This window comes from Pseudomonas sp. SJZ080 (assembly GCF_007828295.1).
GTDB classification, from domain to species: domain Bacteria; phylum Pseudomonadota; class Gammaproteobacteria; order Pseudomonadales; family Pseudomonadaceae; genus Aquipseudomonas; species Aquipseudomonas migulae_A.
Genome location: NZ_VIUK01000014.1, coordinates 125,838 through 183,508, shown reverse-complemented (window position 1 = coordinate 183,508; position 57,671 = coordinate 125,838). Strand labels below are relative to the sequence as shown.

The following is a 57,671-nucleotide window of genomic DNA, read 5'->3' as shown; positions in this document are numbered from 1 at the left end:
CCACGCGCCGCCAGGCATGGTTCCCCGGTGAGACCGTGATCCTCGGCATCGGCCAGGGTTACATGCAGGTTACGCCGTTGCAGCTGGCCCAAGCCACTGCGCTGATCGCCAACAAAGGTGTGTGGAACCGACCTCACCTGGCCAAGACCGTGGACGGTGTTGCACCAGTGGATGAGCATCCGATGCCCAACATCCTGTTGAAGGACCCGCGTGACTGGGAGCAGGTCAACCACGGCATGCAAATGGTGATGCACGACGCACGCGGGATTGCGCGAGCGGCGGCGCAGGGGGCTCAGTACCGGATCGCCGGCAAGAGTGGTACGGCGCAAGTGGTCGCGATCAAACAGGGCGAGCGCTACAACCGGGCGAAAACCCTGGAGCGTAACCGCGACAACGCCTTGTTTGTCGGTTTCGCTCCGGCCGAGCATCCGAAGATTGTGATCTCGGTGATGATCGAGAACGGTGAGGCCGGCGGTCGCGTCGCCGGCCCGGTGGTGCGGCAGATCATGGACGCCTGGTTACTCGATCAGGACGGTCATCTGAAGCCGCAATACGCCACGCCGAGTAAAGCGCCTGGCGATCCTCACGTTTGACCGTTCAAGGCTTCACAGCACAGGCTCACGAATACTGAGCATGTGCTGGAAGCTTTCGAGGAACACGGTTTCGGCCTGACTCATCTTCTGCTCGCGATTCCAAAGCAGCTGGATATCGAAATCCACCACCCCGTCTTCCGGCGGTAAACGCCAGAGCAAACCTTGCTCGACATCCCTTCGCACCAGGTGTGTCGGCAAACAGCCAATCCCGTAGCCTGCGCAAATCAAGCGGTAAATTTCTTCGAAACTCGTCGATGAAGCGACAATTTTGCCGGTAAAGCCTTGCTCGTCGCGGAACAGTGTCAGCGGCGAAAGGTTGCCGCCGAGTTGGTCGCTGGTGAAACTGACGAAGTTCTCCGCCGCGAGCTGTTCCAGTGTCAGGTTTTCTTGCCCGAACAGTCGATGACGCTGGCCACAAAAGTACGCATATCGCTCGCGAAACAGTACCCGCTGCTCCAGCCGCGGCTGCGGCAAGCGGCACAGCCCGACACCAATGGTCGCAGTCTTCTGCAGCAACGAACTGATGATGTTCGAGCTACCCATCACCTCGACTTCCAGCTCGATTTTCGGATGGGTTTCATGGAAGTCGGCGAGGAAGTCATCGTAGTGTCGCGCCTGCACGCCGCTGACGGTGAGGATGCGAATCTTGCCCACCACGTCGTCGTGGCGACTCTCCACCACCGTGCCCAATCGCGAAATATCGCCATAGATATCCGCCGCAATGCGCAGGACTTCCTCCCCGGTTTCTGTCAGATCGAACCGTCGTCCGCTGCGGGCAATCAACACACATTCCAATTGTTCTTCCAGCCGTTTAAGCGCCTGGCTGACCGCCGACTGCGTTATGTGCAGCCGCGCCGCAGCACGGCTCATGCTGCCTTCCTGGCCGATCACCAAGTAAGTGCGCAACAGGTTCCAGTCGAGGCGATCGTTGAGAAAACGTCGGCCCACCCAAGGGTTCGTGGAGGTCATGCCAACTCCAAGTAGTAGCTGTGCTAATAGCAAAGATAAGAATATGAAAATTGACTAATCCTGGCACGGAAGCGATAAAGCCCACAAGCACCACAGAGTGCAACCATCAACAGCCTTCAGTACCTGCCCAAAACTATAAATACACAGGGTCCTTGCATGCACACCACCGCACAACCGCGACGAGCTGCGGCCGCCGCCTTCATTGGCACGACCATCGAGTTCTACGACTTCTACATTTACGCCACCGCGGCGGCGCTGGTGCTTGGGCAAGTGTTCTTTCCCAGCAGCGACCCCGTAATGAGCACCCTGGCCGCCTTCGGCAGTTTCGCCGTTGGCTTCATTGCGCGCCCAATGGCCGGCATGGTGTTCGGTCACTTGGGTGATCGTCTGGGCCGCAAGAAAATGCTGCTGGTGACCATGGCGCTGATGGGCCTGGCGACTGCCGGGATCGGCTTGCTGCCCAGCTACGCCAGTGTCGGGATCTGGGCGCCGATCGGTCTCATCGTCTTGCGCCTGATCCAGGGTGTTTCGGTGGGGGGCGAGTGGGGCGGGGCGGTGCTGATGGCCAGCGAGCATGCGCCGGCCAAGCGCAAAACGTTCTACGCTTCGTTCGCCCAGCTCGGCAGTCCTGCGGGTTTGTTGCTGGCCCTGATCGCCTTTCGCCTGGTGACGTCCCTTGAGCCCGAGGACTTCTTGTCCTGGGGCTGGCGTCTGCCGTTTCTCGCCAGTGGTGTGCTGATGATGGTCGGCCTGATGATCCGTTCCGGTGTGCACGAATCGCCGGAATTCGCCAAGGCCCGAGACAACAACGAAACCGCCCAATACCCGGTGAAAGACGTCATCCGCACCTGCTGGCGGCAGATCCTGTTCGCCGCTGCGGCGGTGACCATCGGCTCCGCCGGGTTCTTCTTCACCAACACGTTCATGATCACGTACGTCACCCAATACCAAGGCATCGCGCGCTCGACGATTCTCGATTGCCTGTTTTTGGTGACCATCATTCAACTGCTTTCGCAACCGCTTTGCGCACTGCTCGCCGAGCGCATCGGCGAGGGGCGCTTCCTCAAGCTCGTCGCACTACTGTGCATGGTCACGCCGTACCCGATGTTTCTGCTGGTGGGTACGCAAAACATTCTGTTGATGACGCTCGGCATCGCCCTGGCGGTGGTGATTCTGTCGGCGTTGTACGCGGTGATCGCCGGCTACATGACTCAGGCGTTTCCAGTGCATCTGCGCTACTCGGGCATTTCCATCGCTTACCAGTTGAGTTGTGCGCTGGCCGGCGGCACCACGCCGCTGATCGGCACGCTGCTGGCGAGCAAGTTTTCCGGAGAGTGGCTGCCGCTGGCGGTGTTCTTCACCTTGCTCTCGGCCCTGTCCCTGATCGGTGTTTGCGGGCTGGCCCGCCTGCGCGCCAACCCGGTCGTCACCCACGCTGCTAAAGAGGTGTATTCGTGAGTAAACCTGAACACATCGGCCCGGTTGAGTGGAAGGCTCGTTGCGAACTGGCTGCGCTGTATCGGCTGGTCGCGCACTTTCGCATGACCGACTTGATCGACACCCACATTACCCTGCGGATTCCGGGGCCTGAGCATCACTTTCTGATCAATCGCTACGGGGTGATTTTCGACCGCATGCGAGCCTCGGATCTGGTGCGTATCGATCAGGACGGGCGCATCGTCGATCCGGCTTACGAAGGTCATCGGGTCAACGCCGCCGGCTTCGTCATTCATTCGGCGATCCACATGGCCCGCCCGGATCTCAACTGCGTGATTCACACTCACACCGCCGCCGGCATGGCTGTCGCCGCGCAGAAGCAAGGTTTGCTGCCAATCAGTCAGCACGCGCTGAAGTTCTACGGCAAGTTGGCGTATCACACCTATGAAGGCATCGCGCTCTCGCTGGATGAGCGCGGGCGTTTGATCGACGACCTGGGGCCACACCGGGCGATGATCCTGCGTAACCACGGCTTGCTGGTCGGTGGGTCGGGCGTGGCTCAGGCGTTTCAGGAGATTCACTTTCTTGAGCGTGCCTGTCAGGCGCAGGTCGCCGCGCTGGCCGGCGGTTGCGAATTGCATTACCCGTCCCCGGAAGTCTGCGCGCACACGGCAGAACAGTTTGACCGCGATGAGCAGGACAACATCATCGACCTGGCCTGGGAGGCCGCACTAACCCTGATCGAATCCCAGCGCGAGTCCTATCTGTCATGAACACCGTGGTTTTGCTGTCCCGCGACACCCTGCTGCTCAAGCAGCTGCAAGCCGCGTTTGCCCGCAGCGCGCCGCAACTCACGACCGTGCTGGCGGATGATCCGCTGGCCAGGAATGCGCAGATCGCGGCGTGCTGGTTTCCGTTGCCGGGCAGCCTTGCGGCATTGCCGAATCTGCAAGTGATTCACTCGGTCGCCGCCGGTATCGATCATCTGGAAAACGACCCCTCGTGCCCGGATCTTCCTGTGTGCCGGGTGGTCGACCCCGGCCACCGTCAGGGCATGACCGAGTACGTGCGTTGGGCAGTGATTCACTATCACCGTGGCTTTGATCAGGTGCTGGAACAACAACGTCAACAACACTGGGAGCGGCCGCTGCAACGGGCGGCGGGGCAGTTCAAGGTCGGGGTGATGGGGCTGGGATCGTTGGGTAGCGCCATTGCCCAGGATCTGGCCGCTTCCGGTTATGACGTTCGTGGCTGGGCTCGCGGCAGCAAGGCGTTAACCGGTGTCCAGACGTTTGCCGGTGCGCAAAACCTGAACCCGTTTCTCGATGGCGTGGAGGTGCTGATCAACCTGTTGCCGCTAACTCGGGAAACGCGCGGCATCCTCGGTCAGTCAACGTTCGAGCAGCTTGCCAACGGAGCCGCACTCGTCAATTGCGGACGAGGCGGCCATCTCGATATCGACGACCTCGAACAAGCCCTCAAACGAGGAAAACTGCGCGGCGCGCTACTGGATGTGTTCGAACAGGAACCACTGCCGGCCGATCACCGCCTCTGGACAATGCCCGGCGTCACGATGACCCCGCACATGGCTTCGGCAGCTTCCCACGACTGTATTGCCGAGCAAGTAGCGGAGAACTTTCGGCGCTTGAATGCCGATGAACCGTTGTTGAATAGCGCCGACCGATTATTGGGTTATTGAACTTGCAAACTCGCCCATTAGATCAACGGCCGCCAGCGTGATCGAACAGACGCTGGCGTCCGATCACGCCGAACGGCGCTTGCTCGAGCGGTTACGTGCCGGTGAACCGGTGGCGAAGGTGTTGCGTGTCTAGGCGATTACGCACAACCGAACCTGTAGGAGCCGGCTTGCTGGCGATAGCGGTTTGTCAGGCAACATTGATGACGACTGTTCCGACGGCATCGCCAGCAAGCCGGCTACTACAAATCACCGTTTTTCAGCTGGAGTGATTTATGTTGAAGATTAATGGCGAACGCCTGTGGGCGAGTCTGATGGCCATGGCCGAAATCGGCGCCACCGCACGCGGCGGCAGTTGTCGTCTGGCCCTGAGCGATGAAGACAAGGCCGGTCGCGAACTGTTTGCCCACTGGTGCCGCGAAGCCGGCATGACCTTGAGCGTGGACGCTATCGGCAACCTGTTCGCCCGCCGCGCCGGCACTGATCCGGAGGCAGCGCCGGTGATGATGGGCAGCCATCTCGACACCCAGCCTGAGGGCGGACGCTTCGACGGCGTGTACGGCGTACTCGCCGGCCTGGAAGTGGTGCGTTGCCTCAACGACCTCGGTATCCAGACCCGCAAGCCGCTGGACGTGGCGGTGTGGACCAACGAAGAAGGCGCGCGCTTCACCCCGGCGATGTTCGGCTCGGCGGTGTTCACCGGCATCATGCAACTGGACGCGGCGCTGGCGGTGCAAGACATCGATGGCATCAGCGTCGCCGATGAGTTGCAGCGCACCGGTTACGCCGGTGAGCGTCCGTTGGGCGGCGCGGTGGATGCGTATTTTGAAGCGCACATCGAACAAGGCCCGATCCTTGAGGACAACGCCAAAAGCATCGGCGTGGTCAGCGGCGGCCAGGCGATTCGCTGGCTCGACGTGCGGGTCGAAGGCATGGCCGCCCACGCGGGCACCACGCCGATGCCGCTGCGCAAGGACGCCTTGTACGGCGTAGCGCGGATGATTCAGACGATTGAGGGGCTGGCGGCCGATTTCGCGCCGGAAGGCCTGACCACCGTCGGCGAGCTGAGCATCAACAAGTCGTCGCGCAATACCATTCCGGGGCTGGTGAATTTCACCGTCGATCTGCGACATCACCGCGACGAAGCCATCGAGGCGATGGAGCAGCAGGTACGCGCGCGGCTTCAGGCGATTGCCGATGAGCGCGGTCTGAAGCTGACGATTACCCCACACTGGATCAGCCCGGCAACGCCGTTCGATGCCGATTGCGTGGCGGCGGTGCAACAAGCGGTGGATGCGCTGGGCTACGCTCAACAATCGATTGTCAGCGGCGCCGGGCATGACGCGATTCACCTGGCGCGGTTCTGCCCGACGGCGATGGTGTTCATTCCGTGCGTTGGGGGGTTGAGTCATAACGAAGCGGAAGATGTGTTGCCTGAAGATGTGCGGCAGGGTACGGATGTGTTGCTGAACGCCGTGTTGAGCCGCGCTGAAAAAGTGGAATAAACACAATTCCCTGTGGGAGCGGGCTTGCTCGCGAAGGCGGTGCGTCATTCAGCATTGATATCGGCTGACACTCCGCATTCGCGAGCAAGCCCGCTCCCACATTAGAACGCGTCCGGATTCAGGATTTACGTTAACTGACAGGTATCAACCCATGCGCAGTTTTTTTCATCCCGAACAATTGCTTCATCATCCACGCAGCTACTACTCGCGAGGGCAGATGCGTACGCCGCAGGAAGTGCCGGAGCGTGCGCAACGACTGGTGCAGGCATCTCACTCATTGGGCTTTAAAGTCGAGCAACCGGTCGATGCCGGACTTGATCCGCTGTTGGCGGTGCACGGTGCGCCTTACCTGGCGTTTCTGCAGGAAGCGCATCAGCGCTGGAAGGAAATCCCTGAAGATTGGGGCGATGAGGTGATGTCGAACATCTTCGTCCGCGAGCCTAACGCCCTGCGCGGGATTCTGGCTCAGGCCGCCCGGTATCTCGCGGACGGCAGTTGCCCGGTAGGCGAACAGACCTGGCGTTCGGCTTATTGGTCGGCGCAAAGTGCAGTGGCCGGGGCCCGGGCGTTGCTCGATGGCGAGCCGGCGGCCTACGCCTTGTGCCGTCCACCGGGGCATCACGCTCGAGCGGAGGCGGCGGGTGGTTTCTGTTATGTGAACAACGCGGCGGTGGCGGCACAGGTGTTGCGCGGCGGGTTTGATCGAGTCGCAGTGCTCGATACCGACATGCACCACGGACAAGGGATTCAAGAGATTTTCTACGACCGCGACGATGTGCTGTATGTCTCGGTGCATGGCGATCCGACCAACTTCTATCCGGGGGTTGCCGGGTTCGGGGAGGAGCGCGGTGTCGGGGTGGGGGAAGGGTTCAACCTCAACTTGCCGATGGCGCATGGTTCAAGTGAGGCGGATTTTCTTGCGCAACTGGACGTGGCGCTGGCGGCGGTGAAGGACTTTGGTGCGCAAGTGCTGGTGCTGTCGTTGGGCTTCGATATTTTCGAGCTGGACCCGCAGAGCAAAGTGGCGGTGACGCGCGAAGGGTTCAAGCGGCTGGGGGAGCGGATCCGCAGCCTTGGGTTGCCGTGTCTGATTGTGCAGGAAGGGGGGTATCACCTGGAGAGTCTTGAGGATAATGCGCGGGCGTTTTTTGTCGGGCCCGAGGTGTGGCGGATCTGAGCCTTGAGTTGCCTGGGAGACCGCTTTCGTGAGCAAGCCCGCTCCCACATTGGGTCGGGGTTGAACACAAGTCTGTGGTTCATACCCAATCGGGTGTGGGAGCGGGCTTGCTTGCGAAGAACGATAACTCGGTGCAGCGGATGAATCCCAAACGCCGTAAGGCACTTGCCATCGCCCTGACGTTAACGTAAAGATTGCGGCAGGGCGCTGAACTTAAAAGAGCGCAGGGCGGACCGATCCGGAGCGCTTGATGACGCTGATAAAAACAACTTCCCCCAAGCTGCACCGCGAAGCCCGGCTGGCCCGGGAAAAACTCCATCTCGAGGGCGAAGTCCCCGATGGCGTGTTGCGGGCAGAAATCGATGCGTCGTGGCGGCGCAGCCTCAGCCATGGCGTGCATTTCAACAGCAAACATGAACTGACGCTGGAATCGAGCGCGAGCCTCGATGTGCTGTTGTCGAGCAATCGCCTGCTGATTGACGCGGCGTTGCCGGCCATCGATTACCTGGCCGAGCGCCAGGGCAAGGAAGGGCTGATCATCCTCGCCAACTCCGACGCCACCATCCTCGCCGTCGAAGGCCGTGCCGATCGCCTCAAGGGCAGTGGCCTGCAAGACATCACCCTCGGCGCCTGCTGGAGCGAAGCCGCTCGCGGCACCAACGCGCTGGGCACTGCACTGGTGGAAGCCCGGCCGACGATGATCGATTGCGGCGAGCATTACCTCGATCGCCTGACCGACTTCTCCTGCACCTCGGTGCCGATCTACTGCCCGCAAGGCGACATCCTCGGCGTCCTCGACCTGACCCGCGAAGGCCCGCTCGGCCGCGTTCACGACAGCACCGCGCTGCTGGCCATGGCCGTCAGCCAGATCGAAAGCCGGGTGTTCAACGCCAGTTTCCCCGACCAGATCGTCCTGGCCTTCCACAGCCGTCGGCAATACCTCGAATCCCCTTGGCAGGGCCTGCTGGCGGTGAGCCTCGGCGGGCAGATGCTCGCGGTCAGCGCCCAGGCCTGTCAGTTGCTCCACGCCGAGCGCTCGGCGCTGGTCGGCCGCCGTTGCGAAGAGCTTCTCGGCGTCGATGGCTTGCAACTGCTGTCGCGTTTGCATCAGGGCGGCGTCGGCAGTCTGCAGACCGCCAAAGGTGAGTTCTTCTACAAAACCCTGCGCGCGCCGCAGCGCTCGATCAACGTCAGCACACCGCCGCGCAGCACCGCCAAAACCGCTAAACCGCAACCCGATCTCGACGCCCTGGCCGGCAGCAATGTCCGCTATGCCCGGGCCTTGCGTATGGCACGCCAAGGGCTGGCTAACGAATTGCCGGTGCTGCTGCTCGGCGAAACAGGCACCGGCAAGGAAGTCATTGCCCGCGCGTTGCACATGGCCGGCAGTCGTTGCGACAAACCCTTCGTCGCGGTGAACTGCGCGGCGATTCCCGAAGGCCTGATCGAGTCGGAACTGTTCGGCTACCGCGAAGGCGCGTTCACCGGTTCCCGTCGAGGCGGCATGGTCGGGCGTCTGCAACAGGCCCATGGCGGCACGCTGTTCCTCGACGAAATCGGCGACATGCCGCTGGCCTTGCAGGCGCGTCTGCTGCGCGTCTTGCAGGACCGCAAAGTCGCCCCACTGGGCGCTGGCGAAGAACAGGACATCGACGTCGCCCTGATCTGCGCCACCCACCGCGACCTCAAACGCCTGGTGGAAGAAAAACACTTCCGTGAAGATCTTTTCTACCGGGTCAACGGCATCAGCGTGATGTTGCCGGCCCTGCGCGAGCGCGACGATTTCAGCGGGCTGGTCATTCGACTGCTGGCAAAACTCGACGCACCGACCATGGTTTTGCATGACGATCTGAACCGCCTGCTCGCGGGCTATCACTGGCCGGGCAACATCCGCCAACTGGAAATGGTGCTGCGCACCGCGCTGGCCATGCGCGAGCCGGGCGACACAGTGCTCACCGTCGACCACTTGCCCGACAGCATGCTCGACGAACTGAACGCCAGCGAACGCCCCCAGTCGGGCAGTATTCGCGAAAACGAACTGGAGCTGATTCGCCAGTCTCTGGACAGCCATCAGGGCAACGTCTCGGCCGCCGCCGACGCCCTGGGCATCAGCCGCGCGACCCTGTATCGCAAGCTCAAACAGTTGCGCTCGTAATGCTGCGCCTGATCGTTCGGCTGATCGACAGCCAGAACCCCGAAGCCCTCCAAGCGGCATTGCGCTGGCTCTACAGCTTTGTGCGGCCGCATCGTCTGGCGATTGCCGGGCTGCTCGGCTTGTCGGTCTGCGCCTCGTCGCTGGTGCTGGTGCAACCCTGGCTGACCAAGCTATTGATCGATGATGGCTTACTGGCGCGCAACTTTCCCATGCTGGTGCTGATCGCCGGGCTGATGATCGTTGCCGGATTGCTCGGCACGGCTTTGTCAGGAATCAATCGTTACCTGCACACGCGGTTGTCCGGGCGGATCCTGTTCTCGCTGCGCGACGACCTTTATCGGCATTTGCAAACCCTGTCACCGAGTTTCTACGGGCAACGGCGCATCGGTGATTTGATGTCGCGCCTCGATGGCGATGTTGCCGAGATCCAGCGCTTCGCCGTGGACTCGTTGTTTTCGGCAGTGTCGAGCGTGATCGGCCTGGTGGTCGCGGTGGCGATGCTGCTGACCTTGTCGTGGAAACTTTCGTTGCTGGCGCTGGTGCTGATTCCGCTCGATGTGCTCTGGCTGCGCTGGATGCGGCGCAAGGTCGAGCGCGATGTGCGCCAGTTGCGTGAGCGTTCGGCGGACATGTCGTCGTTCATGGTCGAGACGCTGCCGGTGATGAAATTCATTCAGTCGGCCGGTCAGCAACAACGAGAGTCGCGACGACTGGAGGCGTTGGGGCAGGGCTACATGAGTCAGTTGCTGCGCCTGCAGGTCACCGAGTTTTTCACCCAGGCGGTTCCGGGCACGTTGACCTCGCTGTCCCGGGCCTGTGCGTTTTTGATTGGCGGTTACTGGGTGGTGCAAGGGACGTGGCAATTGGGCGCGCTCATCGCGTTTTCCACGTATCTGGGGATGGCGGTCGGGCCGGTTCAGAGTTTGCTCGGGCTCTATGTCGCGATTCAGCGGATGACCGTCAGCCTCGGGCGCGTGATGGAATTGCGTGGTGAAGAACCGACGGTGCTGACCCCCGTTGAACCCAAGCCGATGCCGACTTCCGGCGAACTGCGTTTCGACGATGTGCACTTCAGCCATCCCGGTCGGCCGAGCACCCTGAGCGGCATCGATGCGCGAATTCCCTATGGTTTGAAAGTCGCTCTGAGCGGCGGCTCCGGGGTCGGAAAAACGACGCTGATCGACCTGTTGCAACGGCACCATGATCCGCAGTCCGGCAGGGTACTGCTGGGCGAGGTCGACCTGCGGGAACTGGACTTGTTCCAGTTGCGCCGGCGGATTGCCGTGGTCAGTCAGGACATTGTTTTGTTTCGCGGCAGCCTCGCCGACAACCTGGCCTACGCCGTGCCCGACGCCAGCCGCGAAGCGATTGCCGAAGTGGCGCGGCTGGCGCAACTCGACAGCCTGATCGCCTCATTGCCCGAAGGCCTCGACAGTCCCTTGGGCGAGCGCGGTCAGCAGTTGTCCGGCGGGCAGAAACAGCGCATCGCCATCGCCCGTGCGCTGTTGCAGGACCCGCTGATTCTGGTGCTGGACGAAGCGACCTCGGCGGTGGATGAAGCCACCGAGCGCGAAGTGATCGAGGCCATCGACCGCCTGTTTGCCGGGCGCACGCGCATCCTCATCAGTCATCGCCCTTCAACCCTGGCCGACGCCGATCTGCGCTTCGAATTGCTCGATGGCGTGCTCACTTCGAAAACGGTGCAGCATGAAGTCTGAAGTGCGAATCGGGGTGGTAGACAGCGGTCATTCGGCGGCGCAGCGGGTGCAGGTGATCGCGGGGCGACGCTTCTCGTTGCTGGAGGATGGGCTGGCCGAAAGCGCTTTGCGCGATGATCCGCTGGGCCACGGCAGCGCGGTGATCGAGGCCATCGGTCGGCGGGCCCCTTCGGCGGTGTTCTGCGTGGCTCAGGTGTTCGATCAGCGTGGCGTCACCAGCGCCTTGCAGATTGCCACGGCCATCGACTGGCTGGTGGCGCAGGACGTGCGGCTGATCAATCTGAGCCTCGGGTTGCGACAGGATCGCAGCCTCTTGCGCGAGGCATGCGCAGCGGCGGTGGCGCGGGGCATTTTGCTGTGTGCGTCCAGTCCGGCCCAGGGCGAGGGCGTGTTCCCGGCGAATTATCCACAGGTGCTCCGCGTGACCGGCGATGCGCGCTGCGCCGAACAGGAATGGTCGTGGCTCAACAGTGCCCAGGCGGATTTCGCCGCGTGTGTGCACGGGACGTATCCGGGGCAATCCGGCGCCAGTCTGGGCTGCGCGGCGTTGAGTGGGCACATTGCGGGGTTCCTGGTTGCACAGCCCGAGGCGAGCAATGAGCAGGTCATTGACTGGCTGCGGGAAAACGCCCGTTATCGCGGGCCTGAACGGCGTTTCGGCCCATGATTCTGATTCTTGGCGCAGGGCCGGCGGGCGCGGCGGTGGCCCTGGGTTTGCGCCGGCTCGGTTACGCCGTCACGCTGGTCAGCGAGTGGCGACGGTTTGCAGCGCTGGAAGGCGTTTCCATCCGGGTGCTGGAGGCCTTGCGCGGTGCCGGTCTGCATCAAGCGTTGGCGGATGCGGCGTTGCCGTCTCAGCGGCAGGTGTCGTGGAACGGTCAGCAGCATGCGCAAAACATCGAATTTTTGCTGGACCGCCCGAACTTCGATCGAGGCCTTCGTGAAGACTTGCGCCTGGCGGGCGTTGAGTTAATCGAAGGTCGGGTGCTGAGCGTTCAGACCTCAGCTGGCGGACATCGGGTCGAGATTGAAGGACGCGAAGCGCTGGTCGCCGATTTTCTGGTGGAGGCCCGCGGACGCCAGGCACCGGCGCTCGGCAAAGGCCTGCGCGGCCCGGAGACGGTCAGCCTGCTCAATCGCTGGCAAGGTGTGCCGGGCGACACCGCCAGCGCCGTGGAAAGCCTTGAGGACGGCTGGGCGTGGATGGCGCGGCGAGCGGACGGCCAGTGCTATTGGCAATGGACGGTGGACGTGGCCAGCGCGCACTTGCCGGGCAAGGCGCAGTTGCTCGATTACTGCCGCCAGCGGCGCCAGGGTTCCGCATTGGCGCGTGAGTTCTTTGGTGTAAAACCTGAGATCGACCTTCAGTTGCATGCCCGCAGCAGCACCGCGATTCTGAGCCCGCAGGTGTGTGGTGAACACTGGATTCGGGTCGGCGATGCGGCGATGGCGGTGGATCCGCTGTCGGGCAATGGCATCTTTCAGTCCTTGTCCTCGGCGTTACAGGCGCCGACGGTGATCAATACGCTGTTGCGAAAACCTGACCGGGCGACGTTGGCCCAGCGGTTTCATCAGCAACGGGTGGAACAGTTGTTTTTGCGGTTTGCGCGGATCGGGCGGGATTTTTATGCCGATGAGCGGCGTTGGCCGGATCAGCCATTCTGGCAGACGCGGCGGCAGTGGCCGGATGCGGAGGTGGCGCATGCCGAGGCGGACTTTTCTTCGTTGAAAATCGAGCGAGCGCCAGTGTTGAAAGAGGGGTTTGTGGATGAGGCTGAGGTGGTGATCACAGCGGATCAGCCGTTGGGGATCTGGCATGTTCAGGGGGTTGAACTGGCGCCTTTGGTGCGGCGGTTGCGCACTGAACCGGCGGAACGAGCTTTAGCCGGGTTGACGATGGAGCAGGGCAGGATGGTTCGCAGTTGGTTGTTGGGGCAAGGGTTCAAACCCTGAAATCTCGGTTGCCTGGGCCGGCCTCTTCGCGGGCAACCCGCTCCCACAGGTTTTTGGGGTGAATCCGCAATCTGCGGCACACACAAATCACGGTGGGAGCGGGCTTGCCCGCGAAGGCGGCCTAAAGAACGATGAAGATCAAAGCTTGATCAACACCGATTTCAATTCGGTGTAATGCTCGATCGCCGCATACCCCATCTCCCGCCCGACTCCCGACATCTTGTACCCGCCAAACGGCAACGCCGGGTCCAGGGCGCTGTGGCAATTGACCCACACCGAACCGGACTTGATCCGTGGGATCATCCGGTGCACCGCCGCCAGATCATTCGACCAGATACTCGCCCCCAGTCCGTACGGACTGTCATTGGCCATGCGCAACGCATCGGCCTCGTCATCAAACGGAATCGCGACCAGCACCGGGCCGAAGATCTCTTCCTGCACCAGTGAATGCTTCTGATCGACATCGACGATCACCGTCGGTTTGACGAAGAATCCCGGCCCGAATTGCTCACCGCCGCAGGCGATGGTCGCGCCACTTTCCCGGCCCTTTTCGATGTAGCCGTAAACCCGTTCCTGCTGCCGCGCGGAAATAAGCGGCCCCATCTCCACGCTTGGGTCCAGCCCGTTGCCGAGCTTCATGGCGTTGGCAATGTCGGCGATGTCCGCCACCACATTGTCGAAATGCTTGCGCTGCACATACAGGCGCGAACCGGCGCAGCACACCTGGCCCTGATTGAAGAAAATCGCACTGGCAGCGCCTGCGGCGGCGGTCTTCAGATCGGCGTCGGCCATGACGATGGTCGGCGATTTACCGCCCAGTTCCAGCGTGACCCGGGTCATGGAATCCATGGCGATCTTGCCGATTTGCTTGCCGACAGCGGTGGAGCCGGTGAAGGTCAGCTTGTCCACCAGCGGGTTATGGGTCAGGGCCGAACCGGCGGTGATGCCGGTGCCGGTGACCACGTTGAACACGCCTTCGGGGTAACCGGCTTCCAGCACCAGTTCGGCGAGTTTCAGCGCGGTCAGCGGGGTTTCGTCGGCAGGCTTGAGCACCACGGTGCAGCCTGTGGCCAGGGCCGGACCGAGTTTCCAGCAGGCCAGCAGCAACGGAAAGTTCCAGGCGACGATGGCGCCAACCACTCCCACCGCTTCGCGACGAATGAAACTGTGGAACTGATCGTTGGGCATCAACGGCAACGACACTTCCACGCTGGAACCTTCGATCTTGGTCGCCCAACCGGCCATGTAGCGCAGGAAGTCGATGGACAACTGCACGTCCATCACCTGGGCCACGGCGGCGCTTTTACCGTTGTTCAGGCATTCCAGCTGCGCGAGCAGTTCGGCGTCGCGCTCCATCAGTTCGGCGAGTTTCCACAACAGATTCTGCCGTTCCCGAGGGCGGGTGCGAGTCCAGGCGGAATCATCGAATGCGTGGCGGGCGGCGAGGACCGCGCGGTCAACGTCTTCCGGCGTGGCCCGCGGCACCACGCACAGCACCTCGCCGGTGGCCGGGTTGTGCAGGGGCATGGTCTGGCCGTCGGCGGCCTCGACCCAGTCACCGCCGATGAGCATGCGCGGGGCGCGCTGGATGAACGCCGAGGTGGCGGGAAGCAGGTAAGGGAGCGTCATGGCGAGGCCTCTTGTTGTTCGTGAGAACGAGGCTTTCGCAATGGCTGTGCCAACTGCCCGCAAGGGCCGAATAGCCCTTGGGCAGCGGGCGCTGGAGGAGAGTCGTGGTCGACAGGACCTGACGCTTTGTCGCAAATCGCGACGATGCCTGAGATTCAAGAGACGGTTGTTTCAGCTCGGATCGATGCTGAGGTCCGGGCTTGTTCGGGCAATCTGCGCCTGTTGTCGGAATCAGGCCGTCACGTCGACCTTATTGCGCTCGGACAGCATCTGCGCTTCCGTCGCCTGGGTCATTCGCTCGCCTTTGCTCCACAACTGAGAAGAGAAAAATCCGTTCAGGGTTTCAGCGTTTGGCACCGAACCTTTCTTGAGGAACAGGGCGCCCAGATCGATGGTGCTGGCGAAATTGTCCTTGTTCAGGTTGTACCCGCCCACGTAGCTGCCACCCCATACGGAGTCGGCAGCCACTAAATCGATGGAGGCGTCGCGGTAACTGCTCGCTGCTGCTTTCAGCGAACTGGAGGCATTCAGCAAATTGTTCAGCCGATTCATGTCGGAGGAACTGAGCTGGCCTGAACTGTTGAGGGCCTTGAGGCTTCCATCCGCTTGGAGGGTGAAGCCGAATTTTTTGTCGGCGAGATCCGGGTAGGCGTGGGCCAATGCAGACTGGAACTCTTCGAAAGAGAATTTCAGTGATTGATGGGCGTTTTTGTGACGCTCGGCAACCTGTGGGAAATCAGGCGACTGGGATCGGCCGATCCAGGTCTCGATCGATTCTATGGTCAGACTGGTTGCTGGCGTTTCATCGCTTGGATGGTAAATCGCCGCCGGATTGATGTTGATCGCCGTCTTCTGCAGGTCTTCACTCAGCGTTTTGGCTGTCAATGGTTGGCTGGACTGGCTGAGCTGAGCGGCTGATGGCTGGATAAAGGCAGCGTTTAAAGAAATTGCCATGTCGTCTTCCCTGAACGTTTGGTGTAAGCAGGTTATCGACGCTAAGAGGGAAAGCTTGAATGCTGGCGCCAGCCGTCGAGACGACGAGCAACCGGGTTGCGCCCTTGAGTCCCCCACTTTCGGGGAATAGAATTTTCAGGCTCGGTGGGTGAAATGACGGAGCATTTGCCCGGCACACATCTGGTGTAAGGGAGGTTGCGATGTTTCTCTCAACCCTGGAAATCCAAAACATCATCGAACACAGTTTTCTGCCCGCCGTCTGCACCTGCAACCTGGAAGCGGACCAGTCTCTGACGATCAGGGTCTGTGACTGCATGACTGGCAAAGTGGACCTGATCGCCACCCACGTTCCGGTGTGGACACTGGACAGTCCCCACGCCATCGCCACGCTGGTGGCCGACATGCGCCAGGAAATCGAGGCGCACAAAAGCATTCATACCACCTATTCGATCTGAATCAGCGTCAAGCCGCACCGTGTAACCGGTGCGGCTCGCGTTGGGCCATCAGGCGGCGATTTTTCGGGAAATCTCCTCGAATGTGTTGCCATCCACGGCAACCAGCAGCTTTCTATCGTCCTTGAGCGTGGCCAGAAAGGTGACTTCGGTTTCTTTCCCGGCCAGCATGAACCCGGCAATCGCGCCGATGGGGCCTAGCAGCATGGCGCCGGCGACCCCGAAGCCGATGGCATCCTTGATGTTGTTGATCGAGTCCTCGTTGGCGACTTCCACGCTTTTGAACGAGGAGAGTGGCAGGGTGATGCCGGGCCACGGGTGAAGCGACGTTCTCAGGGTGAAAACGCCGTCTGCGTACTCTCCGTCACCCTGCAGAAAGTCCCCCGCGAGGATAGTGATGCTTGCCATGGTGTGACTCCCTGACTGGCAATGGGTGAACACTTATTTCGCCCCCGCGGGGGGCTGTCGTCAATCGTCGGGCGATGAGCTGTTCCGGCCATGGCATCTATGCTTGTCTCAGACTGCAACAACTGTCGCGATATTAGACGCAGGCGCTCTCGATCAGGCAGGGTCAACCGCAGGCAACTTCACGCAACCGTTTGATAAAAAAGGTAATCGGCAAGCTGGCACGCTCCGTGTATTGCTCATCGCAGACGTTTCTCTTGCCTCCGTCTGCGGTGCGCCGCCGGCGGCAGAAACCATAAAAACGATAAGCCACAAAAATAAGAAAGCACCGTGCGAGGTTCGACGTTGATGAAGAGAAAACTCCGATCAGGCCTGAGCGCCAGTCTGTTGGCCGTGGCCGCTTGTGTGGCGTTGCATTCGCCTGACAGCCTGGCAGCCCGCGACGCCCAGACCATCCTCAAGGAAACCTGTCAGGGCTGTCATACCCCCGAAGCCGATAACGCCCTGAGCCGCATCAGTCACCAGCGCAAAACACCGGAAGGCTGGCTGATGAGCATCGCCCGGATGCAGACCATGCACGGTTTGCAGATCAGCGATGACGACCGCCGCACCCTGGTCAAATACCTGGCCGACACCCAGGGCCTGGCGCCGAGCGAGACCGACGGCGTGCGGTATGCGCTGGAACGCCGACTCAATACCGTCGAGAAATTCGACGACCAGACCAGCCAGATGTGCGGCCGCTGCCACTCCGGTGCGCGGGTCGCCCTGCAACGGCGTCCGGCCCAGGAATGGGAGCGTCTGGTGAACTTCCACCTGGGTCAGTGGCCGTCACTCGAATACCAGGCCCTGTCCCGCGACCGCGACTGGTTCGATCTGGCGCGCAAAGAAATGGTGCCGCTGTTGGCCAAGCGTTATCCGCTGGACAACCCGGCCTGGAAAAAATGGCTGGGCACCGCGCCGAAAGCCGAGGCGCTGGTGGGCGACTGGAGCTTCAGCGGCCACTTGCCGGGTAAAGGCGAACTGGCCGGGGTGATGAGCGTAAGCGCCGATGGCGACGACACGTTCAAGGTCAGCGTCAAAGGCCAATACGCCGACGGCACGCCGTTCAACGGTGACGGCAGCGCGATTCTCTACACCGGTTACGAATGGCGCGGCAACGTGACCATCGACGGTGTGACCATGCGTCAGGTGTTCGCCGCCCAAGGCAATGCGATGCAAGGGCGGATGTTCGAAGCCGAGCACGATGAGCGTGGGCTGGACTTCGTCGCCGCCAAGCAGGGCAGCAGTCGTTTGCTGGCGGTGCAGCCTGGTTATCTGAAGGCCGGCGTCGAGACGGAAGTAACCCTGATCGGCAGCGGTCTCACCGGCAAACCGAACTTCGGCAAAGGCGTGGAAGTGGTCGAGGTTGTGGAGCAACACGCGGATCGCATCAAGGTCAAACTCAAGGCCGCCGCCAATGCCCAGCCGGGCCTACGCCACGTCACCGTCGGTACGCTGAAAGGCCCGACCCTGTCGGTCTACAGTAAAATTGCCGAAGTCAAAGTCGTGCCCGAGTTCTCGGTGGCGCGGATCGGCGAGGGCGGTGGTTCGACGCCGAAAGTCCAGGGGCGTTTCGACGCGGAAGCCTGGGGCAAGGGCGCCGACGGCAAGCCGTATCGCATCGGCGTGTTCCCGGCGCAGTGGTCGGTCGAAGCCTTCGACGACCGCGCCAAGGAAGACGAAGACGTCAAGTTCGCCGGCACCATGCAGGCTGACAGCGGCGTATTCACACCGGGCGATGCCGGACCGAACCCGCAACGCAAAATGTCCACCAACAATGCCGGCAACCTGAAGGTGATCGCCGCCGTCGACGACGCAGGGAAATCCCTGACCGGCGAAGGCCACATGATCGTCACCGTGCAACGCTGGAACAATCCACCCATTCCGTGAGTTGGCTGAAACCAAAGGCTTCAGACACTTTTTCGGAATGACCGCAGGCCCCGCCAAGCGGGGTTTGCACAGGAGGTTGCAATGGGCGCTATTTTGAATCTGGTTGAGCGGAATCTGCACGAAGTGCACGTCGATGCCGACCGCATGCTGTTTCACATTCCCAGCAGTTCGCTGTTCGCCAGCGATGAGCTGACCGGCACCATCATCGATACGTTGCGCGGTCCCGGCTGTTCGTCGGACGACCTGATCCAGCGTTTGTCTTCACGCTTCAACGGCGAAGAAATCACCGAGACCTTGCGTGAGTTGATGTCCCTGGAACTGGTCAGCGACGGTTCGCCGCTGACCCCGGACATCGGCACCAAACGGGTCGAGCGCACCGCGATCAACACCGTGGTGCTCAACGTCAACACTGGCTGCAACCTGAGTTGCACGTACTGCTACAAGGAAGACCTCGACAAGCCGTCGGCCGGCAAGAAAATGGACGTCGAAACGGCGGTCGCGTCGGTAGAAATGCTACTGCGTGAATCGCCGGATGAAGAGCGCTTTACCGTGGTGTTTTTTGGCGGCGAACCGCTGAGCAATCGCAAGCTGATCGAGTACATGGTCGACTATTGCGAGAAGCGTTTCCGCGAGGCGGGCAAGTTCGTCGAGTTCGTCATGACCACCAACGCCACGCTGCTCACCGAAGAGACTGTGGACTACCTGAATGCCCATCGCTTCGGGCTTTCGGTCAGTATCGACGGACCGAAAACCGTGCACGACCGCAACCGCATCACCGTGGGCGGGCAGGGCACCTATGACGTGGTGCGGCGCAAGGCCGAGATGCTGCTGTCGCGTTACAACAGTCGTCCGGTGGGCGCGCGGGTGACCCTGACCACCGGCGTTACCGACGTCGAAACCATCTGGGATCACCTGTTCAATGAACTGGGCTTTGCCGAAGTCGGGTTTGCCCCGGTGACCTCCGGCGACATCAGCACCTTCAACCTGACCAGCGACGAGCTGATCGAAGTCTTCGCCAGCATGAAGAGGCTAGGCCGGCGTTACCTGGAAGCGGCGCTGGAGCACCGCAACATCGGGTTCTCCAACCTGCACCAGCTGATCACCGACATTCACGAAGGCCACAAAAAAGCCCTGCCATGCGGCGCGGGCCTGAAGATGCTGGCGGTGGATCACAAAGGGGAGCTGAACCTGTGCCACCGTTTTACCGGCTCATCGCTGCCGACCTTCGGCAACGTGCACAGCGGTGTGAAACAGGTTGAGCTGAACGACTTCCTGTCCCAGCGCCTCGACCGTACTAACACCGGGTGCGAAGACTGCCAGATCCGCAATCTCTGCTCCGGCGGCTGCTACCACGAGAGCTACGCCCGTTACGGCGACCCGACCCACCCGACCTATCACTACTGCGAACTGATGCGTGACTGGGTCGACTTCGGCATCGAGGTCTACACCCGGATCATGGCCCACAACCCTGCGTTTATCAGCAGCTACATCACTCCGCGCAAGGCTCACTGATATGAAACATCTCAAGGCAATCAATAATAAAGCGTTGAAACTCGATGAGGCCGCGGCCGAAAACCGTATCGAAGAAGTGGTGGCGATGAGCTCTGTTGCGGGCTGTGCCTCGACCACCGACCCGGGTTGGGAAATCGATGCGTTTGGCGGTGTGTCGTCGTTGTGCCAGCCGATGGAAGCCGATCTTTATGGCTGCTCGGACCCTTGCTGGTGGCCGGCCCAGGTGCCGGACATGATGAGCACCTACCCGGACTGGAACAAGGATGCCCAGGCGTCCAACGACAACTGGCGCAACCTTGGCACTGTCTTCCCGAAAGACAAGTGATCGGACAGAGAAGAAGGATTCCAGCATGCACAGCATCAAAGCCTGCGGCCTGGCCGCGTTTGCCGTCCTGAGCGTCTGTTCGTTCAACGTTCTGGCGGATGAAAACACCGCTCTGCAAGACGGTCACGAGTACATGTTGACCACCAATTATCCGAACAACCTGCACGTGATCGACCTGGCCACGGACACCCTGTTCAAGACCTGCAAGATGCCGGACGCCTTCGGTCCGGGCACTGTGCAGTTATCGCCGGATCGCAAGACCGCTTATGTGCTGAACAATCACTACGCGGATGTCTACGGCGTCGAGCTGGATAGTTGCAAACAGGTGTTCCACGCCAGCATCACCCAGAAGCCGGGAGAGAAAGCGAAGTCGATGTTCGCCTTCACCCTCAGTCATGACGGCAAGGAGCTGTTCACCATTGCCAACCCGACATTGATGCTCAACGACCGCTACGAGGTGCAGCAGCCTCGGCTGGATGTCTACGCCACCGACGCCGGCATGGACGCCAAACCGGTGCGCAGTTTTCCGGCGCCACGGCAGCTGACCATCATGCAAAGCGGCGACGACGGTACGCTGTACGTGGCCGGGGCGGACATCTACAAGGTCGATGTGAAAACCGGCAAGTTCGACGTGCTGATTCCCAGCCGTCACTGGAAACGGGCCAACTACAGTGCGCCGGACGTGCTCTACGTGTGGAACCAGCAGACCTATCGCCATGACTTCTCGTTGCTCTACACCGCGGCGAAATTCAAGGACAAGAAGCAGGATCCCGCTACCGCCGAGTACCTTTACGGGTTGTTCAGCATCGACCTGAAAACCGGCAAGACCGAAACCACCGACTTCGGTCCTCTGACGGAGATCTACTTCAGCGGCATGCGCTCGCCGAAGGATCCGAACCTGATGTTCGGCGTGCTCAATCGCCTGGCGAAGTACGACATCAAGGAAAAGAAAATGCTGCAGGCGGCGACGCTGGATCATTCCTACTACTGCATTTCCTTCAACAAGGAGGGCAGCAAGATTTACCTGGCCGGGACGTTTAACGATGTGGCGATTTTTGATGCCGACAGCTTGAAACAGGTGGGTAGCATCAAATTGCCGGGTGGGGATATGGCGATTACCACGGCGCAGATATTTGTCCGGTAACGGCCGGCGCCTGCTCTGATGCCATCGCCAGCAAGCCGACTCCTACAAGGGATCACGCCGAATCTGTAGGAGCCGGCTTGCTGGCGATGTTGTCTTCAACAACAACCGAGACATTACTGTCCCGGCACTGGACAACTCAAATCCCCCTCCTGACACTTCAAGTAGATCTTGAAAGCCTCAACCCGCGCTTTGGTCAGATCCGTGATGCAATTACTGTAAATCAACGGATAAACACTCCCGCCCTCAACCCCGGACGCGGAGAACTTGCACTCGGCATCCCGAAACCCGATCCACGCCCGCTGCGCGCCGACCAACAGCTTCTTGCTGTCGGGACTGTCCTTCAGGCGTTCGGTGATCTGCTGGTAAAGCGTATTCAATTCCTTGTCCGCCGCTTTGTTCTGCTGCGCCGCACATTGATTCATCGTGGCCTGGTCGGTGGCGTTGTCGCAATCGACGGCCTGGGCAACGGTGCTGAACAGCAACGGCGTCAGCGCCAGGAGAAAGCGTGGAGGCATGGGGTTCTCGCTGTGACAGGAAAAGAAGAGGTGCAGTGTAGCGAAGCCTTATCCCGTTGCGGCCGGAGTATTTGAAGCCTGGAGTAATCGAACTGCATAAGCTTCGATGTCCTCGCACCTGTGCAACTTTTGCAGCCAACGGTCGGGAATGGCCTGCACGCCGTAAAAAGCCCCGGCCAACTGACCGACGATGGCGGCGGTGGTATCGGCGTCATCGCCCAGATTGGAGGCCGTCAGGACAGCGGCTTCAAAGCTGTCGGTGTGATGAAAACACCACAGCGCCGCTTCCAGCGAGGCAACGCAATAACCGCTGCCACGGATAGCGCTTTCGGGTTTGTCGAAGTAATCGCCGCGTGCGATGGCGATGACTTTTGGCTCCAGGAGGGTCGTGGCCTGCAAACGGAGTAAATCCGCTTTGGCCGCGCCCTGTAACGCGTGACCTATCAGCTCGGCGAACAATTGGCAGCACTCAACGGCTTCAGGCGCGGCGTGTGTCGTGCGGGAACTGTGAGCGGAGAACTCGCTGATCCGGTTACGGTCGGGGAAGTAATACAGAACCACCGGCACCAGCCGCATCAACGAACCATTCCCTGCGGTGTAGGGATCGGTCGAACCTGCGAAGGGCTCGCCGGTTTGCTGATACCGGGTCAAGGCATCACTGACGGTCATGCCAATGTCGAAGCATTCCCCGGTCGAACTCAGGTAACCCCATTGCCACCAATTGAGGTAGCGACCCATCTGGTCGGCGGCATCGAAGCCGTTTTTGCTCAGCAGGCTTTCGGCCAGGCATAACGCCATCGAGGTGTCATCGGTCCATTGCCCGGGCTTCAGATTGAAAGGGCCGCCGCCCACCATGTCGGTCAAGGGGCTGAACGAGCCGCGTGGCTGGAATTCGACAGTGGTGCCGACGGCATCACCGCAGGCCAGGCCCAGCAGGGCGCCGCGATAACGTTCCGTGAGTGAGGGCTGCATGAATCTTCCTTGTCCGGTCAATGTCGTCCCTGCAAACGGTAGCAGCTCCCATCGGTTGACTCTCGTTCTCAACCGCGAACTTTGGTGCGGATGTGCGGCCGAATATTTCAGGCAGGGTTGATTGAGCAGCCCGATTGATACAACTTTAAGGTTGGTCTTGTGGTCTTACAGGCCTACTGTTCAGTACAGGAGGTGACTTATGAACCCAGCATCAGATCGCATCGAAAGGAAGATCCTGCTTAAAGCGCCGCGCTCGCAGGTCTGGCGTGTGCTGGCCAACGCCGAAGCGTTCGGGCAGTGGTTTGGCGTGGCACTGGAAGGCAAGCGTTTTGTCGCCGGCGAATGGACTCAGGGGCAGATTACCTACCCCGGTTATGAGCATTTGCTGTGGAACGTCCTGGTAGAGCGAGTCGAGCCGGAACGCGTGTTTTCATTTCGCTGGCACCCGTATGCCGTCGAGCCGGAAGTCGATTACTCCCAGGAACCCACCACGCTGGTCCTGTTCGAGCTTGAAGACATGGATAACGGCACCTTGCTCAAGGTCACCGAGTCCGGTTTCGATCACATTCCCCAGACGCGGCGGCTCAAGGCCTTCCGCATGGACAGCCGGGGCTGGGATGAGCAGATGAACAACATCGAAGAATTTCTGAAGATCAATACCAAGGCCCGCTTGCAGCAGGGCGAGTAATGGCTGCAAGTTGAAAGGCGACTGCAGGCCCCGAAACTCGTAGCTTCCAGGCTCGACACCTGATGCGTCTAAGGGTTTTCGGAAGGGGTGGTATAGCGAATGTCCTACACGCGATGGTAACTATGTCGCCTGTTGCGGATTGGATCCGATGCGTAATCTAGCTTCATCAACCGGAGCACAGGAAGTGCTTCGGGATCAAGGATGATCGGCCATCAGCACGGAACGCTATCGACAGGGAGTCGACATGGTCTTGGGAAAACCCGCTTCGGCGGGTTTTTTTTCGTCTGCTGAAAAGCTCTCTTTTTTTTTGGGGGTGAGACTTTGTGGCGAGGGGATTTATCGGAATGCCACACAGGTTCGCTCCCACACTGTCGGCATGCTGATGGTCAATGGCTTACACCAGAGCGCGTGTATGTCGTCTGTTTACGCTTCAACATCGCAGTTACTCTGGATCCATCAACTGAGTCGCAGGATGCACTCAGGATCACGGATGATCGACCATAGGCCTGGATGGCTGCTGACAGGATGTCGCAATGGTCTTGAGAAACCCGCTTAGGCGGGTTTTTTTGTGGGCGATGGAAAGTCCTCGGTGAAGCCGGACACTGGCTGCACCGAGGAATGGATCAGCGTACTGATGCCTGATCGAGCTTCGCCGCAACGCGCTCGGTGATTTCCGAGCGTAATTTCAACGACCCGGCAGCCCGTTTCCGCGCGTCCTCCAGCACGCTGGCCGGCGCGGTCTCAGGGCAGCCCGAAGCAAACGGTGGCGCCGGAGCATATTCCAGCTGCAACTGCACTAACTGAGCGGTGTCCTTATCGAACAATTCAGCGGCCAATGTCAGCGCGAAATCGATGCCAGCGGTGATTCCGCCACCGGTCAGCAGATTGCCATCGCGCACCACCCGATCCTTCACCGGGATCGCACCCAATGGCGCGAGCAATTCGTGGTACGCCCAGTGAGTGGTCGCGTGTTTGCCCTTGAGCAGGCCCGCGGCGCCCAGCACCAGCGCTCCCGTGCACACCGAAGTGACATAGCGCGCATGGGCCGCCTGAGCCTTGATGAACGTCAGCGTCTCGTCATCCTCCATCAACGGTCCGACACCGCTGCCGCCGGGAATGCAGATCACATCCAGTGCCGGGCAATCGTCGAAGGTAACGGTGGGCTTCAGCACCAGGCCGGTGCTCGCGGTGACGGGCACCAGGTCTTTCCAGATCAGATGCACCTTCACATCCGGGAGCGAGGCCAGCACGTCATAAGGGCCGGTCAGGTCCAGTTGCTGAACCTGCGGGAACAACAGAAAACCGATCTGCAACGTCATGGTGTTTTTCTCGCGAAGTGGGTGGACGGCTTCACTCTAGGCTCGTAGGATTTGGCGCATACGCCAATTACCCCACGAATTACGCCAAACATGCCCAAGACCATTCATGTGCTCGCGTTCGCCAATGTGCAATTGCTCGACGTCACCGGGCCCTTGCAAGTGTTCGCCTCGGCCAACGACATTGCCCGCCATAAAGGTTTGCCGCCGCCTTACGCTCCGACGGTGATCGCCTGCGGCGGCGGCGCGGTGATGTCGTCGGCGGGGTTGGCGTTGTTGGCCGAACCGTTGCCCGGGCAAGGCAGCGACACCTTGATCATTGCCGGAGGCTGGGGCGTTTACGCGGCGGCGGAGGATGCGGCACTGGTGGCGTGGGTGCGTGAGCATGGGGCGGGATGTCGCCGGGTGTCATCGGTGTGCACCGGCGCGTTTTTGCTGGCGGCCAGTGGCTGGCTCGATGGCCGTCGGGTGGTCACGCACTGGACTCGTTGCGAGCAGTTGGCGCAGAGGCACCCACGGCTTCAGGTCGAGCCCAATCCGATTTTCATCAACGACGGCCCGGTGTGGACCTCGGCGGGGGTGACTGCCGGCATTGACCTTGCGCTGGCCATGGTCGAAGAAGACCTGGGGCGCAACATGGCGCTGGAAGTGGCGCAGCAGTTGGTGGTTTTTCTCAAACGTCCGGGCGGCCAGTCGCAGTTCAGCGTGACCCTGTCATTGCAAAAGGAAGGTAGCCGATTCGATGACCTTCATGCCTGGATCAGCGAACACCTCACCATGGATCTGGGTATTCCCACCCTGGCGCTACAGGCCGGCATGAGCGAACGCAGCTTCGTCCGCCACTACCGCACCGACACCGGCCAGACGCCCGCGCGGGCTATCGAACTGATTCGAGTCGAAACAGCGCGACGCCTGCTCAGCGACACCGGCGTGCCGATCAAACGGGTCGCGGTCCAGTGCGGGTTCGGCAGCGAAGAGACGCTGCGCCGCAGTTTTCTGCGCGCCATGGGCGTGACACCGCAAGCCTATCGCGAGCGGTTTTCGGTCAGCGCTCCAGCAGATCCAGTAATGCCCTGATCGTTGCCTCAGGCGCTTCTTCGGGGATGTTATGCCCGACGCCTGCCAGCACGCGCCGTTCATAGAAACCTGTGAAATGGGCGATGTCTTCGTCGACTTCCGACGCCGGGCCCACACCATCGTCGGCACCGCAGAGGGAGATCGTCGGAACGTTGATTGGCGGTTGCCGGGTCAGTGCCTCTTCAATCGATTCCAGCGCCGGATCACCCGCGACATACATGAAGCGATGGCGATAGGAGTGAATCACGACGGCGACGAAATCCGGGTTATCGAATGCCGATGCGCTGAGCGGGTATCGTTCGGGGCCTTCGGCCCAGGTTGGTGACCACAATTTCCACAGCAACTGGCACAGGGCGCGGCGATTTTCGGTCAGGCCTTCAACGCCGCGCGGGGTGTGGAAGTAGTACTGATACCAGAGCCGATGCTCGGTTTCCGGGTCCAGTGGCCGGGTCGAACGGGGAATGTCCTGAAGGTTGTAACCGTCACCGGTCACCAGGCAACGAACCCGCTCCGGCCACAGCGCCGCGACAATGCACGCCGCCCGCCCGCCCCAGTCGTAACCACAGAGGGCGGCTTGTCTGATATTGAGTGCGTCCATCAGGTCCAGCAAATCCTGAGCGAGGGCGGCTTGCTGACCAGAACGCAGGGTATCGGTGCTGTTGAATCGGGTCGGGCCATAGCCGCGCAGATACGGGACGATAACTCGATAGCCTTTTCCGCCAAGGACTGACGCGATGTCGTCGTAGGCACGGGGCGAGTAGGGGAAGCCGTGAAGCAGGATGACGGGGTCGCCCGTGGTGGGGCCATGTTGTTCGTAGGCGAGTTTCAGATGCGGTGTCAATGCATGGTTGATCAGTGCGTCATTGTTCATCTAACTCTCCAGACAGGTTGCCGGGGTCATTCCTGAACTTCGGTTTCCGCCATCTGATTAAAGTATTTGGAGCGATCCGGCGTAAACGTCACCACCATTCTGGTCCGGGAGCAGGTCAATACCCGTTCTTCGTCCAAATCAACCTCCAGATCTTCCCCGCGCAAACCCTGCCACTGAGCAAGGTATTTGAGCGATCCGTACTTTTCGAGTTTTTTCAGGCTACGGCTGACGCCACCTTTCCAGCCCAGCACCGGCAATTCGCCGACGCGGCATTGTTGGGCGAGTTCGGGGAAGCGGGCGGCGCGCTGGCGGCCGATTTCCCAGCATTTGATCAGGCCTTTGTCGGGGCCTTCCCACAGTTCATCGCGGTTCAGGCCTGTACGGAGTGGGGTGTCGATGCTGCGGTGGATGCGCTGAGTCATTCGGGTTCCTTGAATTCGGGGGTGTTGGACAGCTCCGCTGTGCCCGTTGACGAGGGATGTTAGGTGGGGATGTGGTGAGTGGCAACAAAGGATTTCCAGAGGGGCTAATGACTTTCTGTGCGTTGGTTATCGGGTTTTGTTTAGTGGTTGTAGGCGCCTGGATTGCACAGGGCGCCAGGTTTTCAGTCCTTTGGCTGATCCTGTGAGCCTTGTATTTGGCTGATGGCCTCTTCGCGAGCAAGCCCGCTCCCACATTCGATCGCATACTTTCTGAAAGAACCCGGTCGAATGTGGGAGCGGGCTTGCTCGCGAAGGGTGCGACGCGGTCTCACGGCTGCCAGTAATTCTTCTCCCCACTCAATTTCCGGTCCAGAAAACTTGCCGCGCTGATCAGCGCCAGGTGCGTGAGCGCTTGCGGTGTGTTGCCCAGATGCCGCGCATGGCTGTCGAACTCTTCGGCGTACAACCCCAGCGGATTGGCGTACCGCAGCAGTTGTTCAAATTCCAGGTGCGCCTTTTCCACCTGGCCGGCCCTGGCCAGGCATTCGACGTACCAGAACGAACACGCGGCGAAGGCGCCTTCAGTGCCGGTGAGGCCGTCGATCTGGCTGTCTTCGTTGCGATAGCGGTAGACCATGCCGTCGCGTACCAGGGTTTTCTGGATGGCTTCGAGGGTCGATAGCCAGCGCGGATCCTTGGCGCTGACGAAGCGCACCAGCGGCATCAGCAACATCGAACCATCCAGTGCGGTACCGCCGATGTGCTGGACGAAATGCCCGCGTTCTTCATTCCAGAAGTTTTCCCAGATGTCGACGTAGATCGCCTGGCGGGTCTGGTCCCAACGGGCAAACGGGGCGGGCAGGGAGCGTTTGGAGGCGAGGCGGATCGCCCGGTCCAGCGCCACCCAGCACATCAACCGAGAATGCAGGAAATGGTGCTGCTCGCCACGCATTTCCCAGATGCCGACGTCTTTTTGCTGCCAGGTTTCGCAGACCTGATCGACCACTTCCACCGCGTGATTCCAGCCTTCATGGGAGATGGCGTCGCCGTATTTGTTGACCAGATACACCGCATCCATCAATTCGCCAAAGATATCGAGCTGGACCTGATCGTACGCACCGTTACCGATGCGTACCGGCGTGGCGCCGCCATGGCCGGACAGGTGCGAGAGTTCGGTTTCCGGCAGTTCCTGGCGGCCATCGATGGCGTAGAGAATGTTGAGCTTCATCGGTTTGCCGTGACAGTCGCTGACCCGCCCGCGCAGCCAGCGCATGTAATCGTTGGCTTCCTGGACAAACCCCAGGCGCATGAAGGCATAGACGGTGAACGAGGCGTCGCGGATCCAGGTGTAGCGATAATCCCAGTTGCGTTCACCACCCGGTGTTTCGGGCAGGCCAAACGTGGCTGCGGCCACAATCGCGCCATGTTTGCGTGAGGTCAGCAGCTTCAGCGCAAGGGCCGAGCGGTTGACCATTTCCCGCCACCGACCGCGGTAGTTGGACTGGCCGGTCCAGTCGCGCCAGAACTTCAACGTGCGCTCCATGCACAAGTCTGCAGCCCCTGCCTTGAAGCGGGGATCGCCGAAGCCGCCCAGCAGGAACTGCGCGCCCTGACCCTGTTCCAGGGTGAAGTCAGCCACCGCCGCGTCCCCTTTGACATGCAGCACCTGATCCGAAGACAGGCGCATGGACGGCTGATCGGTTGCCTCGAATACCACGTCCTTTTCGTCCAGCCGCGCACGGGTTCTGGCACGAGCGTAGTCATGCCTCACGGCGCAGCGCATGTGAAATGTCGCTTGGCCGCTGACCACCCGCACTCGACGCATCAGCACCGGCAGATCATCGTCGCTGTCGCCGATCGGCAGCAGGTCGGTGACCTCGACCACCGCGCTGTCGCTGAGCCAGCGGGTTTGCAGCACGTTGGTGTCGGGCAGATAGATCTGTTCGCGGCGGGCGTCGGGCAGGTCCGGCGTCAGTTGGAAAATGCCGGCCTCGGACGTGTCCAGCAGCGAGCAGAAGATCGACGGGCTGTCGAATTCCGGCCAGCAGAAAAAATCCACGCTGCCTTTGTCGTTGACCAGTGCCGCGCTGCGCATGTCGCCAATGATGCCGTGGGCGTCGATGGCGCTTTGTCGTTCGGGATGATGATCAGTCATTAGCGCGAAACTCCGGATAGAGGCTCTTGCAGCTGTCGATGTAGTCGGAGGCACCGATGGTGAGGGCGACTTGTTGGGCGAGGGAAATCTGCATGTAAGTGAGCGCCTTGCGGTGAGGGCCTGATCAGGTGACTGGTTTGGGCGGCGCAGAGTTCATTTGGCGAAAGGAAATGACCCCATCGCCAGCAAGCCGGCTCCTACAGTAGAAGAAACGCGATCAACTGTAGGAGCCGGCTTGCTGGCGATGGGGCCTTCACATTCAACCAACAATTCGACCCTTTCCCCTTAAGCAGCCTTATGGCAACTTGCAGGCCCTTATCGAGAGCCGAACCATGGCCAACCCCTACCGCGAACTGTTCAAAGCCCCGGGCAGCCGAGCCTTTGTGCTGGCCGGGATGATCGCGCGCATGCCGATTTTCATGACCGGCATCGGCCTGATCACCATGCTCTCCCAGCTGCAAGGTGGTTACGGACTCGCGGGCGCGGTGGCGGCGACGTTTGCTTTAGCCACCGCGTTCTGCGCGCCACAGGTTTCACGCTTGGTGGACCGTTTCGGGCAGCGCCGGATCTTGCCGGTGTCGGCGTTGATCGGTGGCGGGGCGTTGTTGCTGGTGTTGCTGTGCACGCGCTTGCAGGCGCCGCAATGGACGCTGTTCGTGTTTGCCGCGCTGGCCGGTTGCATGCCGAGCATGTCGGCGATGGTGCGGGCGCGCTGGACCGAGGTCTATCGCGGCCAGCCGCAACTGCAAACCGCGTATGCCCTGGAATCGGTGCTCGACGAAGTCTGCTTTATTGTCGGCCCACCGCTGTCGGTGGGCTTGTGCGTGGTGGCGTTCCCCGAGGCGGGGCCGTTGGCGGCCTTGCTGATGCTGGCGATCGGGGTCACGGCGTTTGTCCTGCAACGGGACACCGAGCCGGCGATTCATCCCCATGAAGAACACCATCAGGGCTCGATCATTCGTTCCGGCGAGATTCAGTTGCTGATGCTGTTGATGGTCGCCATGGGCACCATAGTGGGCGTGGTGGATGTGGTCAGCGTGGCGTTTGCGCAGCAACAGGGCCAACCGGCGGCGGCGAGTATTGTGTTGTCGGTATATGCCATCGGCTCATGTCTGGCCGGGCTGGCGTTCGGGGCGTTGCGTTCGAAAGTGCCGTTGCCGCGACTGTTTCTGTACGGCGGGGTGGCGACGGCGGTGACTACGTTACCGTTGCTGCTGGCGAGCAACATTATCGGGCTGTCACTGGCGGTGTTCGTCGCCGGGCTGTTTTTTGCGCCGACGCTGATTGTTGCGATGGCGCTGGTGGAACGGATTGTGCCGCCGGCCAAGCTCACCGAAGGCCTGACCTGGTTGGTCACCGGGTTGAGCATTGGCGTGGCGATTGGCGCGGCGAGTTCGGGTTGGCTGGTGGATATGTTTGGCGCGCGCAGCGGGTTCGGGGTGGCCATCGCCGCCGGCGCCGTCGTGCTCGGGTCTGCAATCCCCACTTATCGCCATCTGAAATAATGCTTTACCTGTAGGGGCCGGCTTGCTGGCGACAGCGATGTATCAGTCACATCAATGTCGATTGATACGCCGCTATCGCCAGCAAGCCGGCTCCTACAGGGGGCTCTGTACTAATTCCCCTCGGCGCTCATCCGTTCTCTTTACAGACAACTTTTCGAGGTAAGCCCGGTGACCCAGCTGACATTGCTGTGCCTGCCCTATTCAGGCGCGAGCGCCATGATCTACAGCCGCTGGCGGCGCAAACTGCCGGAGTGGCTCACGTTGCAGCCAGTGGAACTGCCGGGGCGCGGCGCGCGGTTCGGTGAGCCATTGCACACCGACATGCGGCGCCTGGCGTTGCAACTCGCGCACGAACAGAAAGCCACGCTCAAGGCGCCGTATGCGCTGTTCGGCCACAGTCTCGGCGCTTTGCTGGCCTGCGAGATGGCTCATGCCTTTCGCTCGCTGGGTTGCCCGGAGCCGGTGGCGCTGTTCGCTTCAGGCACCGCTGCGCCGACGATGCGGGCAGATTACGACCAGGGTTTTGCCGACCCGAAAACCGATGCCGAGCTGATCGAGCAACTGCGCACCCTCAATGGCACCCGCGAAGAAGTGCTGGCCAATGAAGAGTTGATGAGCCTGACGCTGCCGATCCTGCGCGCAGACTTCCTGCTGTGCGGCCGCTTCGAGCCGATCCAGCGTCCGCTTTTGACATGCCCGGTACACGTGCTTGGCGGCAAGGCTGATCGCGCGACCACCGAGCAACTGATCGGCTGGAGCAAGGAAACTCACGGCAGCTTCTCAGTGGACATGCTGGCCGGCGGTCACTTCTTCATCCATGAACACGAAGCCAAGGTGTTGCGGGTGATCAAGGACCAGCTCGATGTTCAACATCGCCGGCACGTGATGGCCGTCACTGCCTAATACAATCTCAAAACCACCTATATCGAATGTGGGAGCGGGCTTGCTCGCGAAGGCGGTGGGTCAGTCGACATTAATGTTGACTGACCCACCGCCTTCGCGAGCAAGCCCGCTCCCACATTTTATTTGCAGCAACCTTAGATCCCACGGTTCGCCTCCCCGCTGACACTTATTCTCATTCGCTAATTTTTCCGGTCTGCATTCGTTTTATAGGGACGACGTGCCTTTGTGCTTCCCGCCACTGATCCGGATGCTTAGAAATGAATGCTGAAGACTCCATGAAACTTGCTCGCCGGTTTATCGGGTTGCCCCTGGAAAAGCGCCAGATGTTCCTTGCGGCCTTGCAAAAGGAAGGTATTGATTTCGCCCGGTTCCCGATTCCTGCCGGCGTCGAGGCCGAGGATCGCCAGGCGTTGTCGTACGCTCAGCAACGCATGTGGTTTCTCTGGCAACTGGACGCGCACAGTGGCGCCTACAACCTGCCGGGCGCGGTGCGTCTGACCGGGCAGTTGAACCGGCCTGCGCTGGAGCAGGCTTTTGTCGGCCTGGTGGATCGTCACGAAACCCTGCGCACGGTGTTCCAGCGCCAGGCCGATGGCAACCTGCGACAAGTGCCGGCCAGCGCACCGCTGATGATCAATCATGTGGACTTCAGCGCGTTGCCGGCCACGGAGCGCGAACGGGCTGTCGCCCAAACGGCCGAGGAACAATCGGTACTGCCCTTCGATTTATCTGTCGGCCCGTTGCTGCGCGTGACGTTGCTCAAGTTCGCCGAACAGGAACACGTCCTGCTGCTGACCCTGCACCACATCGTTTCCGATGGTTGGTCGATGAACGTGCTGATCGATGAATTCATCCGCTGCTACGACGCCTTCGAGGCCGGTGCACAACCGCAACTTGCTCCATTGCCGATCCAGTACAGCGACTACGCGTTGTGGCAACGCCGCTGGCTGGAAGCGGGTGAACAGGCGCGTCAACTGGAGTACTGGCAAGCGCAACTCGGTGACGAACACCCGGTGCTGGAACTGCCCACCGACCACTCGCGCCCGGCGATCCCGAGCTATCGCGGCACCCGCTACGAATTTGCCGTCGACCCCCAACTGGCCGAGCAACTGCGCGCTACCGCGCAAAAACACAACATCACCCTGTTCATGCTGTTGCTCGGTGCGTTCAACGCGCTGCTGCATCGCTACACCGGGCAGACCGACATCCGTGTCGGCGTGCCGATTGCCAACCGCAACCGTGCGGAAATCGAAGGCCTGATCGGCTTCTTCGTCAACACCCAAGTGCTGCGTACCCAGCTCGATGGCCACACCCGCGTCGAGGATTTGCTGCGCGCCATCAAGGAAACCGCCCTCGGTGCCCAGGCCCATCAGGACCTGCCGTTCGAGCGTCTGGTCGAAGCGCTGAAACTGGAACGCAGCCTCAGCCACACGCCGCTGTTCCAGGTGATGTACAACCACCAGCCGCAAGTCGCGGACATGTCCAGCATCAGCACCGCTTCCGGCCTGGTATTGGGTGCGATCGAGTGGGAAGGGCGCACCACGCAGTTCGACCTGACCCTCGACACCTATGAAAAGGGCGGCAAGCTGCACGCCGCGCTGACCTACGCCAGCGACCTGTTCGACGCGCCGACCATCGCGCGTATGGCGCAGCACTGGACGCGCCTGCTGCAGGCGATGGTGGTCGATTCGAATCAGCGGGTCGGCGAGCTGCCGATGCTGGCGGCGGATGAGCAGCAGGTGCTGGTGCACGACTGGAACCGCACCGCCGAAACTTATCCCGTCGAACAATGCGTTCATGAATTGATTCACGCCAGGGCCTTGCTCACACCCGAAGCGCCGGCGCTGGTGTTTGGCGACCGTCAGCTGACTTATGCACAGCTCGATGCGCGCACCAGTCAATTGGCTCATTACCTGCGCGAGCAGGGTGTCGGCCCCGATGTGCTGGTGGGGATCGCCGTCGAGCGTTCGCTGGAAATGGTCATTGGCCTGTTGGCGATTCTCAAGGCCGGCGGCGCCTATGTGCCGCTCGACCCGGAGTATCCGGCGGAGCGCCTGGCCTACATGATCGACGACAGCGCGATCGGTGTATTGCTGACCCAAAGCGCTTTGGTTGGCACGCTGCCGACCGAAGACATCAAGGTCATCGCGCTGGATCAGGACGAGGGCTGGCTGGACGCTTACAGCGAAACCTGCCCGCAGGTGTCGGTGAATCCGCTGAACCTGGCCTACGTGATTTACACCTCCGGCTCCACCGGCAAACCCAAGGGCGCCGGCAACAGCCATGCGGCGCTGGTCAACCGTTTGTGCTGGATGCAACAGGCGTATGGGCTGGACGGCAGCGACTCGGTGTTGCAGAAAACCCCGTTCAGTTTTGATGTGTCGGTCTGGGAATTCTTCTGGCCGTTGATGACCGGCGCCCGTCTGGTGGTGGCGCCGCCGGGCGCGCATCGCGAGCCGGCGCGGTTGATCCGCCTCATCGGCGAGTTCGGCATCAGCACCTTGCACTTTGTGCCGTCGATGCTTCAGGCGTTTATCCACGAACCGGGCGTTGAAGCCTGCACCAGCCTCACACGCATCGCCTGCAGCGGTGAAGCCCTGCCGCTGGACGCCCAGCTTCGAGTGTTCGCCAAGCTGCCGGGCGCCGGGTTGTACAACTTGTACGGGCCGACCGAAGCGGCCATCGACGTGACGCACTGGACCTGCGTCGACGAAGGCGCCGACAGCGTGCCCATCGGCCGGCCGATTGCCAACCTGCGCACCCATGTTCTGGATGCGCAGTTGCTGCCGGTGCCGGCAGGCGTGGCGGGAGAGTTGTACCTGGGTGGCGCCGGTCTGGCGCGCAGTTATCACCGCCGTCCGGGGCTGACCGCCGAGCGGTTTGTGCCGTGCCCGTTCCATGACGGTGCGCGTCTGTACCGAACCGGCGACCGCGTACGCCAGCGTGCCGATGGGGTGATCGAATACCTCGGCCGTCTCGACCATCAAGTGAAACTGCGCGGGCTGCGTATCGAGTTGGGGGAAATCGAAACCCGCCTGATGCAGCATCCGCTGGTGCGCGAAGCCGTGGTGCTGGTGCAGGGCGGCAAGCATCTGGTGGCGTACCTGGTGCTGGAAAACGCCGAGGCGCAGTGGCCGGAAACCCTAAAGGCCTGGCTGCTGAGCAGCTTGCCGGAATACATGGTGCCGACCTACCTGATGCCATTGGATGCCTTGCCGGTGACTGCCAACGGAAAACTGGACCGCAAGGCCCTGCCGCAACCGGATGCGGCGCCGCAACAAGTGTTCGTCGCGCCGCAAGACGCCATGCAAACGGCGCTGGCGCAGATCTGGCAGGACGTGTTGGGCCTGGAGCGCGTGGGCCTCGAAGACAACTTCTTCGAGCTGGGCGGCGACTCGATCATCTCCATTCAAGTGGTCAGCCGCGCCCGTCAGGCCGGCATCCGTCTCAGCCCACGCGACCTGTTTCAGTACCAGACCGTGCGCAGCCTCGCGCTGGTGGCGGCGTTCGACAACCGCAGTTCCATCGACCAAGGGCCGGTCAGCGGCGAGGCGGTACTGACCCCGGCGCAACATTACTTCTTCGAACAAGCCATCGCGCAGCCGCAACACTGGAACCAATCCTTGTTGTTGACGCCACGCGAGGCGCTGAACCCTGAAGCACTTGAAGCTGCACTGGTCGCGGTAATCAACCATCACGATGCCTTGCGTCTGCGTTTCTCCCAAGGTGTCGATGGCTGGCAGCAGCGCCATGGATCTCCGGTCGAAACGGCGGGGTTGTGGCAGCGGCGGGCGTCGTCGACCGAGGTGTTGTCGGCCCTTTGCGACGAAGCGCAACGCAGCCTTGATCTGGCCGACGGGCCGTTGCTGCGCGCTTTGCTGGTCAGTCTCGACGACGGCACGCAACGCCTGTTGCTGGCGGTGCACCATTTGGCGGTGGACGGCGTGTCCTGGCGAGTACTGCTCGAAGACCTCCAGCAGGCTTATGCGCAGTTGGCGAGTGGCGGCGCCGCGACGTTACCTGACAAAACCAGCGCCTACCAAAGCTGGGCCAGTCATCTGCAAGAACATGCCCGCACGCTGAGCGAGCAATTGCCGTATTGGCAGGCGCAACACGCCGATGCCCGCGACCTGCCGTGCGAAAACCCGCTGGGCAGCCTGCAGCATCGCCACGGCCACAAGATCGAGTCGAAGCTCGACACCGGGTTGACGCGGCAATTACTGCAAACGGCGCCGTCGGCCTATCGCACTCAGGTCAATGACTTGCTGCTGACGGCGCTGGCGCGGGTGATCTGCCGCTGGACTGGGCATCACTCGACGCTGATCCAGCTTGAAGGCCATGGCCGTGAAGACCTGTTCGACGACCTCGACCTGACGCGTACCGTGGGCTGGTTCACCAGCCTGTTCCCGGTGCGCCTGCGACCTCAGGCCGACACGGCGAATGCGATCAAGGCGATCAAGGAACAACTGCGCGCCATCCCCGAAAAAGGGCTGGGTCATGGCTTGCTGCGCTACCTCGGCGAGCCGGCCCAGCGGGAGACCTTGCAACGGTTGCCGGCACCACGGATCACCTTCAATTACCTCGGTCAGTTCGACCGCCAGTTCGATGACGATGCGCTGTTTGTACCGGCGCTGGAAGGTGGCGGTCAGGCCCAGGGTGACGAGGCGCCGCTGGCCAACTGGCTGACGCTGGAAAGCCAGGTCTATGGCGGTCAACTCTCTTTGCAATGGGGTTTCAGTCGCGACATGTTCGCCGACAGCACCGTGCAGCAACTGGCCGATGCCTACACCGAAGAACTCACCGCGCTGATCGAACATTGCTGCGCCACACCGGCCGGCCAGGTCACGCCGTCGGACTTCCCGCTGGCACGGATCAACCAGGCGCAACTGGACGCACTGCCCGTCGCGGCACCGGCCATCGAGGACATTTATCCGCTGACGCCGATGCAGCAGGGCATGCTGTTCCACACCTTGTATGAGCCACAGGCCGAGGCCTACATCAACCAACTGCGCCTGGATATCCGGGGGCTTGAACTGGCGGCCTTCGGTCGGGCGTGGCAGGCGGCGATCAACCGTCACGACATTCTGCGCAGCAGCTTCCACTGGTCAGGTCTGGAGTGCGCGCATCAGGTGATTCATCGCCAGATCGACCTGCAATTGCAGGTGATCGAAGCGGCCGATATCGACCTCGATGCGCTGGCCGCCGAAGAGCGCAGCCGTGGTTTCGAACTCAGTGCCGCGCCGCTGTTCCGCCTGATGCTGGTACGTCAAGACGGCGACGCCTGGCACCTGATCTACACCAGTCATCACATCCTCATGGATGGCTGGAGCAACGCGCAGTTGCTCGGCGAAGTGATTCAGCATTACGCCGGGCAGACACTGGCCAAACCTCTGGGGCAATACCGCGACTACCTGGGCTGGATTCAGCAGCAGCCACTGACGGCGGGCGAACAGTTCTGGAAGCAGGCGCTCACCGCCCTCGAAACGCCGACGCTGCTGGCGCAAGCCTTGCCGACACCGGTCGAGGGGCGCGGCATGGGCGAGCATCACCTGACGCTGGAAAGCACTGCGATGCAGCGCCTGGCCGAGTTCGCCCGGCAGCAGAAAATCACCCTCAACACCCTGTTGCAGGGCGCGTGGAGTCTGTTGTTGCAGCGCTACACCGGTCAATCGTGCGTGGCGTTCGGTGCGACGATTGCGGGGCGATCCGCACCGTTGCCGGGCATCGAGCAACAGTTGGGCCTGTTCATCAACACCTTGCCGATCATCGCCACGCCACACTCCGCACAACCGGTCAGCCAATGGCTCGACGAGCTGCAAGCCTTGAACCTGAGCCTGCGCGAGTTCGAGCATGTACCGCTTTACGACATTCAGGGCTGGGCCGGGCAGCAGGGCAACGCGCTGTTCGACAGTTTGCTGGTGTTTGAAAACTTCCCGGTGGCCGAAGCCCTCAAGCAAGGCGCGCCGGCGGGCCTGGCCTTCGGTGCACTGCGCAATCACGAAATCACCAGCTACCCGCTGACCCTCGGCATCGAAGTCGGCGCCAGCCTGCGTCTGGAATTCAGTTTCGATCAGGCCTTGTTCGGCACCGCGCAGATCGAGCGGCTGGGCGCGAACCTGCTGCATGTATTGGAGCAATTCGTCGCGCAGCCGCAACAGGTGCTGGGCGCCGTCGGCCTCTTGGACGCGCAGCAAAAAGCCCAGGTGTTGCTCGGCTCGCGTCCCGCCGCGCCGCTGCTGGACAGTCCGTTGCTGGCGCATCAACGTTTCGAGCAGCAAACGGCCCGCACGCCCGATGCGTTGGCCGTGATCGTCGGCGACGAACGCCTGACTTATGCACAGCTCAACGCCCAGGCCAACCAGCTTGCCCATCGCCTGCGCGAGCACGGTGTGGCGCCGGGGCAACGGGTCGGCCTGTCGGTGCGGCGCAATGCGCAGATGATCGTCAGCCTCATGGCCATCCTCAAGTCCGGCGCCAGTTATGTGCCGCTGGACCCGGACTACCCGGCCGAACGCCTGGCCTACATGATCGAAGACAGCGGGATGGATCTGCTGCTGGCGCAACCGGAACTGCTGGCTGATGTCGCGTTGCCCGATGGCTTGCCGCGTCTGGCGCTGACGGCGGCGTCGCTGGCCGGCTATTCAACGGCCAACCCGGTCAACCTCGCCTGTGCCGAAGACCTCGCCTACCTGATTTACACCTCGGGCTCCACCGGCCGGCCGAAAGGCGTGTGCCTGGCCCACGCCGCGCTGCGCGAGTTTTGCGTGATTGCGGCGGACTATTCGCAACTCAGCGCCGACGACCGCGTGCTGCAATTCGCCACGTTCAGCTTCGACGGCTTTGTCGAGCAGTGCTACCCGCCGCTGTGCGTGGGGGCGGCGCTGGTGTTGCGCGGCGATGAGCTGTGGGACACCGACACCTTGTACCGGCAGATCATTGAACAGGGCGTGACCCTGGCGGACTTGCCGGCGGCCTATTGGTACTTGCTGGCCCAGGAATGGGCCGCGCAACCTCAGCGCGACAAAGGTCGGCTGCGTCAGGTCCACGTCGGCGGCGAAGCCATGTCGCTGGAAGGCCTGAAACTCTGGCATGCCGCCGGTCTCGGCGACGTACGCCTGCTCAACACCTACGGGCCGACCGAAGCCACCGTGGTCTCCAGCACTCACCTGTGCACCCTGGCCGACACGCAAAACCTGATCGGCGTGCCGATTGGCCGCGCCTTGCCCGGTCGAGCGCTGTACGTGCTCGACACCGAGGGCCATCTGCTGCCAACCGGTTGCGTGGGCGAGTTGTGCATCGGCGGTGACGCCGGCATTGCCCAGCACTATTACCAGCGTCCGGGGCTGAGTGCCGAACGCTTCATCGCCGATCCGTTTTCCACCACCCCGGGTGCACGCTTGTATCGCAGCGGCGACCTGGCGCGGTATCGCGAAGACGGTGCGCTGGAGTACCTGGGACGCATCGATCACCAAGTGAAAATCCGTGGTTTCCGCGTCGAGCTCGGTGAACTGGAAGCGCACCTGCAAGGCTTGCCGATGATCAGCGAAGCGGCAGTGCTGGTGCACGAAGGCGTCGGCGGCAAGCAACTGATCGGCTATGTCGTGCCGACGCAATCCAACGTCGATGCGCGGCCACTCACCGAAACCGTGCGCCACGCCTTGGGCGAGCGCCTGCCGGAGTACATGCTGCCGGCGCAACTGGTGGTGATGAGCGCATTGCCGCTTAACCGCAACGGCAAACTCGACCGCGCCGCGTTACCGGCGCCAGAGGTCTGGGAAGCCGTGGCCGGCAGCGCGCCGCAAGGCGAGCTGGAAATCGAGCTGGCGCAGATCTGGCAGCAGGTGTTGCACGTCACCCGTGTCGATCGCGAAAACAGCTTCTTCGAGTTGGGCGGTCATTCGCTGCTGGCCACGCAGATCGTCTCGCAGATTCGTCAACGCCTGGGCCTGTCGGTGAGTTTGCGCAGCCTGTTCGAATACCCGCGCCTGCAGGATTTCGCCGCTCAGGTACAAGGGCTGCGGCACGACGCCAATGTCTGCGAACGCCCGGCGCTGGTGGCGAACCACTCCGGCGAACGCCAGCCGTTGTCTTTCGCCCAGCAGCGGTTGTGGTTCCTGTGGAACCTGGAACCGGACAGCTCGATGTACAACATGCCCGGCGCCTTGCGTTTGCGTGGGGATCTGAACCTCTCTGCACTGCAGCAGACCTTCGAGATCTTGGTGCAACGCCACGCCGTGTTGCGTACCACATTCGTTGATGAAGACGGTCAGGCCTGGCAGCGGGTACACGCCGAACTGCCGTTGAACTTCGTCGCCAGCGACCTGCGGCATTTGCCGGCGCCGGACGTCGACGCCGCGCAACTGGCCCGTGAAGAAGTCGCCCGGCCGTTCGATTTGCGCAATGGGCCGTTGTTGCGGGTGCGGGTGTTGCAGGTCGCGGATCAGGAGCATGTGCTGCTGCTGACGGTGCACCACATCGCGGCGGATGACTGGTCGTTCCGGATACTGATCAATGAATTCGTCACGCTGTACCCGACCCTCAACCGGGGTGGTGTCGCGCAGTTGCCGGAGCAGGTCGTGCAATACGCCGACTTCGCCAAATGGCAGCGTCAGTGGCTGGAGCAGGGCGGCGAGCTGCAACGTCAGCTCGATTACTGGACCGCGCGCCTCGGGCAACCGCAAGCCGTACTGGAGCTGCCGGGCGACGGCGATCAGCGTCAGTCGCAGGAAGGCGCCAGCCAGCATTTCACCTTGAATTCGACCTTGAGTCAGCAGTTGCGCGACTTCGCCCAACAGCGTGGATTGTCGTTGTTCATGGTGCTATTGGCCGGCTTCACCCTGGTGTTGCGTCAGCGCACCGAGGTCAGTCGCGTGCGCATCGGCACCGATGTCGCCAACCGAAATCAAGTTGAGCTTGAACAAATGGTCGGCTTCTTCGTTAACCAGTTAGTGCTGCAAGTGGAGGTCGATGCCGACCAGGCTGCCGGGCAACTGTTGCAAGCCTGTCGCCGTGCGGTTCTGGAGGCTTCGGACCATCAGGACCTGCCGTTCGAGCGATTGGTGGAAGCGTTGCGTTTGCCACGCCGGGCCGGACGTTCGCCGTTGTTCGACATCAAGTTGATCTACCAGGAAGGCGTCGGTCGCTTGCCGTCCATGGACGGCCTGCTGGTCGAGGACTTCCCGTCGGGCCGTCAAGCCGCCGAGATCGGCATGGTCGCTGCGTTCTATAACGAGGCCGAACACATTCACCTGAGTGTCGAAACACCCGCCGGGCAGTACTTGCCGAGCACGCTGCAAAGCCTGTTCGAACAAATCGAGGCGGTACTGCAAGCGTTGTTGCGCGCTGACGAGCTGACGGTCAGCCAATTGCTGGACCTGGCCACCGATGTGCAGCGCCGCGCCGATGCGCGCCTGAACGAACAACGCAAGGCGTTGCTGGGCGGGCCCATGGCGATCAAGCGCCGCTCGGCGATGCGTGGCACGCCGGCAGCGCAGACCGCGGCGGACTGATTTATTGCGGCGGCGTCAACCGGGCGTCGCCGTCATCATTTTCTGGAGGGGTTTATGACTGTTTCAACCACCAAGTCCATTCCCAAAATCGGCCGCGGTGCGCGCAAGAGCCTGTCCACCGACCCGACCCGGCTGGTGAGTTTTGCGCCGATGTTCGACGGCGTCAGCATGCCCCTGGTGTGCCGCCCGGCGGTGCCCGGCGTGAGCCTGGTGGAGTGGGCGACGGAGAATCGCGCGCTGATCGAAAGCAAGCTGCTAGAGCACGCAGTGATTCTGTTCCGTGGCTTCCAGGTGGCCGACATTGCCGAGTTCAACCGCTGCGTGGCGGCGATTTCCGACGGTGCCCTGGAATACCTGTTCCGCGCTTCGCCACGAACCCAGATCAGCGGTCAGTTCAAGATCTACAGCTCCACCGACTACCCGGCAGCGGAGAAAATCTTCCCGCACAACGAGCATTCCTATTCGCCGGTGTTCCCGCGTCACTTGTATTTCTACTGCGATACGCCCTCGACCACCGGCGGCGAAACCCCGTTCGGCGACACCCGCGAAATCCTCGCGCGCATCGATCCGGCGGTGCGCGAGGCGTTTCAGCGCAAACGCATCATGTACGTGCGCAACTACGGCGACGGCATGGGGCTGCCATGGCAGACCGTGTTCCAGAGCGAAGATCGCGGCGAAGTCGAAGCCTACTGCGCCAAGATCGGCATTCAGGCCGAGTGGAAGCCGGGCAATCGCCTGCGCACCCGGCAAGACGGCCCGGCGATCGTGCGCCATCCGCTGACCGGCGAGCGCATCTGGTTCAACCACGGCACCTTCTTCAACGCGCTGACCCTGCCGGACAGCATCCGCGACAACCTGCTGCGTGAATTCGGCCCGCTGGACCTGCCACAAAACACCTTCTTCGGCGACGGTTCGGTCATTCCGGATGACGTCATCCGCCACCTGCAAGGCATCTATCGCGACGTGATGGTCGAGTTCGCCTGGGAGAAGGGCGACGTGGTCCTGCTGGACAACATCCTCAGCGTGCATGCGCGCAACGAATTCACTGGCTACAGAAAAATCCTCACGGCCATGGCCATCGCGCAGAAAAGCGCCGACCTGGATCAGGAATAAGGACTCTCGACATGAACACCACCGCCCTCGAACCTTCGGTAGACGTTTTCCAGACTTCGGCCCAGCAAGCCTTCTATTTGCGTGCTCAGGAGCTGGGCGGGCAGAGCTTGTTCGCTGCCCTGACCGTGCCGGTCGCCCAAGTTGTGGAGGCGCAGGCCTTGCGCTTTGCCCTGGATGAATTGGGTCAGCGCCATGAAACCCTGCGCACGGTCTATCGCCGTTTGCCGGGCATGAAGTGGCCGGTACAGAGCCTGTGTGATGAGCTGCCGATGACGCTGCTGGATAACGTGTCTTCGGTGGCTGAAGCCCTGAGCCGCAGCCGTGAAACCCTGGCTGCCGATCCGGCTCGAGTGTTGGTGGTGACGCCCGTGCAAACCGCAGAAGGTCAGCATTTCGTCACGCTGCTGGCGCCGGCCAGCAGCCTCGATGAAGTGTCGCTGCGGGTGCTGTCGATGGAGCTGGCGAGCCTGCTGCGCGGCGAAACGCTGGCCGACAATCAGGACGATTTGCAGTACCTGGATTACACCGCGTGGCAGGAAGAACTGCGCGAGGAAGACATCGGCCATGAAGGCGCGGCGTTCTGGCGCAACCTGCAACAGCAGTTCGCGCAGGCCCATCGTCTGCCTTTCGAAAAAGCGGTTGAGGTGACGCTGGCTCGCCATCAGGCGACGCACGACGACGCGGCATGGCTGGCCGAAGTGCTACGGGTGGCCGACGCTCAAGGTGTCGAAGCGCAGCGTGTGGCGTTGTTGCTGTGGAGTGCGTTTGTGGCGCGCATCGGCAATCAGGAAAAGTTGCTGATGGGCTGGGAAGTGGCCGGGCGCAACGAGCAGACCGACGCGACACTGGGGCGTTTCGCCCGGCGTTTGCCGGTGGCCTTCGACAACCGCAGCAACGAGACCCTGGCGCAAGCGCTGGCCTCGTTTGCTGGCAGCGTCGAGCAATCGCTGTCCTGGCTCGACTGCCTCAACGAGTTTGAACTGAGCGCCGAAGTCGCAACGCCGCTGCGTTATGGCCTGGTGTTTCAGGCCGATGCCGACACGAACCTCGAAGTGGACGACGCCAACCCGGAAGTCCTGCGCCTGCGGGTTCAGGGGGAGCACTTGCAGCTGTCGTGCCTGGCCGGCGCAGTGCCCGAGTCGATGCTGGCGGCCTGGCTGGAGCAGTTTGTCGAATTCAGCCGCCAGTTGCTGACTTCGCCTGAGCTGACGTTGGGCCAGGCGACTCAGGTCAACGCGGTACAACTGACCCGTTTGATCGAAGACTTCAACCCGCTGGCCGCCGAGCAGGCACTGCCGCATCGCTACCTGCAAGACCTGTTCAGCGAACAGGCACGCCTGTATCCGCAGCGCATCGCCGTCAGCGTCAATGGCCAACGCCTGAGCTACGCCGAACTGGATGCACGCTCCAACCAAGTCGCCAATACCCTGCGCGCCCAAGGCGTGGCGGCGGACGAAATCGTCGCGGTCTACGGTCAGCGTTCGCTGGAAATCGTCATTGCATTGCTCGGCACGCTCAAGGCCGGCGCCGCTTACCTGCCGCTCGATCCCAACTACCCGATCGACCGTCTGACGTTTATGTTGCGGGACGCCGCTGCGCGTCAGGTCCTGGCCTGCCAGCCGCTACCAGAGGCGTTGCACAGTGAGCGAGTGATTTCGTTGATGGCCGATGCCGAGGTCTGGTCCGCCTCACAAGAACAGCCGACGCCGCTGGGCGATAGCGCGAATCTGGCCTACGTCATTTACACCTCGGGCTCCACCGGCAAACCCAAGGGCGTGATGATCAGTCACGCCAACGCGGTGGCCTCGACCCTCGCACGCAGCGCGTTTTATCGTCAGCCGCTGCGCGCGTTCCTGATGCTCTCGTCGTTCTCGTTCGACAGCTCCGTGGCCGGGGTTTTCTGGGCGTTGGGGCAGGGCGCGACCCTGTGCCTGCCGGACGAAGACAGCTACAAGGACCCGGCGCTGCTGGCGGCGCTGATCCAGCGTGAAGAGATTTCCCACTACCTGACCTTGCCGTCTTACCACGCGCAGATTCTCGAACACCTCGGCGACCATGCCCTGGCGTGCGTGATCGTCGCCGGCGAAGCGTGCAGCAACGCCTTGGTCGCACGACATCGCGAGGCCTTGCCGCAGGTGGCGCTGGTCAACGAATACGGCCCGACGGAAGGCACGGTCTGGTGTTCGGCGTGGGAACTGCCGCTCGGTCAGGATGAAGACACCGTCCCGATCGGCCAGCCGATTGCGGGCATGCGCATTCACGTGCTCGGCCCGGACCTGATGCCGGTGGCCGTGGGTGTCGAAGGTGAACTGTATGTCGGCGGCGCCGGCATCGCTCGCGGCTACCTCAAGCGCGCCACGCTGACCGCCGAACGTTTTGTTCCAGACCAGTTTGCAAAACAGGCCGGTCAGCGCCTGTACCGCACCGGCGACCTCGCACGCTACCGCGCCGATGGCGTGCTGGAGTACCTGGGCCGGGTCGATCATCAAGTGAAAATCCGCGGTTTCCGCATCGAACTGGGCGAGATCGAATCCGCCATGCGCAGCGCGCCCGGCATCGAAGACGCCGCGGTCATCGCCCGTGAAACGCCGACCGGCCCGCAACTGCTGGGCTTCGTGATTTCCCCGGCCGACACTGCCGACATCCGTCTCAACGAATTGCGCAGTCACCTCAACGAAGCGCTGCCCGAGCACATGCAACCTGCGCGCTTGCAGGTGCTGGAGCGCTTCCCGCTGATGCCCAACGGCAAACTCAATCGCCAGGCCTTGCTCGACCTTGACGTGCGCCGCAGTGCCTTCGTCGCCCCGCGCACCGACCTGGAAAAAGTCCTGGCGGCGATCTGGGCCGAAGCGCTGCACGTGGAGCGGGTCGGCGTGCACGACAGTTTCTTCGAGCTGGGCGGTCACTCGCTGCTGGCGACGCGGATTCGCGCGCGAATTCAGGAAGAGCTGAACCTGGCGATCCCGCTGAAGCTGTTCTTCGAAGGCGACACCCTGGAACGCCTGGCGGCGCAAATCGAGCAGTTCCGTCAGCACAGTGAACACAAAGAAAACGATGTAGACGCGCTGGAAGCGTTGTTCGATGAAGTGGATGAGGAACACACGCGATGAGTGCTGCACCGGACAGAATGATGACCCTGGCCCAGCGTTTCTGCGGCTTGAGCCTGGACGCGCGGCGTGCCTTGCAAGAAAAGATGCACGCCCAGGGACTGACCCTCGAGCTGCTGCCGATTCCGCCAAGGGACCCGGCGGTCGACACGTTGCCGGCGTCGTATGCGCAGCAGCGTTTATGGTTTCTGTGGCAGATGCAGCCGCAGGCGACCGCGTACAACCTGACCGGTGCCTTTCGCCTCAGCGGTGAGCTGAACCGCGCAGCGCTGGCGCAAACCCTCGCCGCGCTGGTGCAGCGTCATGAAGTGCTGCGCACCACCTTCGTGTTCGATGAGCAGCAGGTGCTGCAAAAAATCCACCCGCAGATGGGCGCGCCGCTGGTCGAGGCAAACGCCGCCGACGAGGCCGAACTGCATCGCCAGATCGCCCTCAACGCCGAGCAGCCATTCGACTTGCAACACGGCCCGCTGATGCGCTGCCGGTTGATCCGCCTCGACGCGCAACAGCACGTGCTGGTGTTGACGTTCCACCACATCGTCACTGACGGCGGTTCGCTGCCGATTCTGTTGCAGGAATTCACCCAGCTCTACGCGCAACTCAGTGCCGGACAATCGCCGCAACTGCCGGAGCTGGGCATTCAGTACGCCGATTTCGCCCGCTGGCAGCGCCTGTGGCTGGAAGCCGGCGAGGCCGAGCGTCAGCTTGAGTACTGGCGTGAACAATTGGGTCGCGAGCATCCGCCGCTGAACCTGCCGACCGACCGTCGTCGCCCGGCGATCCCGAGTCAGCAGGGCGCCAGCGTCGAGCTGAACGTGCCGGCGGCCCTGGCGTCTGCTCTGAAAGATCTCGCCCGTCGCGAAGGCTGCACGCTGTTCATGGTGCTGATGGCCGCGTTGCAAACCCTGTTGCATCGCTACAGCGGCGAACGGGACATTCGCGTTGGCGTGCCGATTGCCAACCGTACCCGTCAGGACGTGGAAAACCTGCTGGGCTTTTTCGTCAACACCCAGGTGCTGCGAACCCAACCCTATGCCGATCAGCCATTTCTGCAATTGCTGGCCGAGGTCAAAACCGCGGCATTGGGCGCACAGGCGCATCAGGATCTGCCTTTCGAGCAGTTGGTCGATGGCCTCGACGTCGAGCGCAGCCTGAGCCACACGCCGTTGTTCCAGGTGATGTTCAACCACCAGCGCGATGCTGGCGGCAAACAGCGCTGGGATTTGCCGGGCCTGAGCGTCGAGCCGCTGATCTGGGATGAAAAGACCACCAAGTTCGAGCTGATGCTCGACACCGTGGAGAGCGACGACGGCATTCACGCCTCGTTCGTCTATGCCACCGAATTGTTCAACGCTTCGACCATCGAGCGTCTGGGGCAACATTGGCTGAACCTGTTGCAGGCGATCTGCGCCGACGGCTCGGTCGCGCTGGCGGACCTGCGCATGCTCGCCCCAAGCGAGCAACACGCGACTTTGCTGGACTGGAACCGCAGCGCCATGTCGGCCGCGCCCCATGAATCGAATACGCTGTGCGCGCATCAACTGATCGAAGCCCAGGCCGCCGCGTACCCGCACAACATCGCGGTGACTTGCGACGGCGTGACCCTCAGCTACGCGCAATTGAACCAACAGGCCAACCGCATCGCCCAGCGTCTGCGCGAACGCGGCGTCGGCCCGGACGTGTTGGTGGGGATCGCGCTGGAACGGTCGCTGGAAATGATCGTCAGCGTGCTGGCGATCCTCAAGGCCGGCGGCGCCTATGTGCCGCTGGACCCGCAATATCCGCAGGACCGTCTGGCCTACATGCTGGCTGACAGCGGCACGCGCCTGTTGCTGACCGATTCTGCGCTGCTGCCGCGACTGCCGTTGTCCGAAGGCATCGAAGCGATTTGCCTCGACCACGCCAGTGACTGGCTGAATGAAGCGTCTGCCGAGAATCTGCCGAACCTGACCCACCCGGAAAACCTGGCGTACGTTATCTACACCTCCGGTTCTACCGGCAAACCCAAGGGTACGCTGCTGCCTCACAGCAACCTGACCCGCCTGTTCAGCACCACCGAACACTGGTTCGGTTTCAACGCGGACGATGTCTGGAGCCTGTTCCATTCCTACGCCTTCGACTTCTCCGTGTGGGAAATCTTTGGCGCGCTGTTCTACGGCGGCAAACTGGTGGTGGTGCCGCACGCCATCAGCCGTTCCCCGGAAGATTTCGCCCGCTTGCTGTGCGATGAGCAGGTCACGGTGCTCAACCAGACACCGTCGGCGTTCCGCCAGTTGATGCCGTTCGCCTGCGCCAATGCCCAGGGCCTGGCCTTGCGTTATGTGGTGTTTGGCGGTGAGGCGCTGGACGTCACGAGCTTGCGTGCGTGGTACGACGCGTTCGACGAGCAACAGCCAGTGTTGATCAACATGTACGGCATCACCGAAACCACGGTGCACGTGACGTACCGGCCGTTGTCCCGCGCCGACCTCGACGGCGCCAACAGTTCGCCGCTGGGCGAGCCGATTGCCGACCTGCGCTGGTACGTGCTCGACCCGCGCCTGAACCCGGTGGCCAAGGGCTGCGTCGGTGAGCTGTACGTCGGCGGTGCCGGACTGGCGCGCGGTTATCACCAGCGCGCCGACCTGACTGCCACGCGGTTTGTCCCGGACTTGTTCGCCGATGAAGTGGGTGCGCGCCTGTATCGCACCGGCGATCTGGCGCGCTATTGCGCCGACGGCAGCATCGAGTACGCCGGGCGTATCGACCATCAAGTGAAGATTCGTGGCTTTCGCATCGAGCTGGGAGAAATTCAGGATCGCTTGCAAAATCACCCGGCCATCGAACAAGCGCTGGTGCTGGCGCCCGAGATCAATGGCAGTCAGCAATTGGTCGCCTGGTTCACCGTCACTCAGGACGTCGCCGATCTGCGCCAGTCGTTGCGCGAACACCTGCAAGCGGGCCTGCCGGATTACATGGTGCCGGCGCATTTGCTCAAGCTCGATCACTGGCCGCTGACCAGCAACGGCAAACTCGATCGCAACGCGTTGCCCAAGCCTGATGCCGCGTTGGCGCAACAGGTTTACACCGCACCGGCGGACGAGATGCAAGCCGCGCTGGCGACGATCTGGCAAGACGTGCTCAAGCTTGAGCGCGTGGGGATCGACGACAACTTTTTCGAACTGGGCGGCGACTCGATCATCTCGATTCAGGTGGTCAGCCGTGCGCGTCAGGCCGGGATCCGCATCAGCCCGCGCGATCTGTTTCAACACCAGACCGTGCAGAGCCTGGCGAAAGTCGCTCAGCGCAGTGCCGGTCTGGTCATCGATCAGGGACCGGTGCGCGGCGATGTGTTGCTGACGCCGATCCAACACTGGTTTTTCGAGCAAACCATCGAGGCCCGCGATCACTGGAACCAGTCGGTACTGCTGGAACTTCGCGAACCGCTCGACAGCGCCTGCCTGCAACAGGCACTGGCCGCGCTGCTGGAACATCACGACGCGTTGCGCCTGCGATTGCGTCAGGTGGATGGCGTGTGGCAACAAACTCAGGCCGAGCACTGGAACAGCGCCGAACTGTTGTGGCAGCGTCAGGCCGCGAAGGCCGACGAGTTGCTTGAGCACTGCAACGCCGCACAAGCCAGCCTGAATTTGCACGACGGCCCGCTGTTGCGCGCCTTGCTGGTGGACATGGGCGCGGCCGGTCAACGCTTGCTGTTGGTGGTGCATCATTTGGTAGTGGACGGCGTGTCCTGGCGTCTGTTGCTCGAAGATTTGCAAACGGTCTACGACCAGGCGCGTCAGGCGCAACCCCTGCGCCTGCCGGCCAAATCCAGCGCCTATCAAGCCTGGGCGGCGCGTTTGAAAATCCATGCGCAAAGCCCTGAACTGGCGAGTCAGGCCGATTACTGGCAGCGCCAATACCACGACGTGGTGGTGGACCTGCCCGCCGATCATCCACAGGGCAGTCTGGCCAGCGAACATGCCGTGAGCGTGGAAACCGTGCTCGACAGCACCTTCACTCGCCAACTGCTGCAAGACGCGCCAGCGGCGTACCGCACGCAGGTCAACGACCTGTTGCTGACGGCGTTGGCGCGGGTGTTGGGTGCCTGGACTGGCCAGCCTTCGACCCTGGTCAAACTGGAAGGTCATGGTCGTGAAGACCTGTTCGACGACATCGACCTGACCCGCACCGTGGGCTGGTTCACCTCGATCTTCCCGGTCAAGTTGACCCCGACCAGCGATCTGGCGGGGAGCATCAAGGCGGTCAAGGAACAGCTGCGCGCCGTACCGGACAAAGGCATCGGTTTCGGTATCCTGCGGTATCTGGCGCAGGCCGGTCTTGAGGCGTTGCCGCAGCCGCAAATCACCTTCAACTACATGGGCCAGTTCGATGCCAGTTTCGATGAGCAGGCACCGTGGCGTCCGGCCCGGGAAAGCGGTGGTGCCGAGCAAGGTGCTTCGGCCTCGCTAGACCGTGGCCTGAGCATTAATGGTCAGGTCTACGCCGGGCAACTGCGCCTGAGCTGGACCTTCAGCCGCGAAGTGTTTGCCGAGCACACCGTGCAGCGTCTGGCCGAGGCCTATGCCGCCGAGCTGCAACAGCTGATCGAACACTGCCTCAGCGGTGCCGGTGGCCTGACACCGAGTGATGTGCCGCTGGTCAGCGTCGATCAGGCGCAGCTCGATGCACTGCCGCTGGCGATGCGTGAAATCGAAAACATCTTCCCGCTGTCGCCGATGCAGGAAGGCATGTTGTTCCACAGTTTGTTCGCCCCGGATGCCGGCGCTTACATCCCGCAAATGCGCGTGGACGTGCAGGGCATAGACGTCGAATCGTTCCGCAGCGCCTGGCAACAGACGCTGGAAAACCATGAAGTGCTGCGCGCCGCGTTCTTCAGTGAGAGCAATGGTTCGCGACCGCTGCAAGTGATTCTGGCCCAGGCCACGCTGCCATTGACCGTGCTCGACTGGCGCAATCAAGCGGATCAGGCACTGGCCCTGGACCGTCTGGCCGAAGACGATCGCCTGCGCGGTTTCGACCTGACAGCCGCGCCGTTGCTGCGCCTGACCCTGGTGCAGACCGCGAACGACACCCATCACCTGATCTTCACCAACCACCACATTCTGCTCGACGGCTGGAGCACCTCGCAGCTGTTCGGCGAAGTGTTGCAGCGTTACTCCGGCGTGATGCCGGTGGCGAGCGGCGGTCGTTATCGTGATTACATGACGTGGCTGGGCGGGCGTGATCGCGCTGCGTGCGAAGCGTTCTGGCTGGAGCAGTTGCAGGCGTTCAACGAGCCGACCCGTTTGGCCGGCGCGATGCCGGGACCGGTCGCAGGGCAGAGCGACGGTCATCGCACCGTTCACCTGAGCCTGGACCGGGCGGCCAGCGAACGCCTGAGCGGGTTTGCCCGTCAGGCCCGCGTGACGCCGAACACCTTGCTGCAAGCGGCGTGGCTGCTGCTGTTGCAGCGCTACACCGGCCAGCGCACGGTGGCGTTCGGCGCCACGGTGTCGGGGCGTCCGAGCGAGTTGCAGGGCATTGAGCAGCAAGTCGGTCTGTTCATCAACACCTTGCCGGTGATCGCCACGCCGCACCCCGAGCGCACGGTCAGCCAATGGGTGGATGAGGTGCAGGCGCTCAATCTCAAATTGCGCGATGTCGAATACACGCCGCTGGCGGATGTACAGCGTTGGGCCGGGCACTCCGGCGAGTCGCTGTTCGACACGCTGCTAGTGTTCGAAAACTACCCGGTCGCCGAGGCACTGGAGGGTGGTAATCCGAGCGTGCTGAAGTTCTCCGGTATCAGCCATCACGATCAGACCAGTTTCCCGCTGGCCATCGCCGCCGAGCTGGGCGAGTGCCTGGACCTGCGTTTCAATTACGACACCATGCTGTTTACCGCCGAGGCCATCGACGGCCTGAGCAAGCGTCTGGTGGCGTTGCTCGATGCCATGGTGCGCGAACCGCAACTAGCCTTGGGTCGCCTGAGCCTGCTCGACGCTGCGCAGACCGCACAGCAAGTGCAAGGCTTCAACGACACCGCCGTGACCTGGCCCGACGTGCGTCCGGTCCACCTGTGCTTCGAAGCCCAAGTGCTGAAAACCCCGGACGCCCGGGCTTTGGTTTTTGCCGGTCAGACCCTGACGTATCGTCAACTCAATCAACAGGCCAACCGACTGGCGCACTACCTGCGCGCCCAAGGTGTCGGCGCCGAAGTGCTGGTCGGCATTGCCGCCGAACGTTCGCTGGAACTGGTGATCGGTTTGCTCGCGATCATGAAGGCCGGCGGCGCTTATGTGCCGCTGGACCCGGATTACCCGCGCGAGCGCCTGGAGCACATGTTCGAGGACAGCGGCGTGCATGTGCTGCTGACCCAGCGTCATCTGCTGGCGCAATTGCCGATTCCGGCGGGCACCGCGGCGATCTGCCTGGACGATAACGCTCGGTTAGTCGAAGGCTTGAGCGACGAAAACCTGCCGTGCGTGGTCGAGCTGCAATCGCTGGCCTACATGATTTACACCTCCGGCTCTACGGGTAAACCCAAGGGCGCAGCCAACCGTCACGATGCGTTGTACAACCGCATCGAGTGGATGCAGGGCGCGTACCCGCTGGACGGACGCGACACCGTGCTGCAAAAAACGCCGTTCAGTTTTGACGTGTCGGTGTGGGAGTTTTTCTGGCCGCTGATGGTCGGTGCACGCCTTGCGGTGGCCGAGCCGGGCGCCCATCGCGACCCGGCGCAACTGGTGCGTTTGATCGAGCAGTATCAGGTCAGCACCCTGCATTTCGTGCCGTCGATGTTGCAGGCGTTTGTTCAGGGCGAGGGCTTTGAGCGTTGCGCCAGCCTGCGACAGATCATGTGCAGCGGTGAGGCACTGTCGGCGGATTTGCAGAACAGCCTGTTCCGCGTGCTGCCCGGCGTCGGTTTGTACAACCTGTACGGGCCGACCGAAGCGGCCATCGACGTGACTCACTGGACGTGCGTCGATGACGGCTCGATCAGCGTGCCGATCGGTTACCCGATCGCCAACCTGATGACCTACATCCTCGACGACAGCCTGCAACCGCAAGTGGCGGGTTGTGTCGGTGAGCTGTACTTGGGCGGTGTCGGCCTGGCGCGGGGTTACCACCGTCGTCCGGACCTGACGGCCGAGCGTTTTGTCGCCAGCCCGTTCGGCGTGCAGGGCGAGCGCCTGTACCGCACCGGCGACCTGGCGCGTTATCGCGAGGACGGCGTGATCGAATACGTCGGTCGCCTCGATCATCAAGTGAAGATCCGTGGCTTGCGCATCGAGCTGGGTGAGATTGAAGCCTGCCTGCTGGAACATCCGCAGGTGAGCGAGGCGGTGGTGATCGCGCTGGATGTCGGTAAATCCAAGCAACTGGTGGCTTACGTGGTCGGTCAGTCGTTGGCACTCGACGGGCTGAAGCAGCACCTGCGTAATGCGCTGCCCGAGCACATGCAACCGAGCCATGTGTTGGTGCTTGAGCAACTGCCCGTGACGCCGAACGGCAAACTCGATCGCCGTGCCTTGCCACAACCCGATCAGCACGTGCGTGAATACGTCGCACCGCGCAATGCCGTGGAGGCCACGCTGCAAGACGTGTGGCAGGCGTTGTTTGAAGTGCAGGTCGGCATTCAGGACAACTTCTTCGAACTGGGCGGCGACTCCATCGTGTCGATCCAGGCGGTCAGCCGTGCGCGCAAGGCCGGCCTGAGCATTTCGCCGAAACACGTGTTCAGTCACCCGACCATCGCTGAACTGGCGACGGTTGCCCAGGCAGTGGACGCCGTGGAAGCGGCGCCGGTCATGGATACGCCAGCGCTGAAAACCGAACTGAGCGAAGCGCAATATCAGGCGCTGCAATTGACGGCGGACGAGGTGGACGACGTTTATCCACTGTCGCCGATGCAGCAGGGCATGCTGTTCCACTCGGTGCAGGACGGCGACTCGGGGCTGTACGTCAACCAGATCGAAGTGGGCGTGCGTGGCGTTGACGGTCCGCGCTTCCGCGAAGCCTGGGCCGACGCCGCGCAGTGTCACGCGATCCTGCGCACCGCGTTCCTGTGGGAGGGCGACAAGGAGCCGCTGCAAGTGGTGTTGCGCAATGCGCCGACGCTGCTGACCGAACTCGACTGGCGCGGTCTGGATAACCAGCCCGAGCGTGTGCGCCAATTGGCCGCTGATGAACGTGAACGTGGCTTCTCGCTGAACCGCGCGCCGTTGTTGCGCTTGCTGCTGGTGCGTCTGGAAGACGACCGTTATCGCCTGATCTGGACCTACCACCACATCCTCATGGACGGTTGGAGTGTGTCTCGCCTGATCGGTGAAGTGCTGCGTCATTACAGTGGCGACGCGCAGGAACCGGTGGCCGCGTATCGCGACTACATCGACTGGCTCGGTCACCAAGCCGTCGAGGCCAGCGAAGCGTTCTGGAAAGACAAGCTCAAGACCCTCGAAGGCGCCACGCACCTGGCCCGCGCATTGCCGGTGAAGGCGCCGCAAGCGGGTTATCACGCGATCTATACGCACCTGAATGCTCAGCAAACCGCGCGTTTGCAGGCGTTTGCCCAGCAACAGCAAGTCACGCTCAACACCCTGGTGCAAGCCGCGTGGCTGCTGTTGTTGCAGCGTTATACCGGCCAGCGCACGGTGACGTTCGGCGCCACGGTGTCGGGCCGACCGGAAACCCTCAACGGTTCGGAGAACATGCTCGGGCTGTTCATCAACACCTTGCCGGTGGTCAACAGCGTGCCGACCGAAGCAAGCGTCGGTGACTGGCTACGCGAGATCCAGGCGTACAACCTCGACATCCGCGACTTCCAGCAAACCCCGCTCAGCGATATTCAGCGCTGGGCCGGGCAGGGCGGGCAGTCGCTGTTCGACAGCATCATCGTTTTCGAAAACCAGCCGGTGGACCGCACGTTGCGCGAGTGGAACGGTGATTCCCTGCGCTTCGAAGACGTCTCCGATTTCGGCCTGACCAGCTTCGCCATGGACTTGATGGTCAGCCTCGATGAAGGGCTGCGCATTGAGTACATGCACCCGCTTGATCAGTTCGACCTGGCCACCGTCGAAGTGCTGCGCAGCCACATGGAAAGCCTGATGCAACGTCTGTGCGACAACGCCGGGCGCGCCGTGGGCGAGATCGGTTTGCTGACGCTGGACCAAGGCCGGCAACTCGACGGCGAACTGCCGACGCTGGCCGACGACCACGAACGGCCGGTGCACGAGCTGATCCGTGAGCGCGCACGTCTGCAACCGGATCACACCGCGCTGGTGCTCAGTTACGCCGACCGCGATGCCGAGCGCTTGAGTTATGCCGAGCTGGATCGTCGTTCCGATGCCCTGGCGGTCCACTTGCTGGAGCAGGGCGTGCAGGCCGAAGACGTGGTCGGCGTGTTCATGGAGCGTTCGCTGGAGCTGGTGGTGTCGCTGCTGGCGGTGATGAAGTGCGGCGCCGCGTACGTGCCGCTGGACCCGCAATATCCGCAGGAGCGCCTGCGCTACATGATGGCCGACAGCGACATGCGTTTGCTGCTGACCCAGGAGCGTTTGCGTGACACGGCGCAGCTCAATCCGGGCACGCCGATGGTCGCCGTGGATCGCTTGAACCTCGACGTCGAGGTGTTGGCGCCGCAAAACAACGTACACGCCGAGCAACTGGCGTACCTGATTTACACCTCGGGCTCGACCGGCAAACCGAAGAGCGTCGCTGTGGCTCACGGGCCGTTGAGCATGCACGTGCAGGCGATTGCCGAGCTGTATGAAATGGACCCTGGCAATCGCGAACTGCATTTCATGTCGTTCGCCTTCGACGGTGCCCATGAACGCTGGATCACCGCACTGATCAGCGGCTCGACCCTGGTGGTGCGCGACAACGCCTTGTGGACCGCCGAGCAGACGCTGGCGGTGTTGCACCGTCAGCGCATCACCGTCGCCTGCTTCCCGCCGGCGTACTTGCTGCAACTGGCCGAACACGCCGAGTTGCAGGGCGGCGATCCACCGCCGGTGCGCATCTATTGCTTCGGTGGCGATGCGGTGCCGGACGCCACGTTCGAACGGGTCAAGCACACGCTCAAACCGCAATACCTGGTGAACGGTTACGGCCCGACGGAAACCGTGGTCACGCCGCTGCTGTGGAAAATCGCTGCCGACGGCCACTGCGAGGCGATGTATGCGCCGATTGGCTGCCGCGTCGGCACCCGCAGCCTGCATGTGTTGGACATGGACCTCAATCCGTTGCCGGTGGGCATGGTCGGCGAACTGTACATCGGCGGTCGTGGCGTGGCGCGTGGCTACCACCGTCACCCGTGGCAAACCGCCGAGCGTTTCGTCGCCGACCCGTTCAGCCGCGACGGCGGTCGCTTGTACCGCACCGGCGACCTGGTGCGCCGCCGCGAGGACGGCGTATTCGATTACGTGGGACGCATCGACCATCAGGTCAAAGTGCGCGGCTTCCGCATCGAACTGGGTGAAATCGAAGCTCGTCTGCGTGAGCAGGTCGGAGTAAACGACGCCCTCGTGGTGGTGCGTGACAGTGGCCAGGGTCCGCAACTGGTGGGTTATGTGGTCGCTGCCGAGGACGACGGTCTGGGCCCGCGTTGCCAGGCGGCCTTGCGTGAAAGCCTGCCGGATTACATGGTTCCGACGCAGGTCGTGGTGTTGCCGCGTTTCCCGCTGACACCGAACGGCAAGCTCGACCGCAAGGCCTTGCCGGACCCAACCTTCGAAGGCCGCGACTACGTGGCCCCGCGCACCCCGCTGGAATGGGCGCTGGCCGAGATCTGGCAGCAAGTGCTGGGCGTCGACAAAGTCGGCATCACCGACAATTTCTTCGAGTTGGGCGGCGACTCGCTGCGCACCCTCAAGGTGATCTCGAAAGTGCGAGCGCTGAATGAGCCGGGCTTCCAGCTCAAACTGCGCGACATGATGGCCAAACCGACCATCGCCGGGTTGTCCGGCGTCGATGAGCAACCGCTCAAACAGAGCCCTGAACCGCTGCTGCTGTTGAACCAGCCAGTGGACGATCAACCGGCGCTGTTCTGCCTGCACGCGGGGTTCGGCACCGTCTTCGACTACGAGCCTTTGGCCCGTCGACTGGAAGGTCTGCGCACGGTGTACGGCGTGCAATGCCGCATGCTGCTCGACCGTCAATGGCACGACACTTCGCTGCGGCAAATGGCGGCGGACTACGTCGAAGCGATCCGTCGCAAACAACCGCAAGGCCCGTACCATTTGCTGGGCTGGTCGTTGGGCGGGGCGCTGGCGTTGATGGTTGGCGACCTGCTTGAACAACAGGGCCAGCGTGTGGCGTTCGTCGGTCTGGTGGACAGCTTTGTGCCGACCCAGGCCAACGCTGTCGCCCGTGCAGATGAGTGGCGCGCGGACCTGCGCGAGTTCCTCGGGGCAACGTTGAGCATGGACAGCGACGTGATTGCTCAGGCGTTGAGTGTCGAAACCTCGGGCGATCAGGACGCAGTCGCGCGGATCATTCGCACAGTGATCGACACCGAAGGCGAGCAGGCCAGCGGTTACGCATTGCTGGGGGCCGATGAGTTGGCGCAGACGTTCATGGTCAGCACGCGCTTGAAGGCGCTGTCGCGGCAGGTCGAGACCTTGCCGCTGCCGCACGCCGAACTGTACTGCTGGTGGGCGGATGGCAACCCGACGGCCGAACGCGCGACGCTGGAGCGTCAGCAACCACGGCTGCGCAAAGTGCAAACCGTCAGCGCCAGCCACTTCGATATCCTGCAACGGGAGGAATGCCTGAGCGCCGTGGTGACGGCACTTGGTCGCGAGGTGGTGGCGCAGGACTGAGGTTTTACCGCGCCAAAACAAGCTCGCCCTAATGAACGGCCCTCGCGGATCGTTTATAGGGCGAGCTTTTTATTTTTTGGAGACGACCGCCCATGGCACTGCACCCGGACATCGAAGGTTTTCTGGAGCTGGCCGAGTTCGGCCGTATCACCGGCAAA

At 62.1% G+C, this 57,671-nt stretch carries 34 protein-coding genes (2 of these 34 cut by a window edge); 24 read left to right on the top strand and 10 right to left on the bottom strand.

What is annotated here, in order from left to right:
• Window positions 1-593, top strand: partial view of a penicillin-binding protein 2 gene (gene mrdA, locus FBY04_RS19335; protein ID WP_084321077.1) — the 3' portion only. It extends 1,300 nt beyond the left edge of the window; only the last 593 of its 1,893 coding nucleotides appear in the window; its start codon lies off the left edge, out of view; its stop codon occupies window positions 591-593.
• A 12-nt stretch (window positions 594-605) separates the two neighbouring features.
• On the opposite strand, the gene FBY04_RS19330 is transcribed toward mrdA, so the two are convergent.
• Window positions 606-1,562, bottom strand: coding sequence for a LysR family transcriptional regulator (locus FBY04_RS19330; RefSeq protein ID WP_084321076.1), 957 nt, complete (start codon window positions 1,560-1,562; stop codon window positions 606-608).
• Between the two features lie 156 nt (window positions 1,563-1,718).
• Between FBY04_RS19330 and FBY04_RS19325 the strand changes: the two genes are divergently transcribed.
• From FBY04_RS19325 to FBY04_RS19275, 9 genes are all read left to right on the top strand, one after another.
• Window positions 1,719-3,020, top strand: coding sequence for an MFS transporter (locus FBY04_RS19325; protein WP_145316306.1), 1,302 nt, complete (start codon window positions 1,719-1,721; stop codon window positions 3,018-3,020).
• Window positions 3,017-3,772 carry a class II aldolase/adducin family protein gene (locus FBY04_RS19320; protein ID WP_145316304.1) on the top strand — a complete coding sequence of 252 codons (756 nt, stop codon included), beginning with the start codon at window positions 3,017-3,019 and terminating at the stop codon, window positions 3,770-3,772. Before FBY04_RS19325 ends, FBY04_RS19320 begins: the two co-directional genes overlap by 4 nt.
• Window positions 3,769-4,698, top strand: coding sequence for a glyoxylate/hydroxypyruvate reductase A (locus tag FBY04_RS19315; protein WP_145316302.1), 930 nt, complete (start codon window positions 3,769-3,771; stop codon window positions 4,696-4,698). Before FBY04_RS19320 ends, FBY04_RS19315 begins: the two co-directional genes overlap by 4 nt.
• Before the next feature lie 272 nt (window positions 4,699-4,970).
• Entirely contained in the window at window positions 4,971-6,200 is a 1,230-nt protein-coding gene (locus FBY04_RS19305) for a Zn-dependent hydrolase (RefSeq protein ID WP_145316300.1), read from the top strand.
• 151 nt (window positions 6,201-6,351) lie between these two features.
• Window positions 6,352-7,377, top strand: coding sequence for a histone deacetylase family protein (locus FBY04_RS19295; protein ID WP_145316298.1), 1,026 nt, complete (start codon window positions 6,352-6,354; stop codon window positions 7,375-7,377).
• Between the two features lie 250 nt (window positions 7,378-7,627).
• Window positions 7,628-9,532 (top strand): sigma-54-dependent Fis family transcriptional regulator, encoded by a 1,905-nt coding sequence (locus FBY04_RS19290; protein ID WP_145316296.1) that lies wholly within the window; start codon window positions 7,628-7,630, stop codon window positions 9,530-9,532.
• On the top strand, window positions 9,532-11,250 hold the full coding sequence (locus FBY04_RS19285) for an ABC transporter ATP-binding protein (RefSeq protein ID WP_145316293.1): 1,719 nt from the start codon (window positions 9,532-9,534) through the stop codon (window positions 11,248-11,250). Before FBY04_RS19290 ends, FBY04_RS19285 begins: the two co-directional genes overlap by 1 nt.
• Window positions 11,240-11,917, top strand: a complete 678-nt coding sequence (locus FBY04_RS19280; RefSeq protein WP_145316291.1) for a S8 family serine peptidase — start codon at window positions 11,240-11,242, stop codon at window positions 11,915-11,917. The genes FBY04_RS19285 and FBY04_RS19280 overlap by 11 nt, the downstream gene beginning before the upstream one ends.
• The gene (locus tag FBY04_RS19275) at window positions 11,914-13,203 is read left to right on the top strand and encodes a tryptophan 7-halogenase (RefSeq protein ID WP_145316289.1); all 1,290 of its coding nucleotides are present in this window, start codon (window positions 11,914-11,916) and stop codon (window positions 13,201-13,203) included. The genes FBY04_RS19280 and FBY04_RS19275 overlap by 4 nt, the downstream gene beginning before the upstream one ends.
• A 138-nt stretch (window positions 13,204-13,341) precedes the next feature.
• Here FBY04_RS19275 and FBY04_RS19270 read toward each other — a convergent pair whose 3' ends face one another.
• The gene (locus FBY04_RS19270) at window positions 13,342-14,832 is read right to left on the bottom strand and encodes an aldehyde dehydrogenase (RefSeq protein ID WP_145316286.1); all 1,491 of its coding nucleotides are present in this window, start codon (window positions 14,830-14,832) and stop codon (window positions 13,342-13,344) included.
• Between the two features lie 231 nt (window positions 14,833-15,063).
• Window positions 15,064-15,786 (bottom strand): hypothetical protein, encoded by a 723-nt coding sequence (locus tag FBY04_RS19265; RefSeq protein ID WP_084321065.1) that lies wholly within the window; start codon window positions 15,784-15,786, stop codon window positions 15,064-15,066.
• A gap of 200 nt (window positions 15,787-15,986) precedes the next feature.
• On the opposite strand from FBY04_RS19265, the gene FBY04_RS19260 reads away from it, so the two are divergent.
• Entirely contained in the window at window positions 15,987-16,241 is a 255-nt protein-coding gene (locus FBY04_RS19260; RefSeq protein WP_145316284.1) for a DUF1652 domain-containing protein, read from the top strand.
• A 48-nt stretch (window positions 16,242-16,289) separates the two neighbouring features.
• On the opposite strand, the gene FBY04_RS19255 is transcribed toward FBY04_RS19260, so the two are convergent.
• A complete protein-coding gene (locus tag FBY04_RS19255; protein WP_084321063.1) occupies window positions 16,290-16,646 on the bottom strand; it encodes a hypothetical protein in 357 nt (118 codons plus the stop codon).
• 345 nt (window positions 16,647-16,991) lie between these two features.
• Here FBY04_RS19255 and peaA point away from each other — a divergent pair, with 345 nt between their 5' ends.
• The 4 genes from peaA to peaD all read left to right on the top strand — a co-directional run bounded on the left by peaA (window position 16,992) and on the right by peaD (window position 21,553).
• A complete protein-coding gene (gene peaA, locus FBY04_RS19250; RefSeq protein ID WP_145316282.1) occupies window positions 16,992-18,572 on the top strand; it encodes a quinohemoprotein amine dehydrogenase subunit alpha in 1,581 nt (526 codons plus the stop codon).
• Between the two features lie 81 nt (window positions 18,573-18,653).
• Window positions 18,654-20,084 carry a quinohemoprotein amine dehydrogenase maturation protein gene (gene peaB, locus FBY04_RS19245; protein WP_145316280.1) on the top strand — a complete coding sequence of 477 codons (1,431 nt, stop codon included), beginning with the start codon at window positions 18,654-18,656 and terminating at the stop codon, window positions 20,082-20,084.
• A gap of 1 nt (window position 20,085) precedes the next feature.
• Window positions 20,086-20,409 (top strand): quinohemoprotein amine dehydrogenase subunit gamma, encoded by a 324-nt coding sequence (qhpC, locus tag FBY04_RS19240; protein WP_008027961.1) that lies wholly within the window; start codon window positions 20,086-20,088, stop codon window positions 20,407-20,409.
• A gap of 25 nt (window positions 20,410-20,434) precedes the next feature.
• A complete protein-coding gene (peaD, locus tag FBY04_RS19235; protein ID WP_145316278.1) occupies window positions 20,435-21,553 on the top strand; it encodes a quinohemoprotein amine dehydrogenase subunit beta in 1,119 nt (372 codons plus the stop codon).
• Window positions 21,554-21,666: 113 nt separating this feature from the next.
• Here the strand turns inward: peaD and FBY04_RS19230 are convergent, their stop codons facing one another.
• Both FBY04_RS19230 and FBY04_RS19225 read right to left on the bottom strand, forming a co-directional pair.
• Window positions 21,667-22,068 (bottom strand): lysozyme inhibitor LprI family protein, encoded by a 402-nt coding sequence (locus FBY04_RS19230; protein ID WP_084321059.1) that lies wholly within the window; start codon window positions 22,066-22,068, stop codon window positions 21,667-21,669.
• Between the two features lie 48 nt (window positions 22,069-22,116).
• The gene (locus FBY04_RS19225; protein WP_145316276.1) at window positions 22,117-23,040 is read right to left on the bottom strand and encodes an ADP-ribosylglycohydrolase family protein; all 924 of its coding nucleotides are present in this window, start codon (window positions 23,038-23,040) and stop codon (window positions 22,117-22,119) included.
• A gap of 199 nt (window positions 23,041-23,239) precedes the next feature.
• Between FBY04_RS19225 and FBY04_RS19220 the strand changes: the two genes are divergently transcribed.
• Window positions 23,240-23,728: an SRPBCC family protein gene (locus FBY04_RS19220; RefSeq protein WP_084321057.1), complete on the top strand. Its 489-nt coding sequence runs from the start codon at window positions 23,240-23,242 to the stop codon at window positions 23,726-23,728.
• A 623-nt stretch (window positions 23,729-24,351) separates the two neighbouring features.
• Here the strand turns inward: FBY04_RS19220 and inhA are convergent.
• Entirely contained in the window at window positions 24,352-25,047 is a 696-nt protein-coding gene (gene inhA / locus FBY04_RS19215) for an isonitrile hydratase (RefSeq protein ID WP_145316274.1), read from the bottom strand.
• A gap of 90 nt (window positions 25,048-25,137) precedes the next feature.
• On the opposite strand from inhA, the gene FBY04_RS19210 reads away from it, so the two are divergent.
• Window positions 25,138-26,121 (top strand): GlxA family transcriptional regulator, encoded by a 984-nt coding sequence (locus tag FBY04_RS19210; RefSeq protein WP_145316272.1) that lies wholly within the window; start codon window positions 25,138-25,140, stop codon window positions 26,119-26,121.
• Here the strand turns inward: FBY04_RS19210 and FBY04_RS19205 are convergent.
• From FBY04_RS19205 to FBY04_RS19195, 3 genes are all read right to left on the bottom strand, one after another.
• Window positions 26,090-26,992, bottom strand: coding sequence for an alpha/beta fold hydrolase (locus FBY04_RS19205; protein ID WP_145316270.1), 903 nt, complete (start codon window positions 26,990-26,992; stop codon window positions 26,090-26,092). The genes FBY04_RS19210 and FBY04_RS19205 overlap by 32 nt on opposite strands.
• A gap of 26 nt (window positions 26,993-27,018) precedes the next feature.
• Window positions 27,019-27,414 (bottom strand): hypothetical protein, encoded by a 396-nt coding sequence (locus FBY04_RS19200; protein WP_145316268.1) that lies wholly within the window; start codon window positions 27,412-27,414, stop codon window positions 27,019-27,021.
• A 328-nt stretch (window positions 27,415-27,742) separates the two neighbouring features.
• On the bottom strand, window positions 27,743-29,569 hold the full coding sequence (locus FBY04_RS19195) for a glycoside hydrolase family 15 protein (RefSeq protein ID WP_145316266.1): 1,827 nt from the start codon (window positions 29,567-29,569) through the stop codon (window positions 27,743-27,745).
• A 332-nt stretch (window positions 29,570-29,901) separates the two neighbouring features.
• Here FBY04_RS19195 and FBY04_RS19190 point away from each other — a divergent pair, with 332 nt between their 5' ends.
• From FBY04_RS19190 to FBY04_RS19160, 7 genes are all read left to right on the top strand, one after another.
• On the top strand, window positions 29,902-31,074 hold the full coding sequence (locus tag FBY04_RS19190) for an MFS transporter (RefSeq protein WP_145316264.1): 1,173 nt from the start codon (window positions 29,902-29,904) through the stop codon (window positions 31,072-31,074).
• 168 nt (window positions 31,075-31,242) lie between these two features.
• Complete coding sequence (locus tag FBY04_RS19185; protein WP_145316262.1) at window positions 31,243-31,977, top strand: thioesterase II family protein; 735 nt, start codon at window positions 31,243-31,245, stop codon at window positions 31,975-31,977.
• 257 nt (window positions 31,978-32,234) lie between these two features.
• Window positions 32,235-41,486 (top strand): non-ribosomal peptide synthetase, encoded by a 9,252-nt coding sequence (locus FBY04_RS19180; protein WP_145316260.1) that lies wholly within the window; start codon window positions 32,235-32,237, stop codon window positions 41,484-41,486.
• Between the two features lie 54 nt (window positions 41,487-41,540).
• Window positions 41,541-42,599 carry a TauD/TfdA family dioxygenase gene (locus FBY04_RS19175; protein WP_145316258.1) on the top strand — a complete coding sequence of 353 codons (1,059 nt, stop codon included), beginning with the start codon at window positions 41,541-41,543 and terminating at the stop codon, window positions 42,597-42,599.
• An 11-nt stretch (window positions 42,600-42,610) separates the two neighbouring features.
• A complete protein-coding gene (locus FBY04_RS19170; protein WP_145316256.1) occupies window positions 42,611-45,709 on the top strand; it encodes an amino acid adenylation domain-containing protein in 3,099 nt (1,032 codons plus the stop codon).
• A complete protein-coding gene (locus tag FBY04_RS19165) occupies window positions 45,706-57,513 on the top strand; it encodes an amino acid adenylation domain-containing protein (protein WP_145316254.1) in 11,808 nt (3,935 codons plus the stop codon). The genes FBY04_RS19170 and FBY04_RS19165 overlap by 4 nt, the downstream gene beginning before the upstream one ends.
• Before the next feature lie 92 nt (window positions 57,514-57,605).
• A protein-coding gene (locus FBY04_RS19160) for an alpha/beta hydrolase (RefSeq protein WP_145316252.1) crosses the window boundary here: on the top strand, window positions 57,606-57,671 show its 5' end (the start). 900 nt of this gene lie beyond the right edge of the window; the window shows 66 of its 966 coding nt (coding positions 1-66); the start codon lies at window positions 57,606-57,608; its stop codon lies off the right edge, out of view.

What these genes read in the sequence shown, in the direction of transcription:
- FBY04_RS19180 (WP_145316260.1), top strand. Translation starts at nt 32,235, where the DNA reads ATGAATGCTGAAGACTCCATGAAACTTGCTCGCCGGTTTATCGGGTTG.
- FBY04_RS19275 (WP_145316289.1), top strand. Translation starts at nt 11,914, where the DNA reads ATGATTCTGATTCTTGGCGCAGGGCCGGCGGGCGCGGCGGTGGCCCTG.
- FBY04_RS19255 (WP_084321063.1), bottom strand. Translation starts at nt 16,646, where the DNA reads ATGGCAAGCATCACTATCCTCGCGGGGGACTTTCTGCAGGGTGACGGA.
- FBY04_RS19280 (WP_145316291.1), top strand. Translation starts at nt 11,240, where the DNA reads ATGAAGTCTGAAGTGCGAATCGGGGTGGTAGACAGCGGTCATTCGGCG.
- FBY04_RS19260 (WP_145316284.1), top strand. Translation starts at nt 15,987, where the DNA reads ATGTTTCTCTCAACCCTGGAAATCCAAAACATCATCGAACACAGTTTT.
- FBY04_RS19265 (WP_084321065.1), bottom strand. Translation starts at nt 15,786, where the DNA reads ATGGCAATTTCTTTAAACGCTGCCTTTATCCAGCCATCAGCCGCTCAG.
- FBY04_RS19295 (WP_145316298.1), top strand. Translation starts at nt 6,352, where the DNA reads ATGCGCAGTTTTTTTCATCCCGAACAATTGCTTCATCATCCACGCAGC.
- peaB (WP_145316280.1), top strand. Translation starts at nt 18,654, where the DNA reads ATGGGCGCTATTTTGAATCTGGTTGAGCGGAATCTGCACGAAGTGCAC.
- FBY04_RS19290 (WP_145316296.1), top strand. Translation starts at nt 7,628, where the DNA reads ATGACGCTGATAAAAACAACTTCCCCCAAGCTGCACCGCGAAGCCCGG.
- FBY04_RS19285 (WP_145316293.1), top strand. Translation starts at nt 9,532, where the DNA reads ATGCTGCGCCTGATCGTTCGGCTGATCGACAGCCAGAACCCCGAAGCC.
- FBY04_RS19315 (WP_145316302.1), top strand. Translation starts at nt 3,769, where the DNA reads ATGAACACCGTGGTTTTGCTGTCCCGCGACACCCTGCTGCTCAAGCAG.
- peaD (WP_145316278.1), top strand. Translation starts at nt 20,435, where the DNA reads ATGCACAGCATCAAAGCCTGCGGCCTGGCCGCGTTTGCCGTCCTGAGC.
- peaA (WP_145316282.1), top strand. Translation starts at nt 16,992, where the DNA reads ATGAAGAGAAAACTCCGATCAGGCCTGAGCGCCAGTCTGTTGGCCGTG.
- FBY04_RS19330 (WP_084321076.1), bottom strand. Translation starts at nt 1,562, where the DNA reads ATGACCTCCACGAACCCTTGGGTGGGCCGACGTTTTCTCAACGATCGC.
- FBY04_RS19200 (WP_145316268.1), bottom strand. Translation starts at nt 27,414, where the DNA reads ATGACTCAGCGCATCCACCGCAGCATCGACACCCCACTCCGTACAGGC.
- FBY04_RS19220 (WP_084321057.1), top strand. Translation starts at nt 23,240, where the DNA reads ATGAACCCAGCATCAGATCGCATCGAAAGGAAGATCCTGCTTAAAGCG.
- FBY04_RS19225 (WP_145316276.1), bottom strand. Translation starts at nt 23,040, where the DNA reads ATGCAGCCCTCACTCACGGAACGTTATCGCGGCGCCCTGCTGGGCCTG.
- qhpC (WP_008027961.1), top strand. Translation starts at nt 20,086, where the DNA reads ATGAAACATCTCAAGGCAATCAATAATAAAGCGTTGAAACTCGATGAG.
- FBY04_RS19165 (WP_145316254.1), top strand. Translation starts at nt 45,706, where the DNA reads ATGAGTGCTGCACCGGACAGAATGATGACCCTGGCCCAGCGTTTCTGC.
- FBY04_RS19230 (WP_084321059.1), bottom strand. Translation starts at nt 22,068, where the DNA reads ATGCCTCCACGCTTTCTCCTGGCGCTGACGCCGTTGCTGTTCAGCACC.
- FBY04_RS19195 (WP_145316266.1), bottom strand. Translation starts at nt 29,569, where the DNA reads ATGACTGATCATCATCCCGAACGACAAAGCGCCATCGACGCCCACGGC.
- FBY04_RS19190 (WP_145316264.1), top strand. Translation starts at nt 29,902, where the DNA reads ATGGCCAACCCCTACCGCGAACTGTTCAAAGCCCCGGGCAGCCGAGCC.
- FBY04_RS19210 (WP_145316272.1), top strand. Translation starts at nt 25,138, where the DNA reads ATGCCCAAGACCATTCATGTGCTCGCGTTCGCCAATGTGCAATTGCTC.
- FBY04_RS19325 (WP_145316306.1), top strand. Translation starts at nt 1,719, where the DNA reads ATGCACACCACCGCACAACCGCGACGAGCTGCGGCCGCCGCCTTCATT.
- FBY04_RS19175 (WP_145316258.1), top strand. Translation starts at nt 41,541, where the DNA reads ATGACTGTTTCAACCACCAAGTCCATTCCCAAAATCGGCCGCGGTGCG.
- FBY04_RS19205 (WP_145316270.1), bottom strand. Translation starts at nt 26,992, where the DNA reads ATGAACAATGACGCACTGATCAACCATGCATTGACACCGCATCTGAAA.
- inhA (WP_145316274.1), bottom strand. Translation starts at nt 25,047, where the DNA reads ATGACGTTGCAGATCGGTTTTCTGTTGTTCCCGCAGGTTCAGCAACTG.
- FBY04_RS19305 (WP_145316300.1), top strand. Translation starts at nt 4,971, where the DNA reads ATGTTGAAGATTAATGGCGAACGCCTGTGGGCGAGTCTGATGGCCATG.
- FBY04_RS19270 (WP_145316286.1), bottom strand. Translation starts at nt 14,832, where the DNA reads ATGACGCTCCCTTACCTGCTTCCCGCCACCTCGGCGTTCATCCAGCGC.
- FBY04_RS19170 (WP_145316256.1), top strand. Translation starts at nt 42,611, where the DNA reads ATGAACACCACCGCCCTCGAACCTTCGGTAGACGTTTTCCAGACTTCG.